We start from the raw sequence: 57,671 nt of genomic DNA on the forward strand, positions 1-57,671 counted from the left end.
AATGTACAGTTCCATGATGTTACGACGTAGCTTAGCTAGCTTATCGTTTTGCGTAGTGACCTTCATGCCAGCATCGACCGGAGTCGTACAAGACGCAGGCGTACCACGACGGCCTTCGATTTGTACCGCACAAATACGGCAAGAACCATAAGCTTCTAGGTTATCGCTGGCACATAGTTTAGGGATGTTGATGTCGTGCAGCGCCGCTGCACGCATCACAGACGTACCTTCTGGAACCGTGACTTCTACGCCATCGATTTCCAGCGTCACCATCTTCTCGCTAAGAGAAGCGGGTGTGCCGTAGTCTTTATTTGGGTCAAAATGTTGCAACATAATTAGACCTCCTTCGCTTGGGTCGCTGCAGCTGCATTCGTAACGAAGTCCTCAGTAAAGTGTTTCATGGCACTTTGCACTGGGAATGGCGTCATACCGCCCATGGCACAAAGGGAACCGTCTAACATCGTCTCACATAGATCGGACAACAGCTCCATGTTGGCTTCGACGTTCTTACCTTCGCGAATACGGTCGATGACTTCGACACCACGTGTAGAACCGATTCGGCATGGGGTACATTTACCACATGACTCGGCCACACAGAACTCCATAGAGAAGCGTGCCTGTTCACTCATATCGACAGTGTCGTCAAACATGACCACACCACCGTGACCAAGTACGGCTTCTTTTTGGCTAAATTCTTCGTAACCTAGTGGGGTATCCCACTGGCCTTCGTGTAGGTATGCGCCCAATGGGCCACCTACCTGTACGGCACGTAGCGGACGACCGCTGCGTGTACCGCCACCGAAATCGAACATTAGTTCGTTCAGTGTAGGACCAAATGCCAATTCTACCAAACCGCCGAACTTAACGTTGCCGGCCACTTGGAATGGCAAGGTACCGCGTGAACGGCCGATACCCATGTCAGCGTAGGCTTTGGCACCCTTATCAAGGATGAAAGGTACCGCTGCCAATGACAATACGTTGTTCACTACCGTTGGCTGACCAAATAGGCCAACAATGGCTGGTAGTGGTGGTTTTGCACGTACTAGACCGCGCTTACCTTCTAAACTTTCTAGTAGTGAGGTTTCTTCACCACAGATGTAAGCGCCAGCGCCCATGCGTACTTCTAGATCGAAGTGTTTGCCGCTACCTTGGATGTCTGCACCCAATAGGTTGTTGTCGTAGGCCGACTGGATCGCACTGTTTAGGTTTTCAATCGACAGCGGGTACTCAGAACGGCAGTAGATGTAACCTTGAGTGGCGCCGACCGCAAGACCTGCGATGGTCATACCTTCGATGAGCATGAACGGGTCACATTCCATCACGAGACGGTCAGCGAAGGTACCAGAGTCACCTTCGTCGGCGTTACAGACGATGTACTTTTGGTTTTTCGGTGATTCTACGTCTAGCACGGTTTGCCATTTGATGCCCGTTGGGAACGCTGCACCACCACGGCCACGTAGACCTGATTCTTTTACGGCATCAACGATTTCTTGTGACGACAGTTTGATCGCGTTCTTAAGACCTTTAAAGCCATCGTTGGCTTGGTAGTCTTCAAGGGATACTGGGTCAGTGATGCCTAGACGTGAGAAAGTGAAACGTTCTTGGCGTTTCAAGTAAGGGATCTCTTCGACCAAACCTACCGCTAGCGGGTGATCAACGTTGCCTTTGTAAAATTCTGCGGCAAACAGAGATTCGATATCGCCTTCTTTGACTGGGCCAAAACCGTAACGACCAGCGTCGGTATCAACTTCAACAAGCGGCTCGATCCAGTACAGACCACGGGTACCGTTACGACGAACTTCCACGTCAACATTGTGCTCTTGTGCGACGATCTCGATCAAGCGTGCAATGCGGTCAGCACCACGTGCTTTGGCTGTAGTATCAGAGGGAACATGAATGCGGTAAGTCATTACATAATCTCCACACGGTCAGTTTTAAGACCTTCAACGATTTCGTCAAAGCGCGCTGCGTCCACGTCAGCATGGATCTGGTCGCCGACACGAATAGACGGGCCGCAAGAACAGTTGCCTAAGCAGTAGACTGGCTCAAGAGTGATGTTGCGATCATCGGTAGTCTGGTGGTAATCCACGCCTAGAGACGCTTTTGCGTGCGCTTCTAGTGCGCGTGAACCTTGTGCTTGGCAAGCCTCTGCACGACACACTTCAACCACATGACGACCTGGTTGATGCGTACGGAAATGGTGATAGAAACTAATCACACCGTGAACTTCTGCGCGCGTAAGTTTGAGCGACTGAGCGATCAAGGAGACGGCTTCATCTGGGATATATGAAAAGCGATCCTGAATAGCATGCAGAATCGGTAGCAAAGCGCCCGGCTTAGATTTGAGCTCATCAATGATGGCTTGCGCAGTTACTGGCTCCCACGCAACTGCTTTCGATGTAGTCATTGTATTTCCTCCTGTCGCCCAGCTACAAAGGGATTTCGTAATCTGGCGGAAGTGTTGCTTATTATTGTAGCGGTTAATGTGCGACGAGACGCGACTAGAGACAAGATGAGGTCATTGCTCCCTCATGGCTCGCTGCCCCGCGGCCTAATTTCAAGAGTATTAATCAGGTGCGCACATTAGCACACACCTTGATCAATTATTTATCTTATTGCGACACATTCGAGTGCTTTGACGCAATCCCTGTGCCTCTTTTTTGGGCACATTCAGATGGCCAAATAGTAAACATGTCATTGCCATAAGTCACACTTAAGCAAAAAAAAGTCAAAGCGCAAGGGTGCTGTATCAGAAAACCTTATAGATCACATGAAAAGGTGATCAAAAATTACAAAACCGTCGTAATCACACCCGCCTCTGACGCTTGTGTGCAAGATTAGTCGTCTTAGCTGGTTTCTAATTGGCTTCGCTCCTAAGTGGGCGATAGTCTACATAAATGTCGTGAATGGTTATTTATGTAGACCAATAAAAGAAGATTTTACGGCTAAACTCGGACAACAATAAGTACGGCATCATTATGAGAATTGGTATACCGAAAGAGATAGAAGACGGCGAGCTGCGGGTGGCCATGACCCCTGCGGTCGCTGAAAGGGTCAAAAAGTTAGGCTTTGATCTTGTGATTGAGAGTGGTGCAGGTGCTGCAGCATCTTACTCAGACGAAGCATATGAGGCAGCAGGCGTAGAAGTGACCAGCGATACAAAAGCGCTATGGCACGACTCTGACGTCCTGATTAAAGTACGCCCTCCAGTGGAACACCCAGAGCTTGGCTTTTATGGCATTGAGCTACTAGGTAAAGATCAAACACTGATTAGTACCCTCTATCCTGCGCAAAACTCAGCTAAGTTAAACGAACTGGCTGCACGCGGCACGAATGCTGTCGCGCTAGACGCTGTGCCACGTATTTCACGTGCTCAGAAGATGGACGTACTAAGTTCGATGGCCAACATCGCCGGTTACCGTGCGGTAGTGGAAGCAGCGCAACACTTTGGTCGCTTCTTCACAGGTCAGATCACTGCCGCAGGTAAAGTTCCGCCAGCGAAAGTGATGGTTATCGGTGCAGGTGTTGCAGGTCTTGCAGCCATCGGTGCCGCGAAAAGTATGGGTGCGATCGTACGTGCGTTCGACACGCGTCCAGAAGTAAAAGAACAAGTCGAAAGTATGGACGCCGAATTCCTTGAGTTAGATTTCGAGGAAGAGGACGGCAGTGGCGAAGGCGGTTACGCTAAAGTCATGAGCCCTGAGTTCATCGCAGCCGAAATGGCCTTGTTCGCAGAACAAGCCAAAGACGTTGACATCATCATCACCACGGCGCTTATCCCAGGTAAGCCTGCACCAGAATTGATCACAGAAGAAATGGTTCGCTCAATGAAACCAGGTAGTGTGATCGTTGACTTGGCGGCAGAAACTGGCGGTAACTGTAAGCTAACTCAAGCGAACGAAGTCGTGCATGCACACGGCGTGACCTTGATCGGTTACACCAACTTGCCAAGCCGTATGGCGGCGCAATCAAGCCAATTGTTTGCGACCAACATTTACCACCTACTTACTGAGCTTTGCCCGAACAAAGATGGTCAGATCGATCTGAACATGGAAGACGAAGTGATTCGTGGGGCAACGGTAGTCAAACAAGGCAACATCACTTGGCCACCACCAGCACCGCGTTTGTCTGCGGCGCCAAAGGCGGATGTCAGTGAGCCACTGCCAGAGGCGAAAGAGCCTGCTAAGAAAGAAGAGAAGAAACCAAGTGCCTTTGGTTTCCTAGTACCTGTGTTAATCGTAGGTGCATTGCTAATGGGAGTGGGCAGCGTAGCGCCTGCTGAGTTTATGGGACACTTGACCGTCTTTGTATTGTCGTGCTTTGTCGGTTATATGGTGGTTTGGGGAGTTAGCCACTCTCTGCATACGCCACTAATGAGTGTTACCAATGCCATCAGTAGTATCATCGTGGTCGGTGCTTTGACACAGATCTCGAACGATAGTCCGATCGTTTCGATACTGGCTGCTCTGGCAATCTTTATTACCAGCATTAACATCGTCGGCGGTTTTGCCGTGACGCATCGTATGCTGAAAATGTTCCGTAAGTAGGAGACGACAATGAACTTTGGAGTAATGACGGCTGCCTACATCGGAGCCAGCGCCTTATTCATCATGGCACTGGGTGGCTTGAGCCACCAAGAAAGCGCACGCCGCGGTAATATCTACGGCATCCTAGGTATGGCACTTGCGATGGGTATTACTATTGCTGGTGCAGTAACAGACAACTACGGTCTACTGTTAGTCGGTCTAGTGCCTGGCGGTATCATCGGTTACATCCTAGCGAAACGCGTGGAAATGACCTCGATGCCAGAGCTAGTCGCTATCCTACACAGTTTGGTAGGTTTGGCTGCGGTCTTCGTAGGCTTTGCCAATGCTTTTGGCCATGGCGCTTACGAGTCTGTTGTAGCACAACGTATCCATGACGTAGAAACGTCACTAGGTATCTTTATCGGTGCAGTAACCTTCACGGGTTCTTTGGTAGCTTACTTGAAGTTAAGCGGCAAAGTATCGGGTAACCCACTGCAACTGCCTGGTCGTCACATGATCAACCTTGCGATCGTATTAGTGTCTTTGTACCTAATCGTAGAATTCGCAGCGGTTGGCGCAGACGCAGGTATGATTTACCTATACATCATCACAGCGTTGGCATTGATCTTCGGTGCGCACCTTGTGGTTGCCATCGGTGGTGCAGACATGCCAGTGGTTGTATCGATGCTGAACTCATACTCAGGTTGGGCAGCGGCAGCGATGGGCTTCATGCTAGGTAACGATCTACTTATCGTAGTCGGTGCCTTGGTAGGTAGCTCGGGTGCGATCCTGTCTTACATCATGTGTCGTGCGATGAACCGTAAATTCTTGAACGTTATCCTAGGTGGTATCGGTTCTAAGAAGAAAAAAGCGGCTCCAGCAGCAGGCGGTGCAGCAGAAGAACAAGGCGAAATCGTCGAAGTTCAGACTGAAGAAGCGGCGCACATGCTAGAATCTGCGAAAGAAGTCATGATCATTCCAGGTTACGGTATGGCCGTTGCTCAAGCACAGCACACGGTTTATGAGATCACTAAGAAACTGCGTGAAAAAGGCGTTAACGTGCGCTTTGGTATCCACCCTGTAGCGGGTCGTATGCCTGGTCACATGAACGTACTGCTAGCAGAAGCGAAAGTACCTTACGACATCGTGTACGAAATGGACGAAATCAACGAAGATTTCCCTAAAGTAGACGTATCGGTTGTTATCGGTGCCAACGACATCGTTAACCCTGCAGCAAACGAAGTTGAAGACAGCCCAATTGCTGGTATGCCAGTACTTGAGCCTTGGAAAGGTAAGCACACTATCGTACTAAAACGTGGTATGAGCCGTGGTTACGCGGGTGTTGAAAACCCACTGTTCTTCAAAGACAACACACGCATGTTGTTTGGCGATGCGAAACAAACAGTCGACGCACTGTTGAAGCACTTGTCAGAAGACTAAAAGCTAGTCTGATAAAAAAGCCCGAGTCATCTAAGATGTCTCGGGCTTTTTTGTGTCTGAAGAAAATACAGTTGCTTTAGAAAGGGATTGCGACCGGTCAGTATCAAGCTTCGAACCGCCCAAGACGGCACATCCATGTGCCGGTTGGGCTACGCAGGCATCCTGCCTGCTGTTCTCAGTCTTGATATCTGACCTTTTATCAAGTTTCTCAGCTGTAGTATCTGGCTTGTTGCTAAGCCATATCCAATGTCATCAGTAAGCGCTGTTGGCCAGCCTCGACACCCGGAGAACGGTGCACAATACCGCGCCCTTCATTACCTTCCCAGCGTTCACCCTTTAATAGCGCAACATCGCCGGCGCTGATTTGCTGAATCGTGGCATCGCCAGAGATTAAACCAGAGCTGCTATCGGGTAGACCATTGCTACCGCGCCCCAATTTTTGACGGTTCAAATCGCTTTCTGAAAGCCATTGCGTGGCTGGGCCTGCGTAAGTTGTGATCAAGCGACACGGCACTTGATCGACATGAAAACGAGGGCACATAGCACGATCTACTTGCGTTAAGCGTAGGCCCGCAGTATCCGCATCAAACAAACAGCAGTAAGCATCGACCAATAAGGCGATGTCCCGTATCAGCACATCACGACCCGATACATCCGGCAAACTACGCTCAAGTGCCTGACTCACGTTGTCTGGGGTAACAATTTCACTTAGCGAAAAGCTGGTTTGGTTGGCCAGTAGCGCTGCGACAGCCTGATCGAGCTCGTTCTCGAGCACGCGCTGCCATACCGCGAAGTTGACGTCGTCTTGGTAGATCTGTGTGAGCCCCGCAAGCTCTTCAGACTGTGCGGCACGTGGCGCGGCAATGGCCTCACTCATAGGGTAGTCGACGGCTTGAGTGCTCATGCCGCCTCCTGCCATGCTGGGAATGGGTCTTCAAATTGTGTCCAAGCTTCTTGTCCAGCCAATAGTTCGTCTTCGGTCAGCAGGCAGTTTTCCAGAGCAGCCAACATGGCGTCTTTGTCCAAGCTTTGGCCGATAAACACCATTTCTTGGCGCATGTCGCCAAATGGTTCGTGCCATTGATCCATAATAATATCGATGGATTCTTGGTCTTGCGGCCAGAATTTACGTGGCACCGCGTGCCAAAACATGCCCGCAAAACCATAGTGTGCAATACCGCCTGCTTGGCTCCATTGACCTGCAAATTGCGGGCGTGACGCCAGCCAAAAGTAGCCTTTAGAGCGGATCAATTTACCGTATTGTTCTGTGCTGTGTAGGAAGTGATGGAAGCGTTTTGGGTGAAACGGTTTACGTGCCACAAAACTAAAGCTGCCAATGCCGTATTCTTCGGTTTCAGGAATGTGCTCGCCGCGCATTTCTTTCATCCAGCCTGCTGACTGCTGGGCTTTTTCGAAGCTAAATTTGCCGGTGCCGAGAATCGTTTCTGGAGCGACACGGCCGTGCTCCATGGTCAGAATGTCGGCTTCGGTATTCAGTGAACGCAAGATGGCTTTAAGTTTATCAAGTTGCGCTTGATCAACTAGGTCGGCTTTACTTATCAATAGCATGTCGGCAAATTCGACTTGGTCGATCAACAGATCTGAGACGCTGCGCTCGTCGTCTTCACCTAAGGATTCGCCAGTTTCTTGCAGGCTTTGCGCTTGCTGGTAGTCCTTTAAGAAGTTCACTGCATCGACTACGGTCACCATGGTATCCAAGCGCGAAATATCAGACAGGCTGACACCATCTTCATCAGCAAAGGTAAAGGTCTCGGCCACAGGCAGTGGCTCAGAGATACCGGTCGACTCGATAACTAGGTAATCGAATTTTTTCGCTTCGGCTAAGCGACGTACTTCCAGCAGCAAGTCTTCACGTAAGGTGCAGCAGATGCAGCCATTACTCATTTCCACGAGCTTTTCTTCGCCACGGTTCAGAGAGACTTCTTTTTCCACAAAAGCGGCATCAATGTTGATTTCACTCATGTCATTAACAATCACGGCAATTTTTAGGCCGTCACGGTTATTAAGGATATGGCTTAGTAGGGTGGTTTTGCCAGCGCCTAAGAAGCCCGACAGTACAGTGACCGGAAGGCGATCATTTGAAGGGGTAGTGGACATAATTTTCTCCTGCAAAATTATTAGGATGTTATAACATAACATTTGTGTCGGATAAAGCTGACCGCCTTGCACAGAGTTTACTTAGACGTTTTTGGTCATAGCTTTTAAGATGAAAGGATTATTTCAGTAATCATCAGTGGAGGAAGTGCGCGTGACCCAAAGAGCATCAGAATTGATTGAAACCATGACGCGCGTGGACGGCGTCGCACCTGGTTCAGATTTAGCCAAGCATCAGAAAATGGCGCAGAGTCCATTTGTCTTCTTAAGAGGCTCGGCGGCGCTGTTTTATCACGACTTGGCGACGGCGCGTGTGCGCCTGCCAAGTGAGCTCGAACAATGGCCACTGACGATGATTATGGGCGATTGCCATGTGTCTAATTTTGGCTTTTTCAGTGAAGAAGGCTCTCACGGTGGCGACGTTATTTTTGCCCCCAATGATTTTGATGATGCCTGTGTCGGTCAAGCCGGATGGGATCTATTGCGCTTTGGCGTGAGCATGATTTTAAGTGCCGATCATTGCAAAGGTGCGCTAGCGGGGACGTATCAACTGGAAGATACACTGGGTAAGTCTAAGGTTGTTGATTCGGCGCAGGTAGAGCAAGCACTGGAAGCGTTTTTAGAAAGCTATCGCGCGGTGTGTGTACGCATTTTATCGCAGCAATGGGATTATCGCGCGGTGCTACAAGACTTCGAAAAAGACCATATTTTACATAAGCCAGAAAACAAAGCGGCGAAGCGCCAAGCCGCTGGCAAAGACTTTATGAGCAAAAGCTCACTAGCCAAAGCTGTCGATTTAACTGCTTTTCCACTGCAGTTTCGGGCGCTGCCAGAGAAGTTTCAGCGCATCAACCGCGCCTTATATCACGAGATTGAGCAACAGTTTGCCCCCTACGTCGACGATCATATTCTCGACATAGTTGAGCGTGTGGGCGCCGGCACAGGTTCGGTCAATATGGCACGTTACTATTTATTGGTCGGGCCTGATGCAGTGGCTCATGAAGATGAGTTAGCCCAGTATCATATCGTCGAAATCAAAAAGCAGCGCCCTGCAGCGCCGTTATTTTGCTTCACTGAATTAAGCCCAGTGAATTTACTGAATCCGGCGCACCTAACAGTGACTTGTCAGCGTCGCATGCAGCGTAATCCTGATTTGGTGCTTGACGAAGCACGTTGGAAAAAGTCGCACTGGTTGATTCGTTCACGTCACCATGCTCGTGTGGGTATTGATCCAGAAGACGTGTGCTGCGGCAAAAAAGCGCAAAAGAATGGTTTGCTCGATTATGCCTATGCCTGTGGTATGGCTTTAGCGCTGGCGCACTGTCGCAGTGATCGTCGGGGTTATGGCTTTGAGCATGCGGTGGCTGCAACACCTGATCAAGCTTGGCAAGCACTTAAAGAAGTTCAAAAGGCGTATGCGGAGCAGGTGAAGCAAGATTGGCAGTGGCTGGCATCTGAGCAAAGTCGCTGAAGTCTGATCAGGCTTCAGTGTTGAGGCCTGCCAACTGCCATAGTTGCTCTTTATCCACGGCATCGATTTGCTCGGGCTTCAGGTAAGCGTTGGCGTAGGTGAGGTAGGTTTGCGACTCAACAAATAGCTTAAATAAATCGCCGTCCAAATGCTCCTTTTTCACCATGCTGGCGAGGATGGTAAGTGCTTTTGAGATGCTATGGCCCGCTTTGTAGGGGCGGTCGGATGCGGTTAACGCTTCAAACACGTCGGCAATGGCGAGCATACGATCTTGTACACTGAGCTCTTCGCGCTTGAGTTGCCTTGGGTAGCCGTTGCCGTTGAGCTGCTCGTGATGATTGCCAGCAATGTTGGCAACGTTTTTGTACTCATCAGGGAAGGGCAACGAGGTGAGCATTTTGATGGTTTGCACCATATGATCTTTGATCACAAAGCGTTCTTCCTCGGTTAATGTGCCCCGCTGTACACTTAAGTTGTACAGCTCTCCCTTGTTAAACGCTTGCTCTGGCAGCTGCATATTAAAGCCCCAAATATTGTCAGGGTTGTCCGCCTCTACGGCAGGGCGCCGGTCTCCCCAAGGTTCAATATGTTCAGCTCTGTTGGTGAGCAGTGTTTCTTGCGCTGGCAAGGTTTCCGGTGTGTCTGGCAGTAATTGCTGTTCGTCTTGAGACAAACCAAGACGATTACTGAAATGGCGGGTCCAAGTGGTTTGAGCGATTTGTTGTAAGCGCTCAATATCTTGCTCTGACATGGCTTCGCCGCCTATGTTGCTGTGCGCGATAAAGGCAAAATCTGCGAGCAGTTGTTGCTGGCGCTGGTGTTTATGCGCTGCCAGCTGGCTTTCATCTTGACCGGCGATTTGCCCTTTGAGGTACTCGATCTCAGCGTCACGCCAGAGTACTTCAAAGCGCGTGCGCACCTCATGAATGCGATTATAGATGGTTTCTAGTTTGGTCGCTTTGTCGACCACGTGTACCGGGCTGGTGATTTTGCCGCAGTCATGCAGCCAGGCGGCCAGTTGAAACTCGCGGCGCTGTTGCTCCGTCATGGTGAATGGCGCCAGTGGGCCTTGGTTAGTTTGTTCTGTGGCGTCGGCCAGCATTATGGCAAGCTCAGGTACGCGCTCACAGTGAGCGCTGGTGTAAGGAGACTTGGCATCAATGGCATCGGCGAGTAGACGAATGATGGCATCGAGTAATTCCTGTTGTGCTTCTAATTGGCGGCGAGTAGAGATTGCTGTGGCCGCTGCACCGGATACCTCATCCATAAAGCGTTGAAACGATTCAATGTTTACCTGTGACCCTTCTGGTAATTGCAGTAACAGCATGCCCAATGTGGTGTTATCACGGTCGATCAAAGGCGTCAGAAATAACTGCTGCGTGTGATCAAGCTGCGCCATCAATGCAGGGCGTAATTCAGGCCAGTGAGTGCTATGACAGATGAGCGTTTCTGGGCACTGAATATGCGCTTGTGTGGCGCGCTGCATTTGCGACTTGGACTCATTAAATAAGTACACTGCCCCAGCTTTGGAAGACGTAATGGCAATTAGGTGATTAGAAACTTGTTCGAGCATGTGTTCTAGATCAGGGTCGTGCGCCAAGGTGTGCGAAATCGATTGGAAGTTATGAATCGTCAGTGCCATATGATCGGTTAAGGATGAGAGCACATTCACTTCTTTGACTGGCGAGGTCACATCAATCTTGCGATTAAAATCAAATGACGACAGCTTGCTGACCTCTTTCGATAGCAGGTGCAAAGGATGCGCAATCGAGCGTCCGACGAGCCAACCGAAAAACATCAAAATCAAAATGACCCCACTGGCAAGCAGTAGTTGATTTCGTAGATTTTGGTTGATGTCGTGCAGTAAGAAGGACTGCGGCACAGCATAAAGTAATTGCCATTCTTGCATGCTTGATCCCTCTAAGGGATAGCTTAGGCCATACCATTGTTCACCCTCGGCGGAATATTTAGCGATCGTTTGCGTATGGTTCGGCTGCGCCTGCAGTTGTGCTAAAGCGTTATTGTCTAATTGTGCGAGAGTTTTGATCTCAGAATGTTCGTCATCAGCGGTGGTCGTCAGGGGGACATCGGTCTGGTTGTAGCCCATTAGGTGACCATCGTGATCCACAATGGCCATTTGTATCGGGGTGGCTGGCGTTAGCTGATGCATATACTGCGATAAGTCGTTAATCGACGCATCGACCCCTACGGTAGCTCTATTATCGGCATTATAAATGGCGAAGGAGCTGCCAATTTCATCGGTTGAGTAGAATAAATAGGGCTCTGTTAAGATGGTGCCACGCTGAGAATGTGCTTGCTGAAACCACGGTCGTTCTCTTGGGTCGTAGCGATAGTCATTGGGTTGCTCAAGGTGCTGTAGCGGATTGAGTTCGGCATCGAAAAACGTCCAGCGCGTGTTTTCGATCACGCCTGAGGCCTGGCGGTCGATTGCTTGCAGTAAAAACTGCGCCCCTTCTGGGGCATTGAAACGTGCTCGCGCAATGGGACTTTTAAGGGAGCGAAATAAAAAGAAATCACCATCATCGTAGCCGACGTAGACCGCGCTTAAAATCTGGTTCATCTTGATTAAGCTTGCCAAAAAGGGCAGGCGAGCAGTGCGCTGATCCATATTGTTTAGGCTGGTGATGGCATCAAATTGCAACAACATCACACTCTGTTCAGCCGTCGCGGTGACGTGCTCAATTTGCATCTCAAGAGATAACGTCGCTTGTTTGGCATTAAGCTCTATCTGCTGATGTAAGGCATCACGACCATACCAGTAGGAAAAAATGGTTAGCGTTGCCGCTAACAACATCATACTAAGGATGATGCTGCCACTGACTAGCACTCTAACTGAAATTCCCTTTTTTAGGCGGTACCTATTCATCCATGTCGACCTTTTTTAATGGCAAATTTGTAGGAAACTATGAATAAAATGCGCGAAATTACGTTGTTGAGTATTGGTTAGGATTAAAAAATGTTCAAGTTTAGTGAGGCGAATAAAAAAGGCTGAACCCATCGGAGTTCAGCCTTTATAGGCGCATTTAAGTAATAACTTACGTCGCTGGCGCTTCTTCAGGGTGGGTATTTTCGACGTGGTGTTTGGTTGCAACTTTACGGATCGACATATTGGCAAAGAAAGCTACGACCAAAAGGCCCGCCATCGCGTACATTGTCGTGTTGTACAGGCTAGACGTCGGGTCGACCGTGCCTGCTGGTGCGATTTCCATCAAACGACCAAGCGTTACCGTGTTAGAGGCGATTAAGGCTTCTAACTGCTCACGGCCCGCACCGAAGGTTTGCATAAACACGGCCGGATCGATTTTGGCTGCGAGGTTATGGATCGCGTTGTTGAGAGACTGCTCACGCAAGTAAGTGATCGCAAACGGCCCTAAGACGCCCGCGGTACTCCAAGCCGTCAACAAACGACCGTGAATGCCACCAACATGTAGCGTGCCGAAAATATCAGCCAAGTACGCTGGAATCGTCGCAAAACCACCGCCATACATAGTGAAGATGATCATGGTCGCCAAGCAGAACAAGATTAGCCAAATAACCGCTGGGTTACTGCTGACTTGGCTGGCGATGTAGGGAATCGAGACATACAGCACCATACCGATCAAGAAGAAGCAGTAGAAGGTGTTTTTGCGCCCAATATAGTCGGACGCTGAGGCCCAGAAGAAGCGGCCCACCATGTTAAAGACACTGATCATCAAGACATACGTCGCGGCAAAACCAGCGTCGACAATCAATGGCAGCGTCGTGCCGAAGATTTCCGTCATCATGGTCTTGGCCACCCCGATCACACCGATGCCCGCGGTCACGTTCAAACACAGCACTAACCACAATAGGTAAAATTGCGGTGTTTTCAGCGCTTGGTCGATGTGGACGTGATTGGTGCTGATCAGCTGAGTTTTGGCTTCTTTCTCAGGTGGTGGTGTCCAGCCTTCTGGTTTCCAGTCTGGTGCTGGCACGCGATAAGCAAATGCCGCGATGGTCATGACGATGAAGTAGACAATCCCCAACGTGATAAAGACGCCCGCTACACCTGTATCGCCAGTATTGACTACGTAAACACCTTCTGGCCCTGGCACCGGCACTTTGGCCATGTCCGCTGCGCTGGCAACGACCACTTCAAGGCGCTCGCCGGCCACTTCGACAAAACGACGGCCGGCATCTGTGATCATGGTGACATCGGTTACTTTACCAAGGTACTGCGGCGCTTCGTAAAACTTGGTCAACAGCCATTCTTTTAACGGCGCACCGATCATCGCACCACCGCCAAAGCCCATAATGGCCATGCCGGTGGCCATGCCCCTTCGGTCAGGGAACCACCGTATTAAAGTACTCACGGGTGAGACATAGCCGAGGCCGAGACCACAGCCCCCCATGACGCCGTAGCCTAAATAGAGCAGCCAGAGCTGGTCCCAGAGAATACCGAGGCTACCGACTAAAAAGCCGCCGCCCCATAAAATAGCGGCTAAGAAGCCCACCGCACGAGGGCCGACTTTTTCGAGCCATTTACCGCCAATCGCGGCGGCTAAGCCAAGAAAGACAATAGCTGTTGAGAAAATCCAAACAACAGAACTTAACGACCAATCATCGGCGGCGCTGGCAACGACACCGTGTTGTCGAACAAGAGGTGGGTTAAAAATACTCCAGGCGTAAACAGAGCCAATACATAGGTGAATGGCGATAGAAGCTGGGGGTACCAGCCAACGGTTGAAGCCGGGTTTGGCTACAATGCGCTCTTTTAATAAGAACGATAAAGGACCAGATGATTGAGACATAAGGTTTCGCTCCGCTTTTATATTTATTGTGGCAGTTTGTGATCGCAAGTGGGTAACTTGCGCATTACCTATCGCAATAACTAGGCCAATCTGTAAAGTCTTTTTAAAACATTGACTTACAAGTATTAGAGGGATTTATATGATAAGCGGTAGGGTTATTTTGATGCGTTTTAGAGAAGCGGGCGGGTCATTTTGACCCGCCTTGAAGAGTGATAGCGAAGAGCGTGCCAACCGCTACCTTAGAACGCACTTTGAGTGTGGCTCTGGCCTGATCTAAAAGCCGCTTACTGATGGCGAGCCCCAACCCTGTACCTTGGCTTGAGGTGGTGTAGAAGGGGTCAAAGATGCGTTTTTTCTGCGTCGGCGTCATGCCACAGCCGTTATCGGCCACTAGGACACGTACGCCACCTAAGCGATGATTGCGGCTGCGAAGGGTGATCGTACCGTCGTTATCGATGGCGTTAGCAGCATTCATAATCAAGTTGATCAACACTTGCTGTAGCTGAGCGCTATCCGCTAGGGCAAGCTGATCTGCTCTAAGGTCTAATCGCAAGCTGATGCGTCGACGCGACAGTTCATGCTGCACCAGTGCTTGCGTGTTTTCGATGATTGGTCCGACGTCGATTGCGGCCAATTGATGAGTGTTAGGGTCTTGTTTGGCAAGCTTAAGTAGATCGTCAATGATGGTTCGAATACGTGCTACTTGGGCGATGATGATATCAGCGTCGTGTTGGATTTCTGGAGTGACTTGATCGCCAAGTTCATCCATTAAAATGTCCATATAGCCCAATATGACCGCGGTCGGATTGTTGATTTCATGAGCTACACCTGCGGTCAGTTCGCCTAAAGCGGCTAATTTACCCTGTTCTACCAACTGCTCTCTAGTGCGGTTTAACAAGGTGATATGTTGTTGTAGTTCTTGGGTTTTTTGTTCTAATGCTTGGGTTCGTTGCGCGACTTTATGTTCTAGTTGTTGAGCGGCGGATAGAATCTCATCGCGCTGCTGATCCAGTTGGCTTTGCATGTCATTAAAGTGTTCGGCTAGCTGATGTACTTCGGCCGTGGTATTAAGCGATGGAATCTGTAAACGCTCACCGTCACGGATGCGATCCATCACTGAAGTCATAATTTCAAACGGTTTGGCCAGTGAGCGTGCACCTAATATTGCCAATGTGATACAGACTACTAACACCGCGGCAAATAGCCACAATAACAGCTCTAGCCAATGGTATAGGCTGCTCATAAAGGGGGCTTCTAAAAAGCCTGCGTACAGCATGCCAATGCGCTCACCATTTACATCGGTCACGGGTTCGTAGGCTGAAACATACCAATCATTCACGACAAAAGCGCGATCGAGCCAACGCTCACCTTGCAGCAACACCTGCTGCTGGACTTGGTCCGAAACCGTGGTGCCGATGGCGCGTTGCTGTTGCGCGCTTGGGTGTGGCACATTGGTGCTGATGCGTACGTTGTCTAAAAACAAGGTGACTGTGCCAAGCCCTTGCTCGGGCAAACTACCCGGTCCGTAGACGGTGTTGCTAATTTGGTCGACAAACGCGTGGTTGGCGTTCATTAATAAACCCGCTGCCAAATACGCTAGGATTTGCCCATGCTCGCCCGTTACTGGATAGACAAAATGCAGTAGCATGCCGCGCTGTTCGATGGCGGATGCGTCAGCGCCTGTTAGAGGGGGAATCGCAGCTCGCTTTGCTAAGGCTGGGTCCAGTCGTTCTAATGTGGTTTGCGAAAATACTTCCACGCCACTGCTGGGGCCTTCGAGTTGGGCACGAGTTAATAGTGGGCTGCTAGGGTAGAAGCAATCCTGCTGTGCAATGGCGCATCCCGCTGGCGATAAAATGCGCACAAAATCCAGCTCAGTGGCCAAGGCTAGGCGCTGCTGCAAGTTGTCGACTTTTGTGGCCTCGGGGCTGGCGAGTTGTTCACGTAAGTCCGCTCTAAAGCGGTAGTCATTGGCGCTTAACGATAGGCGTACTAAGTATTGTTCTTGGGTGTTTAAAAAGGTCTCGTGGGCGACCGCTAGATCGGTATTGGCTTTCATCAACAATTGACGATAGCCCACCTCGTTGCTCCACAAGTAAGCCAATAAAATGACGCCTGGTAACACCAGTAACAGAGGGAACAACGTAAGCGCTACCATGCGTCCTCTTAAGCTGTCCAAGTATTGTCGCCAACGCTTAGAAGCCACCGTCTTCTCCTAATGTCAGTTTGCGATCTAATGTTTTGCGAGTGATGCCAAGGCGCTCAGCGGCCTTGGTTTTGTTACCTTGGCAATCTTGCAGTACTTGCTCAATGTGCGCGACTTCTACTGCCTTTAGGGGCCACTGGCTTGGGTAGCCCTGAGAGCTAGAGGCGTCATTGGCCGAGGTCAGCAATTGTGCTGGAGTGAGTGCTAATAATAGGCATCGTTCGATGATGTTTTTGAGTTCGCGCACATTGCCTGGCCAAGCATAATCTTGCAAAGCCCGTTGATCATGTGGGCTGAGTGAAAACGGGCTAACGCCCAATTCGACACTGAGTTTGGCGATAAAGTGTTGCGCCAGCAGCACGACATCGTCACGACGTTGGCGCAAAGCAGGAAGAGCCAGTTGTAAAACATTTAAACGATAGAATAAATCTTCACGAAACGCGCCTGAGCTGACGGCTTGGGCCAAGGATTTATTGGACGCGGCCACGATACGAACATTGACCGGATCATCGCGCTCCGCTCCCACGGCGCGAATGCGACCATCTTCAAGTACCCGCAGTAGTTTGGATTGCATCGCCAGCGGCAGCTCGGCGATTTCATCTAAAAACAGCGTGCCGCCATCGGCATAACTAAAGAGCCCTTCACGGGCCTGATGGGCGTTGGTGAAAGCACCTTTCACATGACCAAATAATTCTGATTCGACCAGTTCCGGCGCGAGGGCTGCGCAGTTTACTGGCACGAAGGCGCCGCTGCGATCACTTTGCTGATGAATGGCCAGCGCCGCTAACTCTTTACCGGTACCGGTTTCACCTTCAATCAGTACCGCCGATGGCGCCTTGGCAATACGACTAATGAAATCCCGTGCGCTCTGCATAACGGCACTTTCGCCAATAAGACCGGTGTTATTGTCTTGGCGCGAAAGTTGTTGCGTTAAGACGAAGTTTTCTTTGTGCAAACGGCGATGTTCTAGGCATTTGGCCACCGCTCTGCGCATTTGTTCTATACGAAAGGGTTTGATGATTAAATCACTGGCCCCTAAACGCAAGACATCGATGGCTTGGTTTAAGTCGGCGAAGGCGGTCATGAAAATCACTTCAGAAGGGCAGCCAGATTCGCGTGCACTGTGAATCCATTCCACTCCAGAGCGCCCAGGCATACAGATGTCGACAATCAACACATCAAAATGCTGTTGTTGGCGCAACGTCTCGGCTTCTTCGCTGGATGAGGCAACAGCCACATGAGCGTAATATTTGCTTAGGGCACGTTGTAAGAAGTCACGAATACCGGCCTCATCATCGACAATGAGGATGCGGTTATCTTGCAAAGAATGAGATGTGGGTAAAGTCGCAGGCGATGTGATGGATACGCTCATATTGTTATTCTAATTGACTGATTTCAAAAAAGTTTAGCACAAGCGCTTGGTTAACAAAGCATCAATCTTGAGGCTTTGAGAGATTTTTGACTGCGCAGAAAAAGTGAAGCGTGTGTGAATCAAATTGGCGTTCGGTTGCAAAAGCTTCAACCATCATTAAATCTAATACTGCAAGGCAAGCAACTATGTGAACACATGAGAACCAAGGGGGACACCATGATTCAACCTACAGCTGATACAAAACCGATCGCAAACATTATCAAGACAATGAACAGCGGCATTGCGTTTTACCAAGAAGCGAAGCAAAAAGTCGAAGATGGTACACACACAGGGTTCTTTAATCGTATGATCGATGCCAAGGCAGAGGCGGTATTTGAGCTGCAGCCTTACGCCGTTAAAGAAACGGGCGATCTGGTCAATGGCGATGACACCATGGTTGAAGCGCGTAAGGCGTATACCAAAATCGCCGATAAGCTCACTTCAAACAGCACCGCGTTTACCTATGTAGAGCAGCTTGAAGAAGTCGAAGATCGAGTGCTAGAAGAAATTGATACGGCACTTAAAAAGGAGCTTCCAGATAACTGCGAAGCGACCTTGATCCGAGTACAAAAACGTATGAAAGAGTGCCACGATGAGATGCGTATGCTAAAGACCAACGTGGTTGAATAAGCTGCGCTGTTGAGCACCGCCGAAAAAACAAAACGGCCCGTGATGGCAGCATCACGGGCCGTTTTGTTATGGCGCCCTAGAGTGCTTATCCCAGTAACTTAGCCGTGGCTAAATATCCCTTCTGGATGGTCTTAAGGGCGTTGTCAGTTTGGTCGCGCTCGACATAGTAGTGCTCGACGCCGGCTTGTTTCGCGCGCGCGAAGATCGGTGTAAAGTCTGTGATGCCAGTACCTACATCAGCGAAGTTACCCGCTGCGTCCATATCTTTTATGTGCCACAGTTTAAAGCGACCTGCGTGTTGCTCAAAGTAAGCAAACGGGTCTTGCTTGGCTTTTAATACCCAGTACAAGTCCATTTCCATGGCCATATTTTGTGCTTCGACTTCGTTCAGTAACACGTCGTATGGCATCTCGCCATTCATCACATCAAATTCAAAGGCATGGTTGTGGTAAGCAAGCGTTAGACCTTGTTTGCGGCAGGCTTCGCCCCAGCGGTTACACTCTTCAGCCAGTACTTTGTAAGTATCGATGCCATGGCCTCGTTGTTCTTCGCTGAGGTACGGAATGACCACGTATTGGTGACCGATTTCTTGGGCCAGCTCGATGACTTTTTGAATACCATCATTGCGGAAGGTATCCAATGGAATATGGGCGGAGGGTGATGACAAGCCATTGTCATTCATCATCGCACGGATCTCTTTTGGCGAATGACCAAAATAGCCGGCAAACTCCAGTTCTTTATAACCCACTTGTGCGACCAACTTTAGTGTATCGCTGACGCTGGCGCCCATCATATCGCGTAGTGTGTACAGCTGTAGACCGACCGCCTTTGCAGTGCTGCTGGCGAACACTGGCATAGATGGCAGTGCCATGGCACTGATACCAGCGGCCCCCAATTTCAGTAGGTTACGACGGCTGATGCTCTGTGAAGAGTGGTTAAAGTAGTCAGACATTTAGATGTTCTCCTAGATTATTTTTATTGTCGTCCCTGCACCTTTTAAAAAGGCTATTGGTCTGGCGCAGGGCCGGTGCTGGCGCGGGTAATCAACTCAAAGGGTAAGATCACTTTCGGTGCTTTGGTGACTTTGTTGTCCAGTACATCGATCAATAGATTGACCGAGGTGCGTCCAAATTCTTCTGCAGGTTGGGCGATGGTGGTCAGCGGTGGGTCACAAAACTCCGCAAAGGAAATATCATCAAAGCCTGTCACTGAGATATCCTCTGGAATGCGTAGGCCCGCGTCTTTAAAGCCTTGTATGGCGCCCATGGCGATTTCATCGTTGGCGCACACTACCGCCGTAGGGCGGACTGGCAACGCCAAGATTTGCTCCGCCGCTTCACGGCCTGAGTACAGATCAAAGTGTCCAGCAAACAGTAACGATTCATCAAACTCAATCCCTGCATCCGCTAACGCATCACGGTAGCCTGCTAAACGAGTCTGAGTTAATGGGCTCTGTTGAGGGCCTTTGATGATGGCAATACGGCGATGATTTAAATCGATCAGATGTTGCGTGATGGCTTTGGCGGCCGCGCGGTTATCCAAGGTCACCACCGGAAAGCGATCATTCTCGAGTACTTCACAAGCATTCACCATCGGCAATAAGCCTGTTGAATCGTCCAGCTCAAATGGATTGTGAGCGCGTAGCTGAATCAGACCATCGGCCTGAGAGGTCTGTACCATTTTGGCGTAATTGGCCTCAAGTTCGGCGTTGCCTAAGGTATTACCAAGTAAGAGGGCGTAGCCGCGCTCAGCGGCGGCGCTTTGCATGCCACTGATAACACGGGCAAAGAAGACGTTGGCGACTGTCGGTACTAGCACGACCAAATTGGATGTCTTGCCCGAGCGGAATTTTACCGCCATCAGATTGGGCTGATAGCCTGTTTCTGCCACCGCAGCCATGACTTTGGCGCGGGTCTTTGGGGATACTCGCTCGGGTTGTTGTAGGGCGCGGGACACACTTGCCACGGATACGCCAGCTAACTCTGCGACATCACGAATGGTTGCCATAACCGTCTCTTAAACCTTTTTATTCTTCTCAGTCACAAAAATGTAACCGATAACATATGTTAATGGGAAGTTACAGGAAATGTCTGAAAAATCCAGTACCTAGTGAAGATTATACCGCAGTATTCGCCCCAAAAAGAGGCGCCATGCCCCGTCATTGCTCAAAATTGTTTGACAGATAAAAATGTAAACGGTTACATTTTGTAATAATTATAGGCTAGACAACGCTGGGCTGCTGTCAGCGAGGAGAGAGAAATGGCGAAACTGGAAAAAGTCCGTGTCGGAATGGTCGGTGGTGGCGAAGGAGCCTTCATCGGTGCGGTGCATCGACACGCAATGGGATTGGATGGTCAATACGAGCTTGTATGTGGTGCCTTCAGTCGTCAGACAGACAATAACCAGCGTACCGCTGACAGCTTAGGTCTTGATGATCAGCGTGTGTACGCCTCTTGGCAAGACATGCTAGCGCAAGAAGCCGAGCTTCCTGAACATGAGCGCATGGAGGTAGTCGTTGTGGTAACGCCGAACCATATGCACGTGCCGATTTCGATGGCGGCCATCGAAGCGGGCTTCCATGTATTCTGCGAAAAACCTGCCGCGCTTAGCTTAGACGAAGCCAAACAACTGGCGGATGTTGTCAATAGTTCAGACCGCCTGTACGGTCTGGCGCACACGTATCTTGGTTACCCCATGGTGTGGCAAGCGAAGTCCATGGTTGAAGATGGCAAGCTGGGCACCATTCGTAAAATTCTCGTCGAATATCCACAAGGCTGGCTGTCTGAGCCTGATGACCCTTCTAATAAACAAGCTTCTTGGCGTACCGATCCTTCTCAGTCAGGCGCGGCTGGTTGTATGGGTGACATCGGTACGCACGCATTTGGCTTAGCCGAGCTGATCAGTGGTCAAAACGTAACTAAACTGTGCGCCGATATGAACTCTGTTGTAGAAGGCCGACGCCTTGATGACGATGGTGCGGCGTTTTTTCGTACCGAGCAGGGCGCGCGCGGTGTGTTGATCGCCAGCCAAGTCTGCGTCGGTGTCGAAAACGATCTGAAAATCCGAATTTACGGTGACCAAGGCGGCCTTGAATGGTCTCAAATGGAGCCGAACTCCCTGACTTACCGTACGATGGATGCGCCGTACATGGTGTATCGCGCCGGTGCCGGTCAACCTGGTCTGTATCCAGAAGCTGCCCGTCGCTGCCGTGTTCCAGCGGGTCACCCAGAAGGTTATCTAGAAGCCATGGCTAACTTATACAGCGATTTTGCTGCGGCCGTGCGCCAAGGCTTGTCTGGCAAAGCGCCGGGTGTGCCTGGGCTTGAATCTGGCTTGCGTGGCATGGCGTTTATTGAAGCCATGGTGGCAAGCGGTGCCAGCGATCAAAAATGGCTAACCATGCCAGATACCCATTAATTGAGTCGAGGAGAAAACGATGTCGACGATGAAAGGACCTGCGATTTTCCTCGCACAATTTGCGGGCGACAATGCGCCGTTTGATACGCTTGAAGGCATGGCCAAATGGGCGGCGTCTTTAGGGTACAAGGGCATTCAAGTGCCGACCGACCCTAAGTTATTTGATTTAGAAATTGCTGCCGAAAGCCAAGAATACTGCGACAACATTAAGGCTATGTGTGAACAAGCTGGTGTTGAAATCACCGAGCTGTCGACGCACTTGCAAGGCCAACTGGTAGCCGTACACCCAGCCTACGATGAGCTGTTTGATAACTTCGCCCCAGCAGAATTACACGGTAAACCAAAAGAGCGTACCGAGTGGGCTATTAACCAATTGAAACTGGCGGCAAAAGCGAGCCAACGTCTTGGCCTAAAAGCCCACGCGACTTTCTCGGGCGCGTTTATGTGGCACCTAGTCTACCCATGGCCACAACGCCCAGCGGGCTTGGTTGAGCAAGGTTTTAAAGAATTAGCGGCGCGTTGGACGCCGATCCTCGATGCCTTTGACGCAGCAGGTGTCGACGTATGTTACGAAATTCACCCAGGGGAAGACCTGCATGATGGCGCCTCGTTTGAGCGCTTTTTAGCGGCGGTGGATAACCACCCGCGTGCCAACATCCTGTTTGACCCAAGCCACTTTGTACTGCAACAGCTGGACTACCTCGACTTCATCGATCGTTATCACGATCGCATCAAGATGTTCCATGTGAAAGACGCAGAATTCAATCCTAATGGTCGTTCCGGCGTTTATGGCGGTTACGAAGATTGGGTGGATCGTCCTGGCCGCTTCCGCTCATTGGGCGACGGACAGGTGGACTTCAAAGGCATTTTCTCCAAGCTCACTCAATACGGATTTGATGGTTGGGCCGTGCTCGAATGGGAATGCTGCTTGAAAGACTCAGCTCAAGGGGCTGCGGAAGGTGCACCGTTTATTGCCGCGCACATGATCAAACCAACCGAGGTGGCGTTTGATGATTTTGCTGGCGCAGGCAGTAGCGAAGCACGTAATCGACGCATCTTGGGGCTTGATAACGCATAACCATAATAACGGCTTTGCCCACACCATGAGGTTAAAACAATGATAACAACTCGTCTTAGTTTAATGATGTTTCTTCAGTTCTTTATCTGGGGAGGATGGTTCGTCACCTTAGGCACTTTCTTAGGACAGACCTTAGAAGCCAATGGCGGCGAGATCGGAATGGCGTTTTCAACCCAGTCATGGGGCGCGATCATCGCGCCGTTCATTATTGGTTTGATTGCCGACCGCTTCTTTAATGCCGAGCGTATTTTAGGGGTATTGCACCTGATCGGCGCAGTGTTGATGTACATGATGTATCAAGCACAAGACTTCAGTGCTTTTTACCCGTATGTGTTGGGCTACATGATTGCTTACATGCCAACTCTTGCCTTGGTGAACTCGGTATCGTTTGGGCAGATGAAAGACCCTGCGAAGGAGTTTGGTAAAGTACGTGTTTGGGGTACTCTCGGTTGGATCGTGGCTGGCCTAGTGATCAGCTTCGTATTCTCTTGGGATTCGCAAGCCTCTATTGCTGATGGCATGCTGCGCAACACCTTTATGATGGGCGCGATCGCATCGGTTATTTTGGGTGTTTACAGCTTCACCTTGCCCAACACTCCGCCAAAAGGGGCGGCACAAAGCGGTGGCTTAAACGAAATGCTAGGGCTTGATGCCTTGAATCTGCTAAAAGATCGTAACTTCTTGGTATTCTTCGTCTCGTCGGTACTGATCTGTATTCCATTAGCGTTTTACTACCAAAACGCTAACCCATTCTTAGCAGGCATCGGGGTTGAAAATGCCACCGGTATCATGACCATCGGTCAGATGTCAGAAGTATTGTTCTTGCTGATCATGCCATTGTTGCTGAGCCGTTTTGGTATCAAATTAACCCTTTTGATCGGTATGCTGGCGTGGGCCGTGCGTTATGTGTTGTTTGCTTACGGTAATGCCGACAGCGGTCTAATGATGCTGATCATCGGTATCGCTTTGCATGGTATTTGTTACGACTTTTTCTTTGTGACTGGCCAGATTTATACGGATGCCAAAGCCGGAGAAAAGAACAAGAGCGCGGCGCAAGGTATGATCACGCTGGCGACTTACGGTGTCGGTATGCTGATCGGCTTCTGGGTAGCGGGTAAAGTCACTGACGCTTATACCGTGGATGGTATGGCTGACTGGAGCGGTATTTGGCTGTTCCCAGCAGGCTTTGCCGCCGTGGTAATGGTTATTTTCTTGATCCTATTTAAGGATGATAAAAAAACCGCTCAGGCGTAATAAAGGTCTGACTCCAGAAAGCCCGGCATTATGCTGGGCTTTTTTGTGACTTAATGCCCTGTTTGCGCTCAATCGCATTGCTTTTGCCGTTGGGGCTATAGTATTTTTGGATGATATTGTTAATCAATATCATCTCATTCAATCACATCTCTAAAAGGGAATTTATGAACGCTAAAGTCGTTGCTGCGTTGGGCGCTGGTTGCGCATTGGCATTGGTTGTCGTGCCACCGATGTTTATCAAATCACATGTCGCCGCCAACTTGGCTGAGATCCAAGCATCTTTTAACGCGGTGCCAGGTCAAGAGCTGACCTTAGAAAAGCAAGAGGATGGCTGGTTCGGTGCCTCTTACACAGGTCATGCGACAGTCAACCTACGCCAGCTTGACCCAAGCTTGGCAGATTTATTTGGCCCGAGAGCGGAAGTGCCTTTTACGCTTGAGACGGCTTATGGTCCATTGTTGTTTGCAGATGGTTTTGGTTTGGGCTTGGCCAAGCAAGTAATTGAAGTGGCCGGCGAAGAGTTACCTGAAGAATTTGACTGGGACCAAGACCAGCCGCTTTATCAAGCAAGCGTGACCACGCCGATGTTCGGCGGTTTAGAGGTCTCTGATCGTGTGGTGCCTTTTACCATCACCGATAAACGTGGACGCGGCAGTGTCGAGTTCAGCGGTTACCAAGGCAGCGGTTCTTTCTCTGACAGTGCCTTTGATTACGCTGGTGAAATTGACTCACTATCGATTTCGGATCGCGGCGAAGCGTTGACCATGTCAGGTTATACCTTTGATATCGATTCTGATACCGATATTCAGACCATGATCGAAACCGGTATTGCGCAATACGATATGAGCATGCATCTTGAGCAGATGGCCTTTACCGAGATGTTCAGTGTGTCTGATATTGAGCTAAGCGGCGGTTCAGACGTCGACGAAGAGGCGCAAACTACCAGTGGTAGCGGGCATTTCTCAATGGCCGATTTGAGTGTTATGAACTTCCCGACAGTGGAAGAGCTGACCTTTGATATGACGCTTAATGACTTCAGTAATGAGTTTTTGACGCGTTTTAACGACTTCAACAAAGAGCTTTCTCAGGCGCCAAGCTATCAGCAAGACCGTCTACTGACCGCGTTTATGATGGAAAACCTTGAGCTATTGATGAGCACGGATCCGTCGATGAAGCTAGAGGCTTTAGACGCGTCATTTGAGCAAGGGGATGTGCATTTCGAAGGTTTTGCTGAGTTCCTAAACGGCGCAAACTTTGACTCAAACAATCTCAATTCACCGGATGCCCTAGCGCAGATGGTACAAGCGGGCGCTGAGTTTGAAATTGATGAAGCGTTAGCCGAGACATTGGTCAATGCTTTTATGCAAATGCAGCTGCAACCACAGCTAGAGCGTGGCTGGATGACCCAAGAAGAGTTTGATGCGCAGTCTGAGCAGGCGACGCGTAACATGCTGGAGTCTTTCATTGCTCAAGGTTGGATTGTCAAAGATGGTGACGCTTACACCGCTGACTTTGAGTTAGAAAACGGTCAAATGGCCTTTAACGGCCAAGCGATGAACCTGTAATCCACCAAGGTAAGGTTGGGCGCTGCCCAACCTTACGCTTGATAAAATACCGCCAACCAAATAGTTGTGTGCTCTGGATCGGTTTTAATCACTCGATGCTGGCTGTGAGCAGGGATATTAAGCCAATCGCCGGCTTTGAGCGTGACGATACGCCCATCATCAAACACCAGCACCCCATACCCCTCTAACACCATGACCCATTCATCTTCTGTTTGGTCATACCAGGCTTGATTTAATGGGCTATTCGGCGGCGTAACGATCCGCTCAATACGCATATTTGACGCATTGATTAATGGCTCAAAATGCTCCCTTGATGTATCTAAGGGCAGTTGTTGTAAAAGATTCTCGATCATTGGACTAGTCCCTGTTTTTATTAGTCGTTTTACCAAGACAATGTGACATTCCCTAGCAGTGTCTTGGAAAAGAGCAATTTTATCATAGTCTTATGAGAAAAAGCGTATGGGCTTTAGTGGCATAAAAACTCATAGCTTTAAGGTGGGGAGCGAATCTGTCGTGATATTAGGGATGTAGCCGACGGGCGTGCCAGTAATGTTCCTTCCAGTAGACATTGTCTAAACGTGAAATCATTACGCCACGCGAGGAGGATGCATGAAGGAATTGCCCATCTTCGATGTAAATCCCCACATGACGCGCTTTACTGCCGGTTTTGAAAAACACCAAATCCCCAGCGCGTAAATCGGCGCTGGGGATGGCGAAACCGGTTTGCGATTGCTGGGCGGTAGTGCGTGGAATGCGAGTGGCGAACTGTTGCTCAAGAGTGAGGTGAACAAAGCCTGAGCAATCGACGCCGCGTTTGCTCATACCGCCCCAGACATAGGGGGTGCCACGCCATTCTTGATGTTGCTGGTAAAGGCGTTGACTAACAAATGCCTCGCTACTCTTTTGTAGCACCGACGCTTCTACCTGATAGGCTGTATCAGGAGCACTTTGCATCATTGAGCCACAGCCGGTCAGCGTAAGGCTCAAACTCATTAAGGTCGCGGTTAAAAAAGTGTTAGCTCGGGTCATGTCGAAAGCATCCTAGCAAGGTTGTTTTCATCATAAGCACTTTTTTGACCGCTGACAAAAAATTTACAAAGCGTAAATGACATTACATGTTAGTGGCGTCCTTGATGGCATTCAACAGTTGCATAAATCCTTCTGGGCCTTGGTACAAATCTGCGCCGGAAAACATATAGTTTTGGCCATTACTGGTCATGATCAACTGTGGCACGCCTTTGTGTTCCATCTGGCCTAATAAGCGCCCTGCGTGTTGCACCATTTGCTCACTGCGTTGTTGTAGTGCTGCATCTTCAGTGATGGCGGTGAGAATCTCTTCACGAGTGACACTTAGGCCATGTGTGTTTGCTACGTCAGCTGCAATGTCAGCAACGATATTGGCGTCAGCCGTGTCTAAGCCGTCGACGTAGCGACAGGTTTGCGCGCGCTGTAAGAAGCGATGGGCTAACCCTAGTTGTTGCGATTCTAGGTAGACGATCGCCAAGGTTAGCGCTTGTGACGAAAACACGCCTTGCTCGTTGCCCAATACCTGATCAAAGTAAGCTTGCGAAAATGGCTGCTGGGTAAGTTCTTGAATACGCAGGTCATTCTTCTTCGCGTGTTCCGCCATACTATTCATGGGGCGGGGCTGATAAAACATGCCTACCGGTGCCATGGCGATATTGCCAAGCTTAGCATCATGGAGTGCTTGAATGGTCGGCGCTGCCGCGTAGCACCAGCCGCATAAAGGGTCGAATAAATAGGTAAAAGTCATACTGGCCATTCCAAAAGATAAGCCGCCAAGATAAAAGGATTTGGAGCTGTTGAAAAGAGTTCAAGCGCGCTAAGCGCAACATTGCTTGATCAATGTCGCGCAGCGGCCTAAATCAGATACGGGCTAGACATCCGCTAGCGCTTGTTCGCCGAGCAAGCGTAGGGCAATTTGATTATTGAGATGAGCCACGATGACCTGACTGCGCAGTAAGGTAGGCAGTTCGATCAAGGCCACGAGTACCAACAAAGCAATGCCGATAGCGGGTGCGACAAACAGTAAGCCAACACCTAACAGCATCAGCACAAGATCAAACAGACCAGCGAGCCATTGGCCCACATAAAAGTTGTGCAGCCCAGCAACGAAAAACCAGTTCAGTGCGGCGTAAGTATCAGGGTCTTTGATGGCGGGTTGATAGCGCTGATAAAACGCCAAGCGTTGGGCGTCAGGCATTTGTTGCAAGGTGTGGCGGATGTGTTCTTCTTCAGCGCTCACTTGCGCTTGGCGTACGGTCCAGGCTTCAAACACGCACAGCTCCTTTAGGGTAGTGGGTCGTCGATACGCTCGACTTGATCGGGAACGTTACAGCGGCGCAAACGCCGCCACGCCAGCCAGCAACCTTTTATCACCCCATAGGTTTGAATCGCTTGGGCAGCGTATTCGGAGCAGGTAGGGGAAAAGTTACAGGACACACCAAAGCGGCGGCTGCCGCCACCGCCTTGTTGATAGCGCCGTATCAATGCTAACAGCGCCCGTTGACCCAGATTCATGGTTTAGCGGCCCAAGGTTAGGATCACTGTTTCGCGTGACCAAAATAGCCAAAAGCGTTTCTTTTCAATTACTTGAAACACCATCTGCCAACCATCAGCCGCGGCTTCATTAAGTTTGGCCTCAAGGCGCTTGATCGGTAAGCCAGACGAGCCCAATAAAATCGTACCGCAACCGCCTTCCGTGACAATCTCAACTTTGTATTCTTTGTACATTTCGCACTCCAATTAGCGTTTATAGATAAAAGCCATCTTATAACCAAAGCGCGCGCGAATAAAAGGCATCCTTGCAGCCTGAAATAGACATGCAAGCTTTTGTCGTGATATTTGTCATCTCGCCAATGCTTCGGGGCGGATGACTTGAATATTAAAGCCTTTCACGCTGGCGCTTAGTAGATAGTGGGAAAAGTAGTCAACAAAGTCTTGCTCGATCACTTGGCGCTTAAGTTGACTGGCGTGGCGCAAGTACAGCTGACCATCACGGCGCACCGCAATGGCTTGGTGAGTGATGTTCATATTGGTGCCAATCCATTGCTTCACCTCATAGTTGGGGCGCACGATACTGATCACACTGCCTGATGGGATGCGATCGAGCAACGTTTGGTTCAAGTGTGCGTCTTGTTGACGTGTTGTCAGTGCTAACTGCTGCAGCGCTTGCTGACGTGTCTTATCGTTTAGGGTGTTGTCTTGCTCAATCGCTTGGCTTGCCTGTTGGCGCGCTGGAATTTTGGCAGGATCTGCCTGCTGCGGCACAAAGATTGCGGTTAACGGGATGTAAGGCGTATTCACCGGCTCAGGCGCGAAGTGTGCTCCGGCTTGGCGCAGCTGCTGTAGAGCTTGGGCTTGTTGCTCAGGGCTGCTGTTTGGCAACTGGATACGCTCAGGTCCCATGCTTTGGTACCAAGCTTGTTTATCAATCACGGTGTGAGCGTAGAGCGTATACTCAGCGCCCACCTGAGGCGTCACTTCTTCCAGTACCGACTGATTATTAGGTAACCAATCAACACTTGGGAAATGATTACGCTTCACAAAATCAATCTCGCCATCCTGATAACGCAGCTGCGTGAGGCGTGGCAAAAACTCGGACGCATTGCGCGCAGTAACGCCAGCAATAATGGTCTCCACATAAGTGGTGCAGTCAAATGCATCAAAGCGCAGCAAAGGGTCTTGGTCAAATTGGCCTTGTTCACCTTCACCTAAATTGCCATCCACATACACAATCCCCATCAGGCTCTCGGTCAACTGATCAATCCTCTCCGCACGACTGGCATGATTTTGATTGAGCTGATCGATCAGCTCAAAGTAGCGCGTCTGGGTGTCGCTCTCTTTAGGTGAATGCAGGGCACAGCTGGGTAACAAAGTCAGTGCGACGGTAGCGAGTAGGGTGTTTTTTAGTAATTGAGTGCGCATGATCAATACAGGCTTGAAGAGTATTGCCTGAGGTTAGCATGTTCTTAGGCGGCTCGGGAGCCATACTGATGTAAAGAATGATCGCCACTGGCGCATGGCCAGCGACGATCCTTTAGTGTTATGACGCAGAATTGTCCGCTTGTTGAGCTGATTCTGAAGGTTGCGCTTGTGACGAATTAGACGTCTGTGTCGCGGCGGCTGGTGCTTCAGATGACGTGGCATCTTGCGTCGCGGCTGGACTGGTTTGCTCGGCTGGGCGCAGGCGTTCTAGTTCTTCGCGTAAGCTTTTGATGTAGGCGTCTTTTTCTTGCACGGTGTTATTCAGCTGCTGCAGTTGCGCTGCGGCGTTTTCCGAGCTTTGTTGGCTGTCATTGATAAAACGCACTAGGGCTTGGGTTTGTGCTTCAAAGGTTTGATCGCGGCCATCGACGGCGCCAAGGCTTTGTTGCAATGGGTAAAGTAGTGCCTCGATACGAAGAATGTAGCCTTCATGATCCAATGGGCGTTGCTGTAAGGCGCGTAATTTTTCAACTTCGTCGGCGATCAGTTCAGCGCGCTGGGTGAAAAACACCGATAAACGGGCTTTTTCTTGCACTTGCTCCAGTTGCTTCGGCGAGCTGGCGACAAAGGCGAGCGCGTCGGTAAGGGTTGCCGATGCTTTGGCGAAGGCATTCGGTGCCAGCTGTTTGGCATTGGAGTTATTCAGTGTTTGGAACGCTTGTTGCGCATCGGTTAGGTAGACTTTGGTGATGGTTTTCACTTCCAGTGTGTGTTGCTTGGCAAGCAGTGCTGCTTGGTCTGCTAACGCTTGGTCCGGGCGGTCATCAGCGACTAGGTCTACTAGCTTTTTAAGCTCTTTATCGAGTGCGTTACTTAGGCTTGGGAAGTGCTGTTGGGCATCGATTTTTTTAAGGTAGTCGCGGTTGCTAAAGGCGTCCGCAAGGGTGCTGTTAGCGAGCGTGCGCGTTGCGTCGGCGCTGTCCATTTTGCTGCTAAAACGTTCGAGGTTTTGCTCAGTCGCTTCGAGGTTAGTCGTCGAGCTAAAAAAGCCAGTTTTGTCGTTGGCTTCAGCAGGATTAGATTGGTATTCGCGGTAGTAAGATTGGGCGTCTTCAAGGGCGTCTTGGGCATCATTGAAGTCATCTGTTGCGTACCAATCAAGCTCTTGTTCTTGGGCTTTAGCTAAGCGTTGTTGTGCGGCATCAATTGCTTGCTTGACTGAGTTGATCTGAATGATGAGCTCAGAGCGGGCTGCATCGTCCATTAGGCTGCCAGCGGAACCGCCGCCAGTGCTGGCACAACCACTCAGTGCAAGGGCCAAGGTGAGCGCGAAAACTGATCCTTTTACGTCCTTTCTCATGAACTGCTTCCTACTTATTGCTTATGAATTCCTTACAATAATATGGGTTTTGCAGTGGAAAAAATAGGGCGTTTGGAAGCTGGTTAACATAAAAAAACCGCCCTCAGTTTACTGAGGGCGGTTGGTGTTTTGGCGTATTGTTGGGCTTAGTTACGGATCAAGTGATCGAACGCACCTAGGGCGGCGGTCGCACCAGCACCCATGGAGATGATGATTTGCTTGTACGGTACGTTGGTCACGTCACCTGCGGCAAATACACCAGGCATTGAGGTACGGCCGTGGGTATCGATCACGATTTCGCCACGCTCTGTTAGTTCGATGCTGTCTTGCAAGAACTCACTGTTTGGCACCAAGCCGATTTGGACGAAGATACCGGCAAGCTCAAGTGTGTGCGACTCGTCAGTAGTACGGTCAGTGTAAGTCAGGCCGTTGACGCGCTCACCATCGCCTAGCACTTCAGTGGTCATGGCGTTTTTAATGATGGTGACGTTTGGCAGTGACTGCGCTTTTTTGATCAGTACGTCATCGGCACGTAGTGTGTCTGCGAACTCTAGTACGGTGACGTGCTCTACTAGGCCAGCCAAGTCGATCGCCGCTTCGATACCTGAGTTGCCACCACCGATAACGGCGGTTTTCTTGCCTTTAAACAATGGGCCATCACAGTGTGGGCAGTAAGCCACGCCTTTGCCTTTGTATTCTTGCTCGCCTGGGACGTTCATTTCGCGCCAGCGGGCACCGGTCGCCAAGACGATGGTTTTACTTTTCAGTACCGCACCGTTTTCTAGTTCCACTTCAACGAGGTCTTTCTTCTCGATGCGTGCAGCGCGCTGTGATTTCATGATGTCGACATCGTAATCCAACACGTGCTGCTCAAGGTTGGCGACCATTTTCGGGCCGTCAGTGGCTTTCACTGAGATGAAGTTCTCGATGGCCATGGTATCGGCGACTTGGCCACCGAAACGCTCTGCGACAACACCGGTACGAATGCCTTTACGGGCCGCGTAGATCGCTGCTGCCGCGCCTGCTGGGCCACCGCCGACGATTAATACATCGTATGGGTCTTTTTCTGATAGCGCTGCCGCTTGTTTTTCGCTGGCGCCGGTATCAACTTTGTTTAGGATTTCGTCTAGGGTCATACGGCCTTGGCCGAAGTGCTCGCCATTGACGTATAAAGACGGTACGGCCATGACGTTGCGTTGTTCAACTTCATCAGGGAACACGCCGCCATCGATCATAGTTGCGGTCACTTTCGGGTTCAGTACAGCCATTAGGTTGATGGCTTGAACCACGTCAGGACAGTTGTGACATGACAATGAGATGTAGACTTCAAAGTTCAGCTCAGTGTCGAGATTCTTAATTTGCTCAAGCGTTTCTTGTGCGGCTTTTGATGGGTGGCCACCCGCTTGTAGTAGGGCCAGTACAAGTGAGGTAAATTCGTGCCCCATTGGTACGCCAGCAAAGTTGACGCGAGCTTGTTCACCTTGTGGGCCAACCGACATTTGTGGCGCACGGCCTTGTGGATTGTCGTCGATGGTTAAGGTGATTTTGGCACTGTTCAGTTCTTGAATTTCAGTTGCCAATTCTTGCAGTTCTTTTGATTTGTCGCTGCTGTTAGTGGACACAGTAATCTCAATCGGATTAACGATGTTTTGAAGGTATGTGCCCAACTGTTGTTTCATATTTGCGTCTAACATAATAATTAACCCGTTTTTTAGTTGAGAGTGATTACAGTGCCTGTAAATTTCGGGCGTGAGAGGTCAGCACCTGTCTTGATAAGTAGAGGGAGGCGTGAGGTTCCTTAGCTCGAAAAATATCTTGTGGGCTTTAACGCCTTGCACTGGAAGGCAAAGCCCGATGTTGGGCGCGAGGCGCCCAACACTGGAAGAGGCGTCTTAGATTTTGCCTACTAGGTCTAGAGATGGAGCAAGAGTCGCTTCACCTTCTTTCCATTTAGCTGGGCAAACTTCGCCTGGGTGAGCGGCTACGTATTGAGCTGCTTTCACTTTGCGTAGTAGGTCTTCTGCGTCACGGCCGATGCCTTCTGCAGTGATTTCCATTGCTTGGATAGTACCTTCTGGATCGATCAAGAAAGTAGCGCGGTCAGCAAGGCCTTGACCTTCACGTAGAACACCGAAGTTGTTCGTGATGGTCGCAGTTTGGTCGCCTACCATGTAGTAGTTGATTTTGCCGATTGCTTCAGAAGTGTCGTGCCAAGCTTTGTGACAGAAGTGAGTGTCTGTAGATACAGAGAATACTTCAACGCCCATGCCTTTTAGTTCTTCGTATTTGCTTGCTAGGTCTTCAAGTTCAGTAGGACATACGAACGTGAAGTCAGCTGGGTAGAAGAAGAACACGGCCCATTTGCCTAGAACGTCCTTTTCAGAAATCTCTACGAACTCGCCTTCTTTAAATGCTGTCGCGTTGAATGGTTTGATTTGAGTGTTAATCATGTTCATCTCCGTAGTTTGTGGGTTTCGCTGTTTGCGTTATCAACAGTGTCTATAATATGGGGTCGATGTGACGAAATGAAATTGTGTTTTACTAAAACTTAGATAAAAAAAAACTATCAAGAATTAATAAAACCTATTCATCTGGGTATCGCGCCCGGATGGCGTGGACTTCCGGCATCAAAGGTAAGGTGATTTCGACCAATTTCGGATCAAAATGCAGGCCTGCTTGCGTAGCAAGGAATTGCTCCGCTTGCTCTTTGCTCCAAGGTTCTTTGTAGGGACGTTTAGACAGCAGAGCATCGATAACATCGGCTAACGCAACAATGCGCCCTTCTAGGGGGATATCTTCGCCGGATAAGCCATAAGGGTAACCGCTACCGTCCCATTTTTCGTGGTGTGTCAAAGCAATGGTTTTGGCCATTTCTAACAAAGGATCATGTTCTACTGAGAGAATCTCGGCACCGAAAATGGTGTGTTTCTTCATCACCTCCCATTCTTCTGGGTCCAGTTTGCCTGGCTTTAGCAAGATGGCGTCGGCGATACCGATTTTACCAACGTCGTGCATCGGTGCGGCATGAAAGACGCGATCGATCCATTCGCTATCACTAACACAATGCTCTGCGATCAGCTTGGTGATATAGCTCATGCGGATGACGTGGGCACCCGTCTCGTTGTCTTTGTACTCTACCGCACGGCCAAGGTGGTGAATGATGCGCAGTTGGCTCTCTTGCAGGGCTTTGGTGCGCTCGCGTACTTTGGCCGCCAGTTGTCGATTTTGATCGTATAAGGCCAGCTGAGTGCGGATACGGGCGCGTACCAGTGGTGGACTGACGGGTTTGATAATGTAGTCGGCGGCGCCCATTTCAAAGCCACGTTCTTCGTCACGAATGTCATGTTTGGCGGTGACGAAAATAATTGGAATATTGGCCGTGGCTGGGTCGGCTTTAAGGCGGCGGCACACTTCGTAGCCATCCATCTCAGGCATCATAACATCAAGCAAAATCAGGTCCGGCTTGTGCGCTGATTGAGCAATCGTTAATGCTCTGGCGCCGCTTAGGGCGACCTTGATGCTGTACTCATCACGCAATGAGGCGGCCAGCACATCGATGTTTTCTGGGGTGTCATCAACGACCAGCAAGGTGGCCTTATGAGCATCTTGTATATCGGTCATATGGACTACTTTTCCTTGATGAGAGCAAGCAAAGCGTCGACCTGCTCAATGGCGAGATCAAAGTCATAGACAGCAATTGCTTCATTAATAGTATTGAATACGGCTCGCTCATTAGCTTGATCAAGGTTTGGTTTCAGTGCTTGCACAAGATCGCGTGATTCGAGCAAATTTTGCACCAAAGCCTCACGTAGCTCTTCTAGTAAGGCGATGCGCTGAGTGTCGTCTAGTGGTGTCTGATCACTGTCGATCTCAGGCTCATCTGCTTTAACAAGCTGTTGTTGCCAACGAGTAAGCTCTATAAGAATAGTCTTAAGTTCACTGGTTAAGCCAGTAAACAAGACATGATATTCATCAGTGGATGCCATCTTTCTTTCTAGGCTATTAGCCAGGCTGGCCAGCTCTTCCATGCCCAAGGTGCCCGCAGTGCCTTTGAGTGTGTGCACCATACGCAAAGCGTCGTTGGGATTGGCTTGTTCAAAACGCTGGGTAAAGTCCTGATAACTGTTAATAAAGCGCTCTAATAGGCGAATATAGAGCGCTTTAGTTTGTGTGCGTTGTAAGCCTAAATGGGTATCAATATGCGATGACTGAGGCAGCGGATTACTGGTTTCAGGGGCCGGCATTGGCTCATTTGTTGGCGTGCTCTTAACCTTAGCGATCTTATCTTTAGGCATCCAGCGCGCCATGGTGCGAAACATCTGGCTGATATTGAGCGGTTTGGCAATGTGGTCGTTCATGCCAGCGGCTAAGGCCATGTCAATGTCGTGCTGCAGGACGTTGGCAGTCATAGCAATGATGGGCAGCTTGGCGTAAGCCGCTTGCTGGCGAATGGCGCGGGTGGCTTGATAGCCATCCATAACCGGCATCTGGCAGTCCATCAGGATCATGTCGAAGGCTTCTTGCTGTAGCAGCTCTAGGGCTTCTTGGCCGTTGTTAGCGGTACTGAGCTGAATGTGTTGTTGCGTCAGCAGTTCTTGGGCCAGCTCACGGTTGATGTCGTTGTCTTCTACCAGTAATACCCGTGCTTGATGCAGAATAGGGTAATCCTCTTCTTCGAGCGGTACGTTTTGTTGCTCTTTGCCGACCCAATTATCTAGACCATAGCTGCTGGCGATGGTGTCAAACAGGCTAGAAGTGGTGACAGGTTTGGTCAGATAGCCTGCGATATCAAGCTCTTGCGAGGCTTGTTTGACCTGCTCTAGGCCATAGGCTGTGACCATAATTAAGGTCGGTGGTGCCATTTCGGGATTCGCTAAAATACGACGGCAAGTCTCGACACCGTCGATGTCTGGCATTTTCCAGTCGACCAATAATAGATGGTAGTGACAACCTTGCAGGTGGGCCTGCTTAAGTAGCTCAATGGCTTTTAGGCCGCTGTCACAGACATCACAGTTAAAGCCTAAGGCTTCTACGTTAGCTTGTAGGACTTCGCGTGCGGTGTCGTTGTCATCCACGATGAGCACTCGCTCAATGGCTAAATCATTTCGCCAAGCGTCTTGCTGGGGCGCATTTTGTACTTGCCCAAATTGGGCGCTGAAGTGGAAGCAACTGCCTTGGTCTAGGACGCTTTCAAGCCAAATTTGGCCGCCCATCAATTCGGTTAATTGCTTCGAAATCACCAAACCTAAACCCGAGCCACCAAAGCGGCGTGTGGTGGAGCTGTCAGCTTGTGAAAAGGACCGGAATAGGCGCTTTTGCTGGGCTGGACTGATGCCGATGCCGGTATCTTGGACGCTAAACTGCACGCTTATATGGTCCTTGTCTTGTTTTAGCTGACGCGCCTTGATGACGATTTCACCATGCTGGGTGAACTTGACGGCGTTGTTCCCTAAATTAAGTAAAATCTGGCGTAGACGCAGGGCGTCACCTTTAAACAACGGCGGTAAATTGGGGTCGATGTCGAATACCAATTCGAGCCCTTTTTCTTCGACTTTAAGGGCTAATAGGTGAGCCACTTCACTGAGTACTTCCTGCAGGCGAAAAGGCTCGTGCTCAAGCTCAATGCGCCCTGCTTCGATTTTAGAGAAATCGAGAATGTCATTAATGATGCCGAGTAGCGATTCGGCTGAGTTACGTACTTTTTGGATGTAGTTGCGTTGTTTGTCATCTAGGCCCGATTTCAAGGCCAAGTAAGACATACCAATGATGGAGTTCATCGGCGTGCGAATCTCATGGCTCATATTGGCCAGGAAGTTACTCTTGGCTTGGCTCGCTTGTTCGGCGCGCTCTTTGGCAATCTGTAGCTCTTGGGTTTGTTCAGCGATTTCATTTTCAAGCTGTTCTTTATACGCTTGCAGGGACATTTGTGTCTTGTAGCGCTCGGTGATGTCTCGCCACGTACAAATAATGGCGGGTTTGTCGTCATATTGTACGCCTAGCAAAGACATGTCGGCGTAAATCGGCTCGTCTTGGCCAGTAAAAATCCACTCGCAACGACAATGACCTTGCTGTTGAACCTGCTCGAACAGTTGCTGGAGCTTAGTTTGCGAGCTGTCGTTATCAAACTGAGTGAAAGGCGAGAGTTCGCTCAAGTTAGTAGCGACTAGACTGTGTTTATCGGTTAATCCGAGCGTAGCAACCGCCGCATCATTGCACTCAGTGATGAGGCCATCACGAATAATCCAAGCAGGGTCTGGTGAGGACTCAAACATGGAACGGAAGCGGTCTTCACTTTCTACTAAGTGAGTGAGCTGACGTTTTAGGCGTGTGGTAATCGCCCAAGACAGCAGCAACATGATGCTGACGGATAAAATACTGATCCAGATAACGGTATTATTGACCCGTGCCAACTGCTCTTCGATTTCTTGTTCAAAGCGATTAGATTCTTCTTGTACCAGCTCACCAATCTGATCAAGGAAGCGACTTAGTGGGAAGAAAATGGCTTCTAGCTCACGGTTAAGTTGTTGTTTTTCTTGCTCAAGTGCAATCTGCTCAAAGCGTTGATTAAAGAGACCATCTTGCCCCAATTGAACGGTTTGCCCAGTGCTATTAAAACTGTGTTGTTCGCCAAACAATACGACTTCCAAAGAGGCAATCTGACGCTCTAGGGTGTCTACATAAATCGGGTAATATTCAGCGGCTTGGGCAATAGCGTAATTCAGACGCTCGATGGAGGGCACAATTTCGTTATTGAGCAGGTGAAATAGCTCATCCTGGCTGGTGGTCACGGGCAGCGCATTGACGGCAATGTCTAACGCCGAAATATTTTCGATGGTGGTACTCAACGAGGCGTCTAGATTAGAAATCTTAATGCCCAAATACTCTTCGGCAATGGCTTGGCGTTGTGCTTCGTCCGCCGCGCGGTATTGGTACAACAGCCGGCTTTCAATCAGGCGGTGGCGACCATTTAACGCGTGTAACAGATTGGTGAGCGCATCTACTTTGGCTTGTGACTGATGGACATAGTTCGCATCCCGAGCGGCACTATCGATAGCGGTTTTGCGCGCGTGCCAATCGTTGATCCGTTGGGTCACTTGATGAATCTGACGGCCTCGGGTCTCTAGGGCAATGCTCAGCAGTTTAATGGCGGCTTTTTGATGGGCTTGTGAGCGTAATGTGGCTGCGGCGTCGCGATAGCGTTGGTAGCGACTTTCATCGTAATAGTCTTGGTTGGAACCGTCGTAGAGCGCTTGGCGTAAGCGACTGTAGTGGGCAGGGACAATCTCTTTTAGTTCGGAGGCCGCCTTGAGCATGTCGCCTTGCTGGGCTCGCAACGCTTGTTGTTGGGTTTTTAGGTCGTTGACCGTATCGGTCAAAATGGCGGCACCAATGACGGTAGAGCACAATACAAACAGCGCCAACAGCCAGACCAGCGGGGTGATCGGCGTTGTGCGAGCATTGCTACGGTTCATGATGCACCTCACTGTTTAGCGGGGTATGGCGGCCTAAATGGGTGGTTTGGTTGTCTTCAATCCATTGCAGCCAGAGCGTATGGTTAGCTTGCTCCAAACCAGCGTAAAAATAAAACTCATGATCACCAATGTCCCATGACAAAGGCTGCTTTAAATAGTCTAGCAAAGATTGGCTAGAAGGCACTGTGTCAGGACTGTGCTGCTGCAATAGTCGTCCCATCATGCGTCCTGCGATATAGCCTTCAAAGGCCAATGACGAGGGCGCCATGGTCGGCATAAAAAAGTCTAAATCGAGCTTGAATTGCTGGGCCAAGGTAGAGGAAGCCAGATCCAGAGAAGGCGTCACTTGGCTGGTTAAAACACGGCTTGGTTGATCTTCTAATTGGTGCAGTAGTGGTTTTATATTCACCACAGAAAGCGCGGCAAAGATAGGGTCCATGCCGACCTCATGCATCAAACTGATAAGCTCGCCCGCGGCCACGTAGGTGGTAAATAAAAACACCGCTTTAGGTGGTGTTGGGCGGGCTAAAATATTGGCTACGGCATGCTCTGCAGCGATCGCATTTCGACGGTGGTAGAGTTGCAATAGGTCGTGCGCCGAGTTCAAACCGTAAGGCTCCAAGCTATGCACCAGATGTCGCAGGGAGCTTTCGCCAAAGCTATCTTTTTGCACGTACACCGCAATGTCTTGTGGGGCAATGCCATAGTCTTCCACGATAGTGTTTGCCAACACTTGGATTTCGTCTTGATAGCCTGCTCGAGTGTGAAAAATATAGGGCTCGGCACGGGCAGTTTTCAGGGCGCTGGCTCCAGAAAAGGGCGCGATTAAGGGGAGTTGGTAGGTCTCTAATAGCGGTAAAACGGTCAGCGCCGTCGGTGTGCCAATGCTACCGATAAAGGCGCTGACATTATCGTCTAACACCAAGCGGTTGACCTGCTCTACGGTGCGCTGGGGCTCATAATGATCGTCGCGCTTTACCAAGGTCAGCTTATAAGACAGCGCCCGCTGCTGATTGATATGGGCAAAGCCTAGCTCAATACCTTGCGACATATGCTCGCCGACAAAAGCATTCGGGCCGCTTAAAGGCCCAGTAAAACCAAAGCGCAATTCATTGGCATGCAAGCTTGTTAGCCAAAGGCTAGAGCCCAAAAAAAGCGTCAATAAGGCGATGTACTTGCGCAATGGAACGTCCTCAAACAACCAGCGATTGGGCAGTGATAAATCACGCCAGCATGACACTCATAGTAGAGGATTTTTATGTAATTCTCGGCAGCGGTTATGTCATTTAGTGTAACGGCTTAACGCCACTGCTGTAGACGCGCTAGCTGTAGATGGCGCTCATACTCCGCTTCGGCGACATTGATGGCACGAAAATGGATCTGATCACCGGGTTTTTTTTGTGACAGCAAGGCGCCTGATAAATTGGTGACGCAGCCGATTTTAGGGTAGCCGCCAATGGTTTGGCGGTCTCTTAGCAACACGATCGGCTGCCCATCGCTGGGCACTTGAATGGCGCCATAGGTGATGCCTTCGGAGATAATACCACTCAACTCTTGCCCGATGGCTTGGCCTTCTAAGCGATAGCCCATGCGGTCACAATGTTGGCTCAGAGTATAGGTGCTACTAAAAAAGCGTGCTTGGTCAAGCCTTGAGAACTGCTGGTACTGATAGCCTGTGACCACATTAATCTGGGATTGCAGGTAGTCAGGTCGAGCTAAGCGAGGGACATGACGCGCTTGGTGCTGGTGACTGGTTTGGAAAACCAGTACATCGCCCTTGGAAAGTTTGTCGCCGACGCCCGTTAAACCACCCAGTTGCTCGCGCATAACGGTCGCCACACTGCCCAGTACCGGGTCGACGACAAAGCCACCTTTGACGGCCAAATACGCCCGCAGGCCAACTTGAGGTTGATGAAAGGCCAAGATATCGCCTTTATGGATGGCGTAGGTTTGCCAGGGCTCAAGATACTGATCATTCAACGTCGCGCCCAAATCCGCCCCAGTGATGGCAATGCTGGTTGCCGCTTGGGCTTCTACGGCAAACATGCCGAAGGTGATTTCGATCTGCGGCGCGTGGCTGTCATTATCCAGTAAGGCATTGCCCCAGCGAAACGCGTACTCATCCATAGCACCGCCGGTGGTCACGCCAAGATGCTGATAACCATGTCGGCCAAGGTCTTGTACCAGCGCCAGCATGCCTGGTTTGATTACGTTAAACGCCATCTAGCTGGCCTCCTTGGGCAATGAATTGCTCGCGACTGATAGGCTCAAAGCGCACTCGGTCACCGACTTGAATCAAGGCAAGACTGTCGCTCTGCCAGTCCACCAGAGTCAGTGGCGTGCGGCCTAACAAATGCCAGCCGCCGGGCGTTTCGCTAGGGTACACAGCGCTTTGTTGTTCAGCGATGGCGACGCTACCGCGCGGCACTTTTAAGCGTGGTGTGGTTTTACGTGGCAGGCGCAAAGCTTCGGGCGTATTGCCTAAAAAAGCAAAGCCAGGTGCGAAGCCAATGGCGTAGGCGCGATACACGGTTTCGCTGTGCTGCTTGATGACTTCATCTACCGTCAAGCTGCATTGCTTGGCGACGTCTTCAAGGTCTGGTCCGACCTCTGGGGCATAGTAGACCGGGATAACCACGTCACGACGCTCGCTTTGTGACGTCGCATTGAGGTCGATTCTTTCACATAACAGCTTGATTTTGCTTAGAATCTTGAAACGGTCGTAATGGTCGGTGTCAAACGTCACCAAGAGTGTCGTATACGACGGTACGATATCAATAATGCCAGCACAGTCGTGTAATGCTTGACTCACCTTAGCAATGACCTCGGCGACATGCTCATCAATACTCTCAGCAAAGGTCAGTAAACAGGCATGATCGCTGACCAGTTCTATATGCGGTGGAAATATGAGTGTGTTAGACATATCAGCGCTGTCCGATGGCGGCACGAATGCGTTGCACTGCATCGAGGGCGTGATCGCCGTCGCCGTGGACACAAATAGTGTCTGCGTGCACCGCCAAAGACTGACCGGATTCGGTGATCAATGAGCCGTGTTGGCTAAGGTTATGCACTTGTTGTTCGATTAAGTCGAAGCTTTGGTGCACGGCGTTGGCTTGTTTGCGCGGTGTTAATCGGCCTGCGTCCGTGTAGAGGCGATCTGAGAAGGCTTCAAACCAAAGATCAAGGGCATATTTCTTTGCCAATGCTTTGACTTGGTCTGCCTCTGGGATGGCCATCACCATTAATACTAAGCGGTTGCCTAATTCGCTGACCGCCTGCATCACCGTTTCTAACACGCTAAAGTCGGCCATCATGGTGTTGTACAGCGCCCCGTGGGGCTTCACGTAGCTCACGTGTGTGCCTTGGGCTTGGCAAATGCCTTGCAGCGCGCCGATTTGGTATTGAATCAATGCTTTGAGCTCATTCGGTGCGATGTCCATATTGCGGCGGCCAAAGCCAACCAGATCAGGGTAAGCAGGGTGTGCGCCGATGGTGACCTGATGTTGCTTGGCCAGTGCGACTGTTTTATGCATCGTCAATGGATCGGACGCATGAAAGCCACAGGCAATATTGGCCTGATCAATGTAGGGCATGATCTCTTCATCCCGTCCCATCGTCCACGCCCCGAAGGCTTCACCCATATCACAATTTAGTTTCATAACCTGCTCCGCAAATACCGATCAGGGCGACATCGACCCTGTTTGTTAAGGTGTAGCTTAACCAGCTCGGCCAAAGGCAACAAGTCTGATCAATGTTGACTGCTTCTAGACGCTTTTACTGAGCTTTTACTTGAGGCGTGTCTATCTAAGTTGGAACGGCTTTTGTATGCTCTAGACAACGAATAGGAGTGAGCAATGAACAAACTGATTTCCATGATTTTAAAAGGCCTCGTAGCGGTATTGCCGATCGGCCTGACCATCTATTTCTTCTATTGGTTGTTGGCTACAGCGGAAGAATTGGCGCGCCCCTTGGTATTGTTAGTGTGGCCAAGTGACTATTATTTTCCAGGCCTTGGCGTGGTCACCAGTTTGTTGCTGTTGGCGTTAGTCGGCTTGGTGGTGAATTTTTACGGCATTCGCTATCTGATGAAACTGAGTCAGCGCTTGTTTGAAAAAATCCCGTTGGTGAAATCCATCTATGGTGCGCTGCAAGACATGATGACGGTGTTCAACTTGTCGAAAAAAACTGGGCATCAAAGCGTTGTGTCATTGGAAATCCAAGGCATGCAAATGATCGGCTTTGTCACCGGTGAGCAAATGGGTAAGCGTTTATTTGGCGAACAAGATCTAGTCGGCGTATATTTGCCACTGAGTTACCAAATCGGCGGTATGACTGTGTATGTCTCCCGCGATAAGTTAACCCCGCTGGATGTCACCATGGAAGAAGGCATGCGTATCGCTGTGACCGGTGGGGTGCAATCGAAAAAGTGAGCCCTATGCAATTAGAACAGATCTGTGAACGACTGGAAGAAAACGGTTATCCGGCCAAATTAAAGCGCTTTCCGCGCCGTATCTATGTGGGCTCGTTAGGCTCGTTTTATGGCGTCACCATCGTCGAAAATGAAAAGACCGGTGCACTAAAGGTGTCTTATCAGCCTTTAATTTTGATCGTTGGCAGCGTGCTGCTGGTGTACAGCTTTATCAAAAGCTATGGCAACGACCCGATGTTGTCGGCTTTGATTGGTATTACCGCCGCGTCGGTGATGGCCAATTTTGTGAAGTCGCGCAAGAAAAAGCACGAAATTGAAGCCTTGTTAAAAACGCTTTAATGATCTGTCTAAGCCCGCTTCAAGCGGGCTTTTTTGTGCCCATAGATAAGCTTACTTTTTCAAATGAAATACTTAAGTTTTCATTTGAAATAGCCTCGCAATGAAAATGACATCTTTGCCCCGTACCCTCAACAGAGTCTAAGGCGCTTAAGCCTTAACTTTTTACATCAATACGAGGGAATGCTTCATGGGTAAGTTTGCGTTGGTATCTTTGGCGGTCGGTCTGGCCACCTCTAGTTCGGTAATGGCAGCAACACAAATTGAATGGTGGCATGCCATGGGCGGTGCCAACGGTGAAAAGGTCGATGAGATCGCGGCGACCTTTAATGCGGCGCAAGACGATTATGAAGTAAAACCGGTGTTTAAAGGTAACTACACCGAGACCATGACCTCGGCGATTGCCGCGTTTCGTGCCAAACAACAGCCTGCCTTAGTACAGGTGTTTGAAGTGGGCACGGCCAGTATGATGGCCGCAGAAGGCGCTATTTATCCCGTGTATCAATTGATGCAAGACACAGATCAAGCGTTTGACCAAGACGATTATCTAAGTGCTGTGACGGGCTACTACACGGATAACAATGGCAATATGTTGTCGCTGCCGTTTAATAGCTCCACTCCAGTACTGTATTACAACAAAGAGCAGTTTGAACAAGCCGGTGTCAGTGTGCCGCGCACTTGGCAAGAGCTTGGCGACGTCGCACAGACGTTGGTCGAAAATGGCGTCGAATGTGGCTTCACCACCGCGTGGCAGTCTTGGATTCAGTTAGAAAACTTCAGCGCCCGCCATGATTTACCGTTTGCTTCAAAGGCCAATGGTTTTGCCGGTCTAGATACTGAGCTGCAATTTAATAGTCCGGCGCAAGTGGCGCATATCGAGCAAATGCGTGCTTGGCAACAAGATGGTGTATTTAGCTATGGCGGACGACGCAGTGACTCAGCGTCTAAGTTTTATAGCCAAGAATGTGCCATGCACATGGAGTCTTCTGCAGGCTATGCTGGGGTGAAGCGTAACGCTGACTTTGACTTTGGTGTGGCGCAGCTGCCGTACAATGACGAGCTGATTGACACTCCGCAAAATACCATCATTGGTGGCGCGTCCTTGTGGGTATTGCAAGGCAAAAGCGAGGCCGAATATGAGGCGGTGGCGGCGTTTTTAAGCTTCCTGTCACAAGCTGATGTGCAGGCCGATTGGCACCAATTCTCGGGCTACTTGCCGATTACCGAAGCGGCTTATGAGCTAACGGCTGAGCAGGGCTTTTATGAGGCTAACCCAGGCACAGATGTTGCGGTTAAGCAGATGACGGCTGTAACACCGACCGAGCACTCAAAAGGTCTGCGTCTAGGTAATTTCGTACAAATCCGTGACATCATCAATGAAGAGCTTGAGGCAGTGTGGGCTGGTGATAAAACCGCGCAAGTGGCTCTAGACGCTGCCGTTGAGCGCGGCAATGCGCTGCTACGTAAGTTCGAAAAAGCCAACGATTAATCCCTTCATAACGCTAAATGGTGTGACCGCCTCCCATGCAAGGGAGGCGTGTTGGCGCCGAGCCTTTGCGCTTATAAAGCACTAAGAGTCTGATATGTCTGTATATTTTCCACAAAAATGGCTGCCTTACGGATTGTTGTTGCCGCAGCTGTTGGTGACCGCAGTGTTTTTTCTCTGGCCAGCGGGACAAGCGGTCGAGCAGGCGTTTTATCAAGAAGACGCCTTTGGTTTAAGTCGTGATTTTGTTGGCTTGGATAACTTTATTGCGTTGTTTCAGAGCGCTGAATATTTTGCCGCGCTGGGCACGACGTTAGTGTTTAGCGTGTCGGTAGCGGGTTTAGGGCTGGTGTTGGCACTGCTCTTGGCCGTCATGGCTGACCGCGTACTGCGCGCCGCCATGGTCTATCAAACCCTATTAATTTGGCCCTATGCCGTGGCCCCAGCGTTGGCGGGCGTACTCTGGTGGGTGCTGTTTGATCCGAGTATCGGGCCGCTCGCCTTGGCGCTACAAACGTTGGGCGTGGACTGGAATCATTATCTTAACGGTGATCAGGCCATGCTGTTGGTGGTGATCGCTGCCACTTGGAAGCAAATCAGCTACAACTTCTTATTTTTCCTAGCGGGGCTGCAGGCGATTCCACGCTCTTTGATCGAGGCGGCGGCAATCGATGGCGCTGGTCCAGCGAAGCGCTTTTTCGACATCGTTTTACCGTTGCTCTCGCCGACGACCTTCTTTTTGTTGGTGGTGAATGTGGTGTACGCCTTCTTTGATACCTTTGCTGTGATCGATGCTACGACTCAAGGTGGGCCTGGGCAAAGTACCACCACCATGGTGTACAAGGTCTATAAGGACGGCTTCGTTGGTCTGGATTTGGGCAGCTCGGCCGCCCAGTCTGTGGTGCTGATGGTCGTGGTTGGCCTGATGACGATTATTCAGTTTCGCTACATTGAGCGTAAGGTGCAGTACTAATGATTGAACATCGTCCTGGGCTGACGTTTGTCAGTCATTTGATTTTATGGCTAGGCATTGTGGTAGTGGCTTTGCCTGTTTGGGTGGCACTCGTCGCATCGACCCATCCGGCCAATGCGTTTGCTGCCGGCGCTGTGCCGCTTTGGTTTGGCGATCAAGCCTTGGCTAACTGGCAGCAGGTGTTGCTAGGTAAGGATGGCGATATGTCGCAGTTGCTACGTATGACGCTCAACTCCTTGGTCATGGCGCTTGGCATTACGTTTGGCAAAATTGCGATTTCGCTGTTGTCCGCCTATGCCATTGTGTTCTTCCGCTTTCCCTTTCGTGGTGCGGCATTTTGGATGATTTTCTTTACTCTGATGCTGCCAGTGGAAGTGCGCATTGTGCCGACCTATCAGGTGGTGGCCAATCTGGATCTGCTCAACAGCTATACAGGGCTGACGTTGCCCTTGATCGCCAGTGCGACGGCCACCTTCCTGTTTCGCCAGTGTTTTATGAGCATTCCCAGCGAATTAGTAGAGGCCGCGCGCATCGATGGCGCCGGCCCGCTGCGTTTCTTTTGCGATATTTTGTTGCCCATGTCGCGCACACAAATTGCGGCCTTGTTTGTGATCCTATTTATCTACGGCTGGAATCAGTATCTATGGCCTTTGATCGTGACCACAGATGATGCCTATTACACGCTGGTGATGAGTATTAAACGTTTGCTGTCGGTGGACAACGGTGAAATTGAATGGAACCAAGTCATGGTGACCACGTTGTTGGCGATGTTGCCGCCAGTGTTGGTCGTGATCAGCATGCAAAAGCTGTTCGTCAAAGGCTTGGTCGACGCGGAGAAGTAACATGTCAGAAGTTATCCTCAAACAGATGGGAAAAACCTATCCGAACGGCCATACAGCGGTTGCCAGCCTTGATCTTGAGATCGCTGCCGGTGAGTTTATTGTGCTGGTAGGCCCATCGGGTTGTGGTAAATCCACCTTGCTGCGCATGGTGGCAGGGCTTGAAAGTATTAGCACGGGTGAGCTGCTGATCCAAGATGAGCGCGTTAATGATAAAGAGCCAGCACAGCGCGATATCGCTATGGTGTTTCAAAACTATGCCTTATACCCACACATGTCGGTGTACGACAATATGGCCTATGGCCTGAAAAATCGCGGTATCGCTAAAGCCCAGATCACCGAGCAAGTGCAAGCGGTGGCTAAGATGCTGGAATTAGAGGCGCTGTTACAGCGCAAGCCCAAGCAACTATCGGGTGGTCAGCGTCAACGAGTGGCCATGGGACGTGCGATGGTGCGCGATCCTAAGGTGTTTTTGTTTGATGAGCCATTGTCGAATTTAGACGCTAAACTCAGGGTACAAATGCGCGTAGAAATTCGCGCCCTGCAGCGTAAGCTTGGCACCACGACCTTGTATGTGACCCATGATCAGGTCGAAGCCATGACACTGGCCGATCGCTTAGTGGTGCTTAATCAAGGTCATGTGGAGCAAATCGGTACCCCGATGGAGGTTTATGAGCGACCAGCCTCGACTTTTGTCGCACAATTTATTGGCTCGCCAGCGATGAATCTTATCCCCAGCAAGATGGTCGATGGCAAGCCCGCGCTAGATGTGGATATCCCGGTGGCTTGTCCACACCTTTTGGCATCATCAGTATTATTGGGCGTACGGCCTGAGCATGTGGATATCGTACCGCTGTCAGAGACAGCGCTGCAGTTACAAGTGCTCGCCATCGAGGCATTAGGTGCCGAAACCTTGTTGCATGGCACCTTAGAAGGCTGGGGCGACACAGCGCCTACCTTTGTGGTGCGCTTAGCCGGACAACATCAACCGGCGCTAGGTGAGCGTATCGGGTTGCGTGTCAGCCCTGAGGCGTGGCATGTATTTGATGGAGACACTCAGAAAAGGATAACGCAATGCAACTAAGCAAAGTAATGGGCCACCGTGGCGCAGCCTTGCTGGCCCCTGAGAACACCTTGGCGTCGATTCGCGCCGCGGCCGCCACTGGCGTCAAGTGGGTCGAAATTGATGTTTACCCAATTGCCCAAGGGGGTCTGATCATTTTCCATGATGACACCTTAGAGCGCTGTACCAATGGCATCGGCAATACGGTAGAGGCGAATCTTGAGACGATCTTAACCTTAGATGCCGGCACTTGGTTTGGTGGTGAGCATGAGGGGGAAAAGATACCGACGCTTGAGCAAGCCATCGACTGTATTCAAGCGTTGGGCTTAGGGTTAAACCTTGAAATAAAATACGACGGCACAGCAATAGAGCAGGTCGTACCGCCGATTTTGGCGCTGCTGGCTGAGCGTTGGCAGGACAATGACAAGCTGATGATCTCCAGCTTCAACTATCCCGCGTTACAGTGGTGCTATCACACCAATAAGCAATTACACCTAGGCTACTTGGTCAACCAAGTCCCTGATGATTGGTTATTAAAGCTCGCGGCCATCGAAGCCTACAGTCTGAATTGTCACTACAAGCCGTTGACCGAAGCGCAGGCGCGCGCCATCAAATCCGCCGGTTATCAGCTGCTTTGTTATACCGCCAATGACCCACAACTGGTGACAGATCATTGGGATTGGGGCATGGATGCGGTGATTACCGACGATCCGCGTCCGTTTATGGCGTTGGAGCATTCATGAGTCTCAACGAACGACAACTGCATATTTTAAACTGGGTGCAGCAGTGCGACCTGTTGTTAGTAGAGGATATGGTGGAGCGCTTTGCGGTATCATCCCAGACCATCCGTAAAGACATTAATCAGCTAGCGGAACGCCATTTGGTGCGCCGTCAGCACGGTGGCATTGCTCCTGTCTCAACCGCTGAAAACCTCCCGTTTGCCAATCGCCAGCACCTTAATAGCGTTGCTAAGCAGGCGATTGCCCAGCGCGTCGCTGCCAATATTCCTAATGGTGCCTCGGTGTTTTTGGGCATCGGCACGACCGTCGAAAATGTCGCCAAAGCCTTGCTCGATCATCAGGCGCTGCAAATCTTTACCAACAACCTCACCGTGGCGACCCTGTTTGCTCAGCGCGAAGATATCAGCGTGCGTTTAACCGCTGGGCGTATGCGTCATCGACACTGTGATCTAGTTGGCAGTGATGCCATAGACAGCATGCGCAAGTATGTTTTTGATTACGGTGTGCTTGGCTGTGGCGGCTTGCACGAGCGTTACGGCGTGCTCGACTTTGATGCCGACGAAGCCAATATCAGCCGCACCTTGATCGAGCAAAGTCGTCATACCTTGTTGGTGGCAGATCAACATAAATGGGGGCGCAAGGCGAGTGCTTGTGTGGCCAGCTTTAATACCATCGAAAGTTTGTTTACCGATGCCATCGCAACGTCGCAAATGGAGGTTTTAGAAAGCTCAGGCACGCAGATTATTACCTGTACTGAGAACGCCTATGTCTAGCCCGTTGGCACTGGAAGCCTTAACCGCGCAAGCATTGCAATCGGTGCGTTATGTACTGACCGACTTCGACGATACCTTAACCTTGGATGGACAATTACCAACGCCAACCTTAGCAGCGTTATATCGTCTGCAAGCGGCGGGGGTCGGCGTGATTCCCGTGACGGGCGGTTGTGCCGGATGGTCCGACATGATGGCGCGGGTGTTGCCCGTGAGTGGTGTCATCAGTGAAGGGGGCGGTGTTTTTTTGCAGCCCGAAAATGGCTGTGTGGAGTATGAGTTTTTTGTGGCAGAGGAGCTGATGCGCGCGCGTCAAGCCGAGCTTTTGACACTTTTAGAGCCGCTTCTAGAACGTTTTGCGCCGCTGAAACTGAGCCGTGACCAAGCCTATCGCCTGACCGATGTGGCAATTGATTATGGCCAAGAAATCCGCCCGCCCGCGACCGCGCAATGCCAAGCTCTGCTGCACGAGCTCACTGAACTTGGCCTGAATGCCAAAGTTTCTTCGATCCACATTAATGTGTGTCAGGCGGGTGTGGATAAGTATGCTATGGCCGCAAAAGTGTTAGCGCAGCGCTTAGCGATCGCACCGGATCATATGGCGCAACAAGTGTTGTATGTGGGCGATGCGCCGAACGATGAAACCATGTTTGCCAAGTTTCCGCTAAGTGTCGGTGTCGCTAATATCACGCAACACTTGGCGCACATGCAACATTTACCGCGCTACATTACCGCGCAAGCGGGCGGCCTTGGCTTTGCTGAGCTGGCCGACAAATTGTTGTTGGCGCAAACTAAAAAAGCGCTGTAAACAGCGCTTTTTTGTCGAGCTAAGATAGTCTAGAACAGGTTTTCGATAGCAATATTGCTGTTGCCACCATTACCAGAGCCACCGTTAGATTCCTGATTATTATTGACTGCGCGTTCCGTCGGGACGTGGTCAGGGCGGAAGATTTCAAAGATCGCATTGTCTTGGCCAGGGTAAGCACGTTCACCTGTCTCAGGGTCGATACGCACCGTCACCAATGAAGAAGGCTTATTCACGTAGCTCACTGGGCTACCGTCGAGACGCTCACGCATGTAGTTAATCCAAGTCGGTAGTGAGGCGGAACCACCCCATTCGCCGCGACCCAGTGGCGACATGTCATCAAAGCCAGTCCAGACAGTAGTTACGACATCGCCATTAAAGCCTGAGAACCAGGCATCACGGCCATCGTTGGTGGTGCCGGTCTTGCCAGCAATGTCATCACGATCCAGCACACGGGCACGACGGCCAGTACCATAGCGGATAACGTCACGCATGATGTCGTAGATGATGTAGCTGACTTCTTCGTCTAATACGCGTGGTGCCGTTGGTCGCGTTTGTGCGTCTTCACCAGAGCCAAATAGGCCGACGGTTTGACCCGCTTCGTTAGGTTCTTCTAGCACGCTGCAGTCACGGCAAACAGTGGTCGGTTGCGCTTCGAAAATGACTTCGCCATCACGATCTTCGATACGATCGATGAAGTAAGGTTCGACACGGAAACCACCATTAGAAAACACGGTGTAGCCTGAGGCCACTTGCATCGGCGATAAGTTGGCGCTACCAAGTGACAGCGATAAGTTATGCGGTAACTCGTCTGGATCAAAGCCAAAGCGTTTTAAAAACTCTAGCGTCGGGCGAATGCCCATCTCGTCCAGTAGGCGTACCGAGACCACGTTTTGCGAGCGGTACAAGGCTTGGCGCAGACGGGTTGGACCATAGAATTTGCCGCCATCGTTGGTTGGGCGCCACGCTTGCGCAAGATTAGTGTCATGGAACACGACTGGCGCATCGTTAATCACGGTAGACGCGGTATAACCTTGGTCTAAGGCACTTGAGTAGATAAACGGCTTGAAGTTCGAGCCAGGCTGACGTTTAGACTGCGTAATGCGGTTAAACTTGTTGGCAAAGTAGTTAAAACCGCCGACCAGCGATTCGATCGCACCGGTTTGGCTATCCAGCGACACTAGGGCACTTTGTACCGTTGGCATTTGCGTCAGACGCCAAGTGGTATCTGCATCAGGGCGTAATTGAATAATATCGCCAGGTACCATGACATCGCTGACTGATGTAGGCGCTTTGCCATGATAGTTTTCATTGATGTAGGGCGCTGCCCATTCCATCGCTGCAAACGGTAGCTCAAACTTGTCGCCATTTTCTAGGCGTACTGAAGCACGCTCGGCATTGGTTTCAAGCACCAGCGCGGCGCGCCATTCAGGTAGATTGTCAATGTCTTGTAGGACTTCGGTCTGCTCTTCGAGCGGTGCATCGATCAAGCCAGTGCGGGTATCTAGCGTGCCGCGGTAACCGTGACGTTCGTCATAGGCGAGCACGCCATCGTAGATGGCTTTGTTGGCAGCCTTTTGGCGCTCTGAATTGATCGTGGTGTAGACCGTGAAGCCTTTGGTGTAGAGCTCATCACCGTACTCTTGATAGAGCTGATGGCGCACCATTTCAGCCACGTAGTTGGCTTCGACGTCTGGTTGAATGCCATAGTTTTTGGCGGTGACCGGGGTTTCGACCGCCGCTTGGTAGGCTTCTTTTTCGATCATACCCAGCGAGAGCATGCGTTGTAGAATCCAGTTACGACGAATCAAGGCGCGTGAGGGGTTTGCGACTGGGTTATAGCGTGACGGAGCTTTAGGTAAGCCTGCGATCATGGCGTATTGCGCTAAATCCAGCTCACTTAAATGCTTGCCATAATACACCTGCGCCGCTGCATCGAAACCGTAAGCGCGTTTACCGAGGTAAATCTTATTCATGTAGAGCTCAAGAATCTCATGCTTAGACAGCTCTTGCTCCATTTTTAACGAAATAAAGATCTCGGTGAATTTGCGCATGAAGGTTTGTTCAAACGACAAAAAGTAGTTACGTGCCACCTGCATGGTGATGGTACTACCGCCACTCTGGATTTCCCCACTGGTCACAAGCTGAAATACAGCACGTAATAGACCAACGACATCCACACCGGGGTGATGGTAAAAGTTGCTATCTTCGGCTGCTAAGACGGCATTTTCGAGATCTTTGGGGATATCTTCGTACTTAAGTGGTGTTCGGCGCTGCTCACCAAACTCACCAATAAGCTGTTCGTCGCGTGTATAAATACGCAGTGGGATTTGTAATTCGATCGCTTTCATTTCTTCCACGGTAGGAATGCGATCTTTTACTTGTGTGTAGATAGCGTAGGTCACCCCAACGGCGGCGAGTGCGCCCAGGACGAACAGAATCAAGAGTATTTTTAGAGTCTTGGCCATGATAGGTCGCTGATTATTTTATGTGTCATGGAGTATACCTGAGAACAATAGACAGTGGGGACTTGTAGCGTGACAAAATCGTGCTATCTTGGTGTAAAGATTTGACGCGAATTAAGGGATTTGGTTCATAAAAGTCGTCAAATTTATGTCTGACAACGGACTGTCAGCAAACATTGTTCATGGAGGGAACCATGCTCATTTTTACACGTCCCAAGCTTTTGCTGTGGCGCGATCAGTGCTGGCAAGTGATGACACTCGCTCAAGCACTAGCCTCATCGCCTACGCCCCCAGCGTTAGGCATTGACGAAGCCATCGCCCAGCTCAAAACCTTACCTAAGACCTGCTTACGCTGGCCAATTTGCCTGCCTGATGAGTGGCTTAGCAACGGCGTTTACACGCTTGAACCGCGCTTTCCAAGCGAGCTTTACCCTATGGCGGCGCACACCTACAGCGGCCATTGTTGCCATTTGCTCGAAACTGAACGAGTCACCAGTTTTTCTTATCGTCTAACAGAGCGGCAAGAATTGCGCTTTGCGGTGTTGCCTAAAGCCGTGTTTGAGCAGCTGAGTGAGCTGACCCGTGCGCACATTATGAGTGAGGGATTACTACGTCATGGGCAAGCCTCTCGATGGCGTACGCTACTGCGCAATACAAGTGCTTTTGAGCCCTTCTCCAGTCACTATATTGAACAGCGCAAACAGCAGCGCCAGCGACGCCAGTTAGTACGTGCGATGGCAGGCCTTGCTGTGCTGACGATTCTATTAGCAGGTTATATGTACAGCACCACGCCCGTGGCGCAGTGGCCCGCAACAGCCTTAGATACTGGCGCGAAGGTGGCGCCGGGCGTGTTAGACAGCTTGACCTATATCCGCAGTTTACCGCCCCAAGTGCGCGTTGATCAGCTGCAAGTTTCCACTGGGCACGTCCAGCTAGCCCTGTCGGGCAACGCTCAAGACATCACTTTGTGGCAACAACAGTGGCCCGCTCATCTGCCCCCATTAACGCTGACCTTAAGCACGTCGGGAGAACAGCCATGAGTGAGACGCCCACATCGCGTGCTCAGCAATGGTTAGTCGGCGCGCTACTGTTGGAGTGTTTGCTTGCCGCTTGGGCCCTTAATACGCTCTGGCAATGGCGCGCGGAGCGTATTGCTGACGCTCAGCAAGCTCAATTCGCAACGCTACAGCAGCAGCGCCAGCAGCAAGCCATCAATGCTTTAAGCCAAGATCCAAGTCTGACGTTACTAGGCAGCGCACCAAGGTGGCAAGGTTTGCGGTTACAGCATCAGCAGTCTCTCGCCGACTGGCAGACGCAACTTGAAGGGTTACAACAGCAGTTGTGGATCGTGCCGCAAACGATTCGTTGGCAACGCCAGGGCAAGCAATGGCACGGAGACTTAGAGTGGGCATTTGTGCCCGCCAGCACCCTAAAGCCTAACTATGACGTGCTACCGCTGTCGCAAACCTCCAGCTGGACGGAGCAAGGAGTATTAGTGAGTACGGTGCAAGGGCGCCATGCCGCGGCTTTGGTCAAAGTGCAGCAGCAAGAAGTGTGGCTACGCCAAGGTCAGTGGTCGCCTTTATTGCAAGCGACTTTAAGCGAAGTACAGCAGGATCGAATCCTGTTGAACGATCAGCATGGGCAAACGCATCAGCTGCCTTTCGTTAAGCCAAGCACTAGTACCGTGCTGGGAGAAAAGCCATGAAAGCGTTGTGCATAAAGATTTGTCTAATGACCCTTTGGCTTGCAAGCAGCAAAGTGCTGGCCTTGGATGTGTTTATGCGCAATCAGCCGATACAAGCTGTATTACCACAGCTGGCAGCAGAGCTTGAGCAAAGTGTGATTATCGATGAAAGCATTGCCGCAAATGTCACTCTTGCCATTCGCGATGCCACTTGGCCTGAGATCATGGCGGCGGTCGCGGCACAATTACAGCTGCAGCTGAGTTGGCAAGGCGAAATTGCCATTTTGGCGCCCAAAGCAGTCGCTGCGTCCGCAGAGGCGAGCGTCTTAGAGGATCAATGTGATCACGCTATCTGGCATTTAAAACACGCCAAAGCGGTCACGGTTGGCACCTATCTAAAGCAATATTTTAGTGATTTGGGCACCATTATTGATCCGCGTACCAATGCTATTATGACGCGCTATTGCGGTGCGCCTGAGACCTTAGCCATGGCGTTTGAGTGGCTCGACAGTCCCACGCGTCAAATTGAGATCGGTGCTGAAATCGCGCAAGTCAGTGACTCGGTGCAAGAGCAGCTAGGTGTTAACTGGCACGCACGCTTATTAGATCAATCACAAACCTCCATTTTGGGCGATATCGATCTGGGACTTGCGGCAGCGCCCGTAAACTTAGGCATCTCGGGAGTAACGGGCAATTTAGCCTTATCAGCGACGCTTGATTGGCTCGAGCGTCAAGGGTCTGCCAGCGTTTTGGCGCGCCCTAAAATTGTCACCGCTGAAGGACAACCCGCGCGCATTGAGTCGGGCACGGAGGTGCCTTATCAAGTCGTCGACGATGACAATGTCAGTGTTGAGTTTCGCCAAGCCGGTTTAATGCTGGAAGTCACACCGCAGGTCAAAGATGAAACCACCTTATTGCTCAATTTAAAAATTCACCAAGATTCGGTTGGTGAAATGGTTAACGGTGTGCCCAGTATCGAAACCAATCGGGTACAGACGCAGGTTGAAGTAAAAAATGGTGAAACACTGGTATTAGGCGGGATTTATCGAGAAGAAACCTTTATTAATGTCAACAAAGTTCCAGTGTTAGGTGATGTGCCAGTAATGGGAGCTTTGTTTCGCCAAGAAACCGAGCAGCAAGAAAAGGTTGAATTACTTGTATTTATTACGCCAAAACTGCTAAAAATGTCGGTAAACTAGGCAGTAGCCAATAACAGTTTAACTTCGAAGTACTAATTACAATGATTAACGCCCCCACTATTATTTTGGTGGGTCCAATGGGTGCCGGTAAAACCACCATTGGACGCCTTCTGTCGCAACAGCTAGACAGAGAATTTTACGACTCGGATCGAGTCATAGAAGAGAATGCTGGCGCGGACATTCCTTGGATTTTTGAAAAAGAAGGGGAAGAAGGGTTTCGTCGTCGCGAAACTCAAACGCTGCAAAGCATGCTCGAAGACGATCAAGCGCCGGTGGTACTTGCCACCGGTGGCGGTATTGTGATGAAAGACGAAAACCGTGCCATGCTCAAAACACAGCCCTTGGTAGTGTATTTATCGGCGTCGGTTGCGCAGCAATTGCAGCGCACATCAAAAAGCAATAACCGCCCATTGCTTAAGCAAGGTAATCCAAAAGAAACCTTGAGCCGCTTATTTGAACTACGCGACCCTTTATATAGAGAAGTCGCGTCAGTGATTGTCGAAACCGATTCGCGCCACCCCAAATCCGTTGCTAATAAAGTAATGGACGCGATTAAGAAGTATTTGAAAACGGAGGCATAGCTTACTATGCGCACGCTTACGGTCGAACTAGGGGACCGCAGTTACCCTATTTACATTGGTGCTGGTATTCGTCAGCAAAAAGCATTGTTTGATGAGGCGATTCACGGCAAACAAGTTATGATCGTAACCAATACCACGGTAGCAGAATACTATCTTGATGCATTGGTGACGCTACTGCAGGATGATTACCAAGTGGCCACTTGTATCCTACCGGACGGCGAACAATACAAAACCCTAGCGACCTATGAGCAAATCATGACGTCGTTACTGGAAGCCAAACACAATCGTACGACGACGATTATCGCTCTTGGCGGTGGTGTCGTTGGTGATATGGCAGGCTTTGCTGCCGCAACGTATCAGCGTGGCGTGCCGTTTATCCAAGTACCAACAACGTTATTGTCACAGGTTGATTCGTCTGTTGGCGGTAAAACCGGTGTGAACCATCCGCTGGGTAAAAATATGATCGGGGCGTTTTATCAGCCTCAAGCGGTGGTGATTGATACCGATACGCTAAATACATTGCCGAGTCGTGAGCTGTCAGCCGGTATGGCTGAAGTGATCAAATACGGTTTGATCTGTGACGCACCATTCTTTGAATGGCTAGAAGCGCAAATCGAGCCATTAATGGCTTTGGATCAAGAAGCCGTCACCCATGCGATCTTTGAATCTTGTAAAGCTAAGGCCTATGTCGTGGCGCAAGATGAAAAAGAAGGTGGAATTCGTGCTATTTTGAACCTAGGTCACACGTTTGGCCATGCGATTGAAACAGAAATGGGCTATGGTCAATGGTTACACGGTGAAGCGGTCGCCGCTGGTACAGTGATGGCGGTCGACCTGTCTTGGCGCTTAGGTAATTTAAGTGAGCAAGACGTGGCACGTAGTGTGGCCTTATTAGAACAAGCCAAACTACCTGTGTTGCCACCGCGCGGCATGACCCGCGAAGCCTTTATGGATCGCATGTTGCTGGACAAAAAAGTACTGGATGGCAGTCTACGCCTAGTATTGCTCAATGCCTTGGGGGATGCTTGTGTGACGGCTGATTTTGCTATGGACGATTTTAATGCGTGTCTGGACGACGCCATTGAAGCGGCTGCTCAATAAATTTTTACTCATGTAGAGGAAGACAATGTCTGAGTCGGACTTTCAGTTCAATCTGGAGGAGGCCCTAGATCAGCAACCTAAGGTGATGCTGAGGAATCCGTTCGGCTCAAATGACGCACAAGTGTTTTTCTCTAGTGAGGAGCGCAATCAGCAGCTGGGCATGCTGGAGCACTTGAGTCGTTACTCTAACTTGCTGTCGGTGGTGATGGGCGCGAGCGGCAGCGGTAAAACACGCTTCCTGCAAGAGTTTATTCGTTTGCAAGCCGATAGCGCCATGATCAGTCATGTCAACGCCTCCATGTTGATGACAGCAGGTCAGCTCCTACAAGCCATCTACGCAGGCTATGCCGACTTACTCGACAGTAGCAATGCGGGCACATCCTTTGGCCCGTTGCTGAAGTTCTCTCATGAGATGGAAGCTAAGGGTCAAAAAGCCATTATCCTGATTGATAATGCCCATGAGCTGAATACCGATGCCGTGATTATGCTGATGGACATGATGTCCTTGGCCACG

The 57,671-nt window shown here is 50.4% G+C and carries 51 protein-coding genes (2 of these 51 running past the window's edge); 23 read left to right on the forward strand and 28 right to left on the reverse strand.

Annotated features, from left to right (window positions below):
* The 3 genes in view from fdhF to JQX58_RS07375 are tightly spaced (at most 2 nt apart) and all read right to left on the reverse strand, a layout consistent with a single transcriptional unit that may run on beyond the window.
* Nucleotides 1-333, reverse strand: the beginning of a protein-coding gene (gene fdhF / locus JQX58_RS07365) for a formate dehydrogenase subunit alpha (protein WP_204146190.1). Its footprint begins 2,541 nt before the window's first position; the window shows 333 of its 2,874 coding nt (coding positions 1-333); its start codon is at nucleotides 331-333; the stop codon falls past the left edge of the window.
* Between the two features lie 2 nt (nucleotides 334-335).
* Nucleotides 336-1,910, reverse strand: coding sequence for a formate dehydrogenase beta subunit (locus JQX58_RS07370; protein ID WP_204146191.1), 1,575 nt, complete (start codon nucleotides 1,908-1,910; stop codon nucleotides 336-338).
* Entirely contained in the window at nucleotides 1,910-2,407 is a 498-nt protein-coding gene (locus JQX58_RS07375; RefSeq protein WP_204146192.1) for a formate dehydrogenase subunit gamma, read from the reverse strand. Before JQX58_RS07375 ends, JQX58_RS07370 begins: the two co-directional genes overlap by 1 nt.
* 571 nt (nucleotides 2,408-2,978) lie before the next feature.
* Between JQX58_RS07375 and JQX58_RS07380 the strand changes: the two genes are divergently transcribed.
* A complete protein-coding gene (locus JQX58_RS07380; RefSeq protein ID WP_204146193.1) occupies nucleotides 2,979-4,547 on the forward strand; it encodes a Re/Si-specific NAD(P)(+) transhydrogenase subunit alpha in 1,569 nt (522 codons plus the stop codon).
* Between the two features lie 9 nt (nucleotides 4,548-4,556).
* Nucleotides 4,557-5,966 carry an NAD(P)(+) transhydrogenase (Re/Si-specific) subunit beta gene (locus JQX58_RS07385; RefSeq protein WP_204146194.1) on the forward strand — a complete coding sequence of 470 codons (1,410 nt, stop codon included), beginning with the start codon at nucleotides 4,557-4,559 and terminating at the stop codon, nucleotides 5,964-5,966.
* A gap of 232 nt (nucleotides 5,967-6,198) precedes the next feature.
* Here the strand turns inward: JQX58_RS07385 and JQX58_RS07390 are convergent, their stop codons facing one another.
* Nucleotides 6,199-6,870: a DUF1826 domain-containing protein gene (locus JQX58_RS07390; protein WP_204146195.1), complete on the reverse strand. Its 672-nt coding sequence runs from the start codon at nucleotides 6,868-6,870 to the stop codon at nucleotides 6,199-6,201.
* Complete coding sequence (gene zigA / locus JQX58_RS07395; protein ID WP_204146196.1) at nucleotides 6,867-8,084, reverse strand: zinc metallochaperone GTPase ZigA; 1,218 nt, start codon at nucleotides 8,082-8,084, stop codon at nucleotides 6,867-6,869. The genes JQX58_RS07390 and zigA overlap by 4 nt, the downstream gene beginning before the upstream one ends.
* A gap of 151 nt (nucleotides 8,085-8,235) precedes the next feature.
* Between zigA and JQX58_RS07400 the strand changes: the two genes are divergently transcribed.
* Nucleotides 8,236-9,552, forward strand: coding sequence for a DUF2252 family protein (locus JQX58_RS07400; protein WP_338040700.1), 1,317 nt, complete (start codon nucleotides 8,236-8,238; stop codon nucleotides 9,550-9,552).
* Nucleotides 9,553-9,559: 7 nt separating this feature from the next.
* Here the strand turns inward: JQX58_RS07400 and JQX58_RS15525 are convergent, their stop codons facing one another.
* The 4 genes from JQX58_RS15525 to JQX58_RS07420 all read right to left on the reverse strand — a co-directional run bounded on the left by JQX58_RS15525 (nucleotide 9,560) and on the right by JQX58_RS07420 (nucleotide 17,920).
* Nucleotides 9,560-12,400, reverse strand: coding sequence for an HD domain-containing phosphohydrolase (locus tag JQX58_RS15525; protein WP_204146197.1), 2,841 nt, complete (start codon nucleotides 12,398-12,400; stop codon nucleotides 9,560-9,562).
* A 208-nt stretch (nucleotides 12,401-12,608) separates the two neighbouring features.
* A complete protein-coding gene (locus JQX58_RS07410) occupies nucleotides 12,609-14,342 on the reverse strand; it encodes an OFA family MFS transporter (RefSeq protein WP_204146198.1) in 1,734 nt (577 codons plus the stop codon).
* Nucleotides 14,343-14,529: 187 nt separating this feature from the next.
* Entirely contained in the window at nucleotides 14,530-16,548 is a 2,019-nt protein-coding gene (locus JQX58_RS07415) for a cache domain-containing protein (protein ID WP_204146199.1), read from the reverse strand.
* A complete protein-coding gene (locus JQX58_RS07420; RefSeq protein WP_204146200.1) occupies nucleotides 16,538-17,920 on the reverse strand; it encodes a sigma-54-dependent transcriptional regulator in 1,383 nt (460 codons plus the stop codon). Before JQX58_RS07420 ends, JQX58_RS07415 begins: the two co-directional genes overlap by 11 nt.
* Before the next feature lie 216 nt (nucleotides 17,921-18,136).
* Here JQX58_RS07420 and JQX58_RS07425 point away from each other — a divergent pair, with 216 nt between their 5' ends.
* Nucleotides 18,137-18,589 carry a PA2169 family four-helix-bundle protein gene (locus JQX58_RS07425; RefSeq protein ID WP_204146201.1) on the forward strand — a complete coding sequence of 151 codons (453 nt, stop codon included), beginning with the start codon at nucleotides 18,137-18,139 and terminating at the stop codon, nucleotides 18,587-18,589.
* 85 nt (nucleotides 18,590-18,674) lie between these two features.
* Here JQX58_RS07425 and JQX58_RS07430 read toward each other — a convergent pair whose 3' ends face one another.
* A complete protein-coding gene (locus JQX58_RS07430) occupies nucleotides 18,675-19,541 on the reverse strand; it encodes a sugar phosphate isomerase/epimerase family protein (protein WP_204146202.1) in 867 nt (288 codons plus the stop codon).
* Between the two features lie 53 nt (nucleotides 19,542-19,594).
* Complete coding sequence (locus JQX58_RS07435) at nucleotides 19,595-20,596, reverse strand: LacI family DNA-binding transcriptional regulator (RefSeq protein WP_204146203.1); 1,002 nt, start codon at nucleotides 20,594-20,596, stop codon at nucleotides 19,595-19,597.
* A gap of 252 nt (nucleotides 20,597-20,848) precedes the next feature.
* Between JQX58_RS07435 and JQX58_RS07440 the strand changes: the two genes are divergently transcribed.
* The 4 genes from JQX58_RS07440 (at nucleotide 20,849) to JQX58_RS07455 (ending at nucleotide 25,903) form a co-directional block, all read left to right on the forward strand.
* On the forward strand, nucleotides 20,849-22,006 hold the full coding sequence (locus JQX58_RS07440) for a Gfo/Idh/MocA family protein (RefSeq protein ID WP_239090213.1): 1,158 nt from the start codon (nucleotides 20,849-20,851) through the stop codon (nucleotides 22,004-22,006).
* A 19-nt stretch (nucleotides 22,007-22,025) separates the two neighbouring features.
* Nucleotides 22,026-23,084, forward strand: a complete 1,059-nt coding sequence (locus JQX58_RS07445) for a sugar phosphate isomerase/epimerase family protein (RefSeq protein ID WP_204146204.1) — start codon at nucleotides 22,026-22,028, stop codon at nucleotides 23,082-23,084.
* A gap of 39 nt (nucleotides 23,085-23,123) precedes the next feature.
* The gene (locus tag JQX58_RS07450; protein ID WP_204146205.1) at nucleotides 23,124-24,338 is read left to right on the forward strand and encodes a nucleoside permease; all 1,215 of its coding nucleotides are present in this window, start codon (nucleotides 23,124-23,126) and stop codon (nucleotides 24,336-24,338) included.
* Nucleotides 24,339-24,502: 164 nt separating this feature from the next.
* On the forward strand, nucleotides 24,503-25,903 hold the full coding sequence (locus JQX58_RS07455) for a YdgA family protein (protein WP_204146206.1): 1,401 nt from the start codon (nucleotides 24,503-24,505) through the stop codon (nucleotides 25,901-25,903).
* Nucleotides 25,904-25,935: 32 nt separating this feature from the next.
* On the opposite strand, the gene JQX58_RS07460 is transcribed toward JQX58_RS07455, so the two are convergent.
* The 16 genes from JQX58_RS07460 to JQX58_RS07535 all read right to left on the reverse strand — a co-directional run bounded on the left by JQX58_RS07460 (nucleotide 25,936) and on the right by JQX58_RS07535 (nucleotide 42,342).
* Nucleotides 25,936-26,256, reverse strand: coding sequence for a cupin domain-containing protein (locus JQX58_RS07460; protein ID WP_204146207.1), 321 nt, complete (start codon nucleotides 26,254-26,256; stop codon nucleotides 25,936-25,938).
* 166 nt (nucleotides 26,257-26,422) lie between these two features.
* Nucleotides 26,423-26,932: a C40 family peptidase gene (locus tag JQX58_RS07465; RefSeq protein WP_204146208.1), complete on the reverse strand. Its 510-nt coding sequence runs from the start codon at nucleotides 26,930-26,932 to the stop codon at nucleotides 26,423-26,425.
* 82 nt (nucleotides 26,933-27,014) lie between these two features.
* On the reverse strand, nucleotides 27,015-27,677 hold the full coding sequence (locus tag JQX58_RS07470) for a DsbA family protein (protein ID WP_204146209.1): 663 nt from the start codon (nucleotides 27,675-27,677) through the stop codon (nucleotides 27,015-27,017).
* Between the two features lie 123 nt (nucleotides 27,678-27,800).
* Nucleotides 27,801-28,202: a hypothetical protein gene (locus JQX58_RS07475; RefSeq protein ID WP_204146210.1), complete on the reverse strand. Its 402-nt coding sequence runs from the start codon at nucleotides 28,200-28,202 to the stop codon at nucleotides 27,801-27,803.
* 11 nt (nucleotides 28,203-28,213) lie between these two features.
* Entirely contained in the window at nucleotides 28,214-28,444 is a 231-nt protein-coding gene (gene yidD / locus JQX58_RS07480; protein ID WP_204146211.1) for a membrane protein insertion efficiency factor YidD, read from the reverse strand.
* A 3-nt stretch (nucleotides 28,445-28,447) separates the two neighbouring features.
* Entirely contained in the window at nucleotides 28,448-28,657 is a 210-nt protein-coding gene (locus tag JQX58_RS07485; protein ID WP_204146212.1) for a DUF4177 domain-containing protein, read from the reverse strand.
* 114 nt (nucleotides 28,658-28,771) lie between these two features.
* Nucleotides 28,772-29,851, reverse strand: coding sequence for an N-acetylmuramoyl-L-alanine amidase-like domain-containing protein (locus JQX58_RS15290; protein ID WP_239090214.1), 1,080 nt, complete (start codon nucleotides 29,849-29,851; stop codon nucleotides 28,772-28,774).
* Between the two features lie 118 nt (nucleotides 29,852-29,969).
* On the reverse strand, nucleotides 29,970-31,211 hold the full coding sequence (locus tag JQX58_RS07495) for a coiled-coil domain-containing protein (RefSeq protein ID WP_204146213.1): 1,242 nt from the start codon (nucleotides 31,209-31,211) through the stop codon (nucleotides 29,970-29,972).
* 146 nt (nucleotides 31,212-31,357) lie between these two features.
* On the reverse strand, nucleotides 31,358-32,905 hold the full coding sequence (gene ahpF, locus JQX58_RS07500; RefSeq protein ID WP_204146214.1) for an alkyl hydroperoxide reductase subunit F: 1,548 nt from the start codon (nucleotides 32,903-32,905) through the stop codon (nucleotides 31,358-31,360).
* Nucleotides 32,906-33,103: 198 nt separating this feature from the next.
* Nucleotides 33,104-33,661, reverse strand: a complete 558-nt coding sequence (gene ahpC, locus JQX58_RS07505; protein WP_204146215.1) for an alkyl hydroperoxide reductase subunit C — start codon at nucleotides 33,659-33,661, stop codon at nucleotides 33,104-33,106.
* 133 nt (nucleotides 33,662-33,794) lie between these two features.
* Nucleotides 33,795-34,832, reverse strand: a complete 1,038-nt coding sequence (locus JQX58_RS07510; protein ID WP_204146216.1) for a response regulator — start codon at nucleotides 34,830-34,832, stop codon at nucleotides 33,795-33,797.
* A 5-nt stretch (nucleotides 34,833-34,837) separates the two neighbouring features.
* Nucleotides 34,838-38,683: a PAS domain-containing hybrid sensor histidine kinase/response regulator gene (locus JQX58_RS07515; RefSeq protein WP_204146217.1), complete on the reverse strand. Its 3,846-nt coding sequence runs from the start codon at nucleotides 38,681-38,683 to the stop codon at nucleotides 34,838-34,840.
* Nucleotides 38,673-39,866, reverse strand: coding sequence for an ABC transporter substrate-binding protein (locus tag JQX58_RS07520; protein WP_204146218.1), 1,194 nt, complete (start codon nucleotides 39,864-39,866; stop codon nucleotides 38,673-38,675). Before JQX58_RS07520 ends, JQX58_RS07515 begins: the two co-directional genes overlap by 11 nt.
* Nucleotides 39,867-39,982: 116 nt before the next feature.
* Nucleotides 39,983-40,906 carry a 5-oxoprolinase subunit C family protein gene (locus JQX58_RS07525; protein ID WP_204146219.1) on the reverse strand — a complete coding sequence of 308 codons (924 nt, stop codon included), beginning with the start codon at nucleotides 40,904-40,906 and terminating at the stop codon, nucleotides 39,983-39,985.
* A complete protein-coding gene (gene pxpB / locus JQX58_RS07530; protein ID WP_204146220.1) occupies nucleotides 40,896-41,606 on the reverse strand; it encodes a 5-oxoprolinase subunit PxpB in 711 nt (236 codons plus the stop codon). The genes JQX58_RS07525 and pxpB overlap by 11 nt, the downstream gene beginning before the upstream one ends.
* A 1-nt stretch (nucleotide 41,607) precedes the next feature.
* Nucleotides 41,608-42,342 carry a 5-oxoprolinase subunit PxpA gene (locus JQX58_RS07535; RefSeq protein ID WP_204146221.1) on the reverse strand — a complete coding sequence of 245 codons (735 nt, stop codon included), beginning with the start codon at nucleotides 42,340-42,342 and terminating at the stop codon, nucleotides 41,608-41,610.
* Nucleotides 42,343-42,537: 195 nt separating this feature from the next.
* On the opposite strand from JQX58_RS07535, the gene JQX58_RS07540 reads away from it, so the two are divergent.
* The 9 genes from JQX58_RS07540 (at nucleotide 42,538) to JQX58_RS07580 (ending at nucleotide 50,127) form a co-directional block, all read left to right on the forward strand.
* Complete coding sequence (locus tag JQX58_RS07540) at nucleotides 42,538-43,113, forward strand: DUF502 domain-containing protein (RefSeq protein WP_204146222.1); 576 nt, start codon at nucleotides 42,538-42,540, stop codon at nucleotides 43,111-43,113.
* A gap of 5 nt (nucleotides 43,114-43,118) precedes the next feature.
* Nucleotides 43,119-43,451, forward strand: a complete 333-nt coding sequence (locus JQX58_RS07545; protein WP_204146223.1) for a hypothetical protein — start codon at nucleotides 43,119-43,121, stop codon at nucleotides 43,449-43,451.
* Between the two features lie 187 nt (nucleotides 43,452-43,638).
* A complete protein-coding gene (gene ugpB, locus JQX58_RS07550; RefSeq protein WP_204146224.1) occupies nucleotides 43,639-44,937 on the forward strand; it encodes a sn-glycerol-3-phosphate ABC transporter substrate-binding protein UgpB in 1,299 nt (432 codons plus the stop codon).
* A 94-nt stretch (nucleotides 44,938-45,031) separates the two neighbouring features.
* Nucleotides 45,032-45,907, forward strand: coding sequence for a sn-glycerol-3-phosphate ABC transporter permease UgpA (gene ugpA / locus JQX58_RS07555; protein WP_204146225.1), 876 nt, complete (start codon nucleotides 45,032-45,034; stop codon nucleotides 45,905-45,907).
* On the forward strand, nucleotides 45,907-46,749 hold the full coding sequence (gene ugpE, locus JQX58_RS07560) for a sn-glycerol-3-phosphate ABC transporter permease UgpE (protein ID WP_204146226.1): 843 nt from the start codon (nucleotides 45,907-45,909) through the stop codon (nucleotides 46,747-46,749). Before ugpA ends, ugpE begins: the two co-directional genes overlap by 1 nt.
* A 1-nt stretch (nucleotide 46,750) precedes the next feature.
* Nucleotides 46,751-47,830, forward strand: a complete 1,080-nt coding sequence (locus JQX58_RS07565) for a sn-glycerol-3-phosphate import ATP-binding protein UgpC (protein WP_204146227.1) — start codon at nucleotides 46,751-46,753, stop codon at nucleotides 47,828-47,830.
* A complete protein-coding gene (locus JQX58_RS07570; protein ID WP_204146228.1) occupies nucleotides 47,821-48,552 on the forward strand; it encodes a glycerophosphoryl diester phosphodiesterase in 732 nt (243 codons plus the stop codon). The genes JQX58_RS07565 and JQX58_RS07570 overlap by 10 nt, the downstream gene beginning before the upstream one ends.
* Complete coding sequence (locus tag JQX58_RS07575; RefSeq protein ID WP_204146229.1) at nucleotides 48,549-49,322, forward strand: DeoR/GlpR family DNA-binding transcription regulator; 774 nt, start codon at nucleotides 48,549-48,551, stop codon at nucleotides 49,320-49,322. The genes JQX58_RS07570 and JQX58_RS07575 overlap by 4 nt, the downstream gene beginning before the upstream one ends.
* On the forward strand, nucleotides 49,315-50,127 hold the full coding sequence (locus JQX58_RS07580; RefSeq protein ID WP_204146230.1) for an HAD-IIB family hydrolase: 813 nt from the start codon (nucleotides 49,315-49,317) through the stop codon (nucleotides 50,125-50,127). The genes JQX58_RS07575 and JQX58_RS07580 overlap by 8 nt, the downstream gene beginning before the upstream one ends.
* Before the next feature lie 29 nt (nucleotides 50,128-50,156).
* On the opposite strand, the gene JQX58_RS07585 is transcribed toward JQX58_RS07580, so the two are convergent.
* A complete protein-coding gene (locus tag JQX58_RS07585) occupies nucleotides 50,157-52,592 on the reverse strand; it encodes a penicillin-binding protein 1A (RefSeq protein ID WP_204146231.1) in 2,436 nt (811 codons plus the stop codon).
* Between the two features lie 191 nt (nucleotides 52,593-52,783).
* On the opposite strand from JQX58_RS07585, the gene JQX58_RS07590 reads away from it, so the two are divergent.
* The 6 genes in view from JQX58_RS07590 to JQX58_RS07615 are tightly spaced (at most 41 nt apart) and all read left to right on the forward strand, a layout consistent with a single transcriptional unit that may run on beyond the window.
* Nucleotides 52,784-53,629 (forward strand): hypothetical protein, encoded by an 846-nt coding sequence (locus tag JQX58_RS07590; protein WP_204146232.1) that lies wholly within the window; start codon nucleotides 52,784-52,786, stop codon nucleotides 53,627-53,629.
* Nucleotides 53,626-54,297 carry a hypothetical protein gene (locus JQX58_RS07595; RefSeq protein ID WP_204146233.1) on the forward strand — a complete coding sequence of 224 codons (672 nt, stop codon included), beginning with the start codon at nucleotides 53,626-53,628 and terminating at the stop codon, nucleotides 54,295-54,297. The genes JQX58_RS07590 and JQX58_RS07595 overlap by 4 nt, the downstream gene beginning before the upstream one ends.
* Before the next feature lie 26 nt (nucleotides 54,298-54,323).
* The gene (locus JQX58_RS07600) at nucleotides 54,324-55,475 is read left to right on the forward strand and encodes a type IV pilus secretin PilQ (protein ID WP_239090216.1); all 1,152 of its coding nucleotides are present in this window, start codon (nucleotides 54,324-54,326) and stop codon (nucleotides 55,473-55,475) included.
* Nucleotides 55,476-55,516: 41 nt separating this feature from the next.
* Nucleotides 55,517-56,056 carry a shikimate kinase AroK gene (gene aroK, locus JQX58_RS07605; RefSeq protein WP_204146235.1) on the forward strand — a complete coding sequence of 180 codons (540 nt, stop codon included), beginning with the start codon at nucleotides 55,517-55,519 and terminating at the stop codon, nucleotides 56,054-56,056.
* A 6-nt stretch (nucleotides 56,057-56,062) separates the two neighbouring features.
* Nucleotides 56,063-57,157 (forward strand): 3-dehydroquinate synthase, encoded by a 1,095-nt coding sequence (aroB, locus tag JQX58_RS07610; RefSeq protein WP_204146236.1) that lies wholly within the window; start codon nucleotides 56,063-56,065, stop codon nucleotides 57,155-57,157.
* A gap of 25 nt (nucleotides 57,158-57,182) precedes the next feature.
* On the forward strand, nucleotides 57,183-57,671 hold the 5' end (the start) of the coding sequence (locus JQX58_RS07615) for an SPOR domain-containing protein (protein ID WP_204146237.1). Its footprint extends 1,077 nt past the window's final position; 489 of the gene's 1,566 nt are visible here — the first part of the coding sequence; the start codon lies at nucleotides 57,183-57,185; its stop codon lies beyond the right edge, outside the window.

The organism is Marinomonas ostreistagni (assembly GCF_016888445.1).
Lineage (GTDB): Bacteria > Pseudomonadota > Gammaproteobacteria > Pseudomonadales > Marinomonadaceae > Marinomonas > Marinomonas ostreistagni.

Coding starts and splice junctions, on each gene's coding strand:
- JQX58_RS07370 (WP_204146191.1), bottom strand. CDS start 1,910: ATGACTTACCGCATTCATGTTCCCTCTGATACTACAGCCAAAGCACGT.
- JQX58_RS07375 (WP_204146192.1), bottom strand. CDS start 2,407: ATGACTACATCGAAAGCAGTTGCGTGGGAGCCAGTAACTGCGCAAGCC.
- JQX58_RS07380 (WP_204146193.1), top strand. CDS start 2,979: ATGAGAATTGGTATACCGAAAGAGATAGAAGACGGCGAGCTGCGGGTG.
- JQX58_RS07385 (WP_204146194.1), top strand. CDS start 4,557: ATGAACTTTGGAGTAATGACGGCTGCCTACATCGGAGCCAGCGCCTTA.
- JQX58_RS07390 (WP_204146195.1), bottom strand. CDS start 6,870: ATGAGCACTCAAGCCGTCGACTACCCTATGAGTGAGGCCATTGCCGCG.
- zigA (WP_204146196.1), bottom strand. CDS start 8,084: ATGTCCACTACCCCTTCAAATGATCGCCTTCCGGTCACTGTACTGTCG.
- JQX58_RS07410 (WP_204146198.1), bottom strand. CDS start 14,342: ATGTCTCAATCATCTGGTCCTTTATCGTTCTTATTAAAAGAGCGCATT.
- JQX58_RS07420 (WP_204146200.1), bottom strand. CDS start 17,920: ATGAGCGTATCCATCACATCGCCTGCGACTTTACCCACATCTCATTCT.
- JQX58_RS07425 (WP_204146201.1), top strand. CDS start 18,137: ATGATTCAACCTACAGCTGATACAAAACCGATCGCAAACATTATCAAG.
- JQX58_RS07430 (WP_204146202.1), bottom strand. CDS start 19,541: ATGTCTGACTACTTTAACCACTCTTCACAGAGCATCAGCCGTCGTAAC.
- JQX58_RS07435 (WP_204146203.1), bottom strand. CDS start 20,596: ATGGCAACCATTCGTGATGTCGCAGAGTTAGCTGGCGTATCCGTGGCA.
- JQX58_RS07440 (WP_239090213.1), top strand. CDS start 20,849: ATGGCGAAACTGGAAAAAGTCCGTGTCGGAATGGTCGGTGGTGGCGAA.
- JQX58_RS07445 (WP_204146204.1), top strand. CDS start 22,026: ATGTCGACGATGAAAGGACCTGCGATTTTCCTCGCACAATTTGCGGGC.
- JQX58_RS07450 (WP_204146205.1), top strand. CDS start 23,124: ATGATAACAACTCGTCTTAGTTTAATGATGTTTCTTCAGTTCTTTATC.
- JQX58_RS07455 (WP_204146206.1), top strand. CDS start 24,503: ATGAACGCTAAAGTCGTTGCTGCGTTGGGCGCTGGTTGCGCATTGGCA.
- JQX58_RS07460 (WP_204146207.1), bottom strand. CDS start 26,256: ATGATCGAGAATCTTTTACAACAACTGCCCTTAGATACATCAAGGGAG.
- JQX58_RS07465 (WP_204146208.1), bottom strand. CDS start 26,932: ATGACCCGAGCTAACACTTTTTTAACCGCGACCTTAATGAGTTTGAGC.
- JQX58_RS07470 (WP_204146209.1), bottom strand. CDS start 27,677: ATGACTTTTACCTATTTATTCGACCCTTTATGCGGCTGGTGCTACGCG.
- yidD (WP_204146211.1), bottom strand. CDS start 28,444: ATGAATCTGGGTCAACGGGCGCTGTTAGCATTGATACGGCGCTATCAA.
- JQX58_RS07485 (WP_204146212.1), bottom strand. CDS start 28,657: ATGTACAAAGAATACAAAGTTGAGATTGTCACGGAAGGCGGTTGCGGT.
- JQX58_RS15290 (WP_239090214.1), bottom strand. CDS start 29,851: ATGCGCACTCAATTACTAAAAAACACCCTACTCGCTACCGTCGCACTG.
- JQX58_RS07495 (WP_204146213.1), bottom strand. CDS start 31,211: ATGAGAAAGGACGTAAAAGGATCAGTTTTCGCGCTCACCTTGGCCCTT.
- ahpF (WP_204146214.1), bottom strand. CDS start 32,905: ATGTTAGACGCAAATATGAAACAACAGTTGGGCACATACCTTCAAAAC.
- ahpC (WP_204146215.1), bottom strand. CDS start 33,661: ATGATTAACACTCAAATCAAACCATTCAACGCGACAGCATTTAAAGAA.
- JQX58_RS07510 (WP_204146216.1), bottom strand. CDS start 34,832: ATGACCGATATACAAGATGCTCATAAGGCCACCTTGCTGGTCGTTGAT.
- JQX58_RS07515 (WP_204146217.1), bottom strand. CDS start 38,683: ATGAACCGTAGCAATGCTCGCACAACGCCGATCACCCCGCTGGTCTGG.
- JQX58_RS07525 (WP_204146219.1), bottom strand. CDS start 40,906: ATGGCGTTTAACGTAATCAAACCAGGCATGCTGGCGCTGGTACAAGAC.
- pxpB (WP_204146220.1), bottom strand. CDS start 41,606: ATGTCTAACACACTCATATTTCCACCGCATATAGAACTGGTCAGCGAT.
- JQX58_RS07535 (WP_204146221.1), bottom strand. CDS start 42,342: ATGAAACTAAATTGTGATATGGGTGAAGCCTTCGGGGCGTGGACGATG.
- JQX58_RS07540 (WP_204146222.1), top strand. CDS start 42,538: ATGAACAAACTGATTTCCATGATTTTAAAAGGCCTCGTAGCGGTATTG.
- JQX58_RS07545 (WP_204146223.1), top strand. CDS start 43,119: ATGCAATTAGAACAGATCTGTGAACGACTGGAAGAAAACGGTTATCCG.
- ugpB (WP_204146224.1), top strand. CDS start 43,639: ATGGGTAAGTTTGCGTTGGTATCTTTGGCGGTCGGTCTGGCCACCTCT.
- ugpA (WP_204146225.1), top strand. CDS start 45,032: ATGTCTGTATATTTTCCACAAAAATGGCTGCCTTACGGATTGTTGTTG.
- ugpE (WP_204146226.1), top strand. CDS start 45,907: ATGATTGAACATCGTCCTGGGCTGACGTTTGTCAGTCATTTGATTTTA.
- JQX58_RS07565 (WP_204146227.1), top strand. CDS start 46,751: ATGTCAGAAGTTATCCTCAAACAGATGGGAAAAACCTATCCGAACGGC.
- JQX58_RS07570 (WP_204146228.1), top strand. CDS start 47,821: ATGCAACTAAGCAAAGTAATGGGCCACCGTGGCGCAGCCTTGCTGGCC.
- JQX58_RS07575 (WP_204146229.1), top strand. CDS start 48,549: ATGAGTCTCAACGAACGACAACTGCATATTTTAAACTGGGTGCAGCAG.
- JQX58_RS07580 (WP_204146230.1), top strand. CDS start 49,315: ATGTCTAGCCCGTTGGCACTGGAAGCCTTAACCGCGCAAGCATTGCAA.
- JQX58_RS07585 (WP_204146231.1), bottom strand. CDS start 52,592: ATGGCCAAGACTCTAAAAATACTCTTGATTCTGTTCGTCCTGGGCGCA.
- JQX58_RS07590 (WP_204146232.1), top strand. CDS start 52,784: ATGCTCATTTTTACACGTCCCAAGCTTTTGCTGTGGCGCGATCAGTGC.
- JQX58_RS07595 (WP_204146233.1), top strand. CDS start 53,626: ATGAGTGAGACGCCCACATCGCGTGCTCAGCAATGGTTAGTCGGCGCG.
- JQX58_RS07600 (WP_239090216.1), top strand. CDS start 54,324: ATGACCCTTTGGCTTGCAAGCAGCAAAGTGCTGGCCTTGGATGTGTTT.
- aroK (WP_204146235.1), top strand. CDS start 55,517: ATGATTAACGCCCCCACTATTATTTTGGTGGGTCCAATGGGTGCCGGT.
- aroB (WP_204146236.1), top strand. CDS start 56,063: ATGCGCACGCTTACGGTCGAACTAGGGGACCGCAGTTACCCTATTTAC.